The 57,671-nt window shown below is 48.7% G+C and carries 41 protein-coding genes and 1 tRNA gene (1 of these 42 cut by a window edge); 32 read left to right on the top strand and 10 right to left on the bottom strand.

The features are described from left to right. Positions 1 to 151: the 5' portion of a hypothetical protein gene (locus NBH07_RS12630; RefSeq protein ID WP_039848997.1), read on the bottom strand. The gene continues 32 nt to the left of window position 1, outside the view; the window shows 151 of its 183 coding nt (coding positions 1–151); its start codon is at positions 149 to 151; its stop codon lies beyond the left edge, outside the window. Between the two features lie 197 nt (positions 152 to 348). Between NBH07_RS12630 and NBH07_RS12625 the strand changes: the two genes are divergently transcribed. The 16 genes from NBH07_RS12625 (at position 349) to NBH07_RS12555 (ending at position 23,792) form a co-directional block, all read left to right on the top strand. Next, the gene (locus tag NBH07_RS12625; RefSeq protein ID WP_009018491.1) at positions 349 to 780 is read left to right on the top strand and encodes a hypothetical protein; all 432 of its coding nucleotides are present in this window, start codon (positions 349 to 351) and stop codon (positions 778 to 780) included. 194 nt (positions 781 to 974) lie between these two features. After that, positions 975 to 1,724 (top strand): DUF4468 domain-containing protein, encoded by a 750-nt coding sequence (locus tag NBH07_RS12620; RefSeq protein ID WP_009018493.1) that lies wholly within the window; start codon positions 975 to 977, stop codon positions 1,722 to 1,724. Between the two features lie 270 nt (positions 1,725 to 1,994). After that, on the top strand, positions 1,995 to 2,237 hold the full coding sequence (locus NBH07_RS12615; RefSeq protein ID WP_009018494.1) for a hypothetical protein: 243 nt from the start codon (positions 1,995 to 1,997) through the stop codon (positions 2,235 to 2,237). After that, the gene (locus tag NBH07_RS12610; protein ID WP_009018495.1) at positions 2,230 to 2,475 is read left to right on the top strand and encodes a hypothetical protein; all 246 of its coding nucleotides are present in this window, start codon (positions 2,230 to 2,232) and stop codon (positions 2,473 to 2,475) included. The genes NBH07_RS12615 and NBH07_RS12610 overlap by 8 nt, the downstream gene beginning before the upstream one ends. Further along, on the top strand, positions 2,472 to 2,603 hold the full coding sequence (locus tag NBH07_RS22475; RefSeq protein ID WP_009018496.1) for a hypothetical protein: 132 nt from the start codon (positions 2,472 to 2,474) through the stop codon (positions 2,601 to 2,603). The genes NBH07_RS12610 and NBH07_RS22475 overlap by 4 nt, the downstream gene beginning before the upstream one ends. A 13-nt stretch (positions 2,604 to 2,616) precedes the next feature. Further along, complete coding sequence (locus tag NBH07_RS12605) at positions 2,617 to 2,757, top strand: hypothetical protein (RefSeq protein ID WP_009018497.1); 141 nt, start codon at positions 2,617 to 2,619, stop codon at positions 2,755 to 2,757. Between the two features lie 42 nt (positions 2,758 to 2,799). After that, the gene (locus NBH07_RS12600; RefSeq protein ID WP_009018498.1) at positions 2,800 to 3,678 is read left to right on the top strand and encodes a hypothetical protein; all 879 of its coding nucleotides are present in this window, start codon (positions 2,800 to 2,802) and stop codon (positions 3,676 to 3,678) included. Between the two features lie 20 nt (positions 3,679 to 3,698). Then, positions 3,699 to 3,980, top strand: coding sequence for an STAS-like domain-containing protein (locus NBH07_RS12595; RefSeq protein WP_009018499.1), 282 nt, complete (start codon positions 3,699 to 3,701; stop codon positions 3,978 to 3,980). A 70-nt stretch (positions 3,981 to 4,050) separates the two neighbouring features. Beyond that, positions 4,051 to 4,548, top strand: a complete 498-nt coding sequence (locus NBH07_RS12590) for a hypothetical protein (protein ID WP_009018500.1) — start codon at positions 4,051 to 4,053, stop codon at positions 4,546 to 4,548. Between the two features lie 10 nt (positions 4,549 to 4,558). Continuing rightward, the gene (locus NBH07_RS12585; RefSeq protein ID WP_229045725.1) at positions 4,559 to 5,128 is read left to right on the top strand and encodes a hypothetical protein; all 570 of its coding nucleotides are present in this window, start codon (positions 4,559 to 4,561) and stop codon (positions 5,126 to 5,128) included. Positions 5,129 to 5,131: 3 nt separating this feature from the next. Next, positions 5,132 to 8,728, top strand: coding sequence for a phage tail tape measure protein (locus tag NBH07_RS12580; protein WP_195318977.1), 3,597 nt, complete (start codon positions 5,132 to 5,134; stop codon positions 8,726 to 8,728). A gap of 1 nt (position 8,729) precedes the next feature. After that, a complete protein-coding gene (locus NBH07_RS12575; RefSeq protein WP_250833519.1) occupies positions 8,730 to 10,757 on the top strand; it encodes a hypothetical protein in 2,028 nt (675 codons plus the stop codon). A 55-nt stretch (positions 10,758 to 10,812) separates the two neighbouring features. Continuing rightward, entirely contained in the window at positions 10,813 to 14,526 is a 3,714-nt protein-coding gene (locus tag NBH07_RS12570) for a hypothetical protein (protein ID WP_156682805.1), read from the top strand. Between the two features lie 23 nt (positions 14,527 to 14,549). Next, complete coding sequence (locus NBH07_RS12565; RefSeq protein WP_009018505.1) at positions 14,550 to 14,891, top strand: hypothetical protein; 342 nt, start codon at positions 14,550 to 14,552, stop codon at positions 14,889 to 14,891. 13 nt (positions 14,892 to 14,904) lie between these two features. Next, a complete protein-coding gene (locus NBH07_RS12560) occupies positions 14,905 to 15,198 on the top strand; it encodes a hypothetical protein (protein WP_009018506.1) in 294 nt (97 codons plus the stop codon). A 38-nt stretch (positions 15,199 to 15,236) separates the two neighbouring features. Continuing rightward, positions 15,237 to 23,792 (top strand): fibronectin type III domain-containing protein, encoded by an 8,556-nt coding sequence (locus NBH07_RS12555; RefSeq protein ID WP_009018507.1) that lies wholly within the window; start codon positions 15,237 to 15,239, stop codon positions 23,790 to 23,792. Positions 23,793 to 23,846: 54 nt separating this feature from the next. Here the strand turns inward: NBH07_RS12555 and NBH07_RS12550 are convergent, their stop codons facing one another. From NBH07_RS12550 to NBH07_RS12530, 5 genes are all read right to left on the bottom strand, one after another. After that, on the bottom strand, positions 23,847 to 25,022 hold the full coding sequence (locus NBH07_RS12550) for a tyrosine-type recombinase/integrase (protein ID WP_009018508.1): 1,176 nt from the start codon (positions 25,020 to 25,022) through the stop codon (positions 23,847 to 23,849). 198 nt (positions 25,023 to 25,220) lie between these two features. Next, positions 25,221 to 25,295, bottom strand: a tRNA-Pro gene (locus tag NBH07_RS12545). Between the two features lie 59 nt (positions 25,296 to 25,354). Further along, positions 25,355 to 26,095, bottom strand: a complete 741-nt coding sequence (locus NBH07_RS12540; protein ID WP_005861989.1) for a murein L,D-transpeptidase catalytic domain family protein — start codon at positions 26,093 to 26,095, stop codon at positions 25,355 to 25,357. 34 nt (positions 26,096 to 26,129) lie between these two features. After that, positions 26,130 to 27,149: a L,D-transpeptidase gene (locus tag NBH07_RS12535; RefSeq protein ID WP_009018509.1), complete on the bottom strand. Its 1,020-nt coding sequence runs from the start codon at positions 27,147 to 27,149 to the stop codon at positions 26,130 to 26,132. A 113-nt stretch (positions 27,150 to 27,262) separates the two neighbouring features. Next, positions 27,263 to 28,351 carry an acyltransferase gene (locus NBH07_RS12530; RefSeq protein ID WP_009018510.1) on the bottom strand — a complete coding sequence of 363 codons (1,089 nt, stop codon included), beginning with the start codon at positions 28,349 to 28,351 and terminating at the stop codon, positions 27,263 to 27,265. A gap of 184 nt (positions 28,352 to 28,535) precedes the next feature. Here NBH07_RS12530 and NBH07_RS12525 point away from each other — a divergent pair, with 184 nt between their 5' ends. Next, positions 28,536 to 29,072 carry an HdeD family acid-resistance protein gene (locus NBH07_RS12525; protein ID WP_008774007.1) on the top strand — a complete coding sequence of 179 codons (537 nt, stop codon included), beginning with the start codon at positions 28,536 to 28,538 and terminating at the stop codon, positions 29,070 to 29,072. Here NBH07_RS12525 and NBH07_RS12520 read toward each other — a convergent pair. Next, positions 29,067 to 29,972 (bottom strand): helix-turn-helix domain-containing protein, encoded by a 906-nt coding sequence (locus NBH07_RS12520; protein ID WP_005861981.1) that lies wholly within the window; start codon positions 29,970 to 29,972, stop codon positions 29,067 to 29,069. The genes NBH07_RS12525 and NBH07_RS12520 overlap by 6 nt on opposite strands. A 311-nt stretch (positions 29,973 to 30,283) precedes the next feature. On the opposite strand from NBH07_RS12520, the gene NBH07_RS12515 reads away from it, so the two are divergent. The 10 genes from NBH07_RS12515 to NBH07_RS12470 all read left to right on the top strand — a co-directional run bounded on the left by NBH07_RS12515 (position 30,284) and on the right by NBH07_RS12470 (position 40,857). Continuing rightward, positions 30,284 to 30,886 (top strand): TetR/AcrR family transcriptional regulator, encoded by a 603-nt coding sequence (locus tag NBH07_RS12515; protein ID WP_005861978.1) that lies wholly within the window; start codon positions 30,284 to 30,286, stop codon positions 30,884 to 30,886. Positions 30,887 to 30,928: 42 nt separating this feature from the next. Continuing rightward, complete coding sequence (locus tag NBH07_RS12510; protein WP_008780850.1) at positions 30,929 to 32,320, top strand: TolC family protein; 1,392 nt, start codon at positions 30,929 to 30,931, stop codon at positions 32,318 to 32,320. 46 nt (positions 32,321 to 32,366) lie between these two features. Further along, a complete protein-coding gene (locus tag NBH07_RS12505; protein WP_156682544.1) occupies positions 32,367 to 33,392 on the top strand; it encodes an efflux RND transporter periplasmic adaptor subunit in 1,026 nt (341 codons plus the stop codon). Positions 33,393 to 33,398: 6 nt separating this feature from the next. Then, on the top strand, positions 33,399 to 36,518 hold the full coding sequence (locus NBH07_RS12500; protein WP_005861971.1) for an efflux RND transporter permease subunit: 3,120 nt from the start codon (positions 33,399 to 33,401) through the stop codon (positions 36,516 to 36,518). A 171-nt stretch (positions 36,519 to 36,689) separates the two neighbouring features. Next, positions 36,690 to 36,983: a PG0541 family transporter-associated protein gene (locus NBH07_RS12495; protein WP_005861968.1), complete on the top strand. Its 294-nt coding sequence runs from the start codon at positions 36,690 to 36,692 to the stop codon at positions 36,981 to 36,983. Positions 36,984 to 37,019: 36 nt separating this feature from the next. Next, positions 37,020 to 38,243 (top strand): NADH:flavin oxidoreductase, encoded by a 1,224-nt coding sequence (locus NBH07_RS12490; RefSeq protein WP_005861966.1) that lies wholly within the window; start codon positions 37,020 to 37,022, stop codon positions 38,241 to 38,243. Beyond that, a complete protein-coding gene (locus tag NBH07_RS12485) occupies positions 38,243 to 39,034 on the top strand; it encodes an SDR family NAD(P)-dependent oxidoreductase (RefSeq protein ID WP_005861964.1) in 792 nt (263 codons plus the stop codon). The genes NBH07_RS12490 and NBH07_RS12485 overlap by 1 nt, the downstream gene beginning before the upstream one ends. A gap of 136 nt (positions 39,035 to 39,170) precedes the next feature. Continuing rightward, positions 39,171 to 39,755 carry a 50S ribosomal protein L25/general stress protein Ctc gene (locus NBH07_RS12480; RefSeq protein WP_005861962.1) on the top strand — a complete coding sequence of 195 codons (585 nt, stop codon included), beginning with the start codon at positions 39,171 to 39,173 and terminating at the stop codon, positions 39,753 to 39,755. A gap of 85 nt (positions 39,756 to 39,840) precedes the next feature. After that, entirely contained in the window at positions 39,841 to 40,404 is a 564-nt protein-coding gene (gene pth, locus NBH07_RS12475; protein ID WP_009018514.1) for an aminoacyl-tRNA hydrolase, read from the top strand. Positions 40,405 to 40,425: 21 nt separating this feature from the next. Continuing rightward, positions 40,426 to 40,857, top strand: coding sequence for an RNA-binding S4 domain-containing protein (locus NBH07_RS12470; RefSeq protein ID WP_005861957.1), 432 nt, complete (start codon positions 40,426 to 40,428; stop codon positions 40,855 to 40,857). 175 nt (positions 40,858 to 41,032) lie between these two features. On the opposite strand, the gene NBH07_RS12465 is transcribed toward NBH07_RS12470, so the two are convergent. The 3 genes from NBH07_RS12465 to NBH07_RS12455 form a co-directional block, all read right to left on the bottom strand. Then, positions 41,033 to 41,503, bottom strand: coding sequence for a toxin-antitoxin system YwqK family antitoxin (locus NBH07_RS12465; protein WP_005861956.1), 471 nt, complete (start codon positions 41,501 to 41,503; stop codon positions 41,033 to 41,035). Between the two features lie 102 nt (positions 41,504 to 41,605). After that, positions 41,606 to 43,249 carry a beta-helix domain-containing protein gene (locus NBH07_RS12460; protein WP_005861954.1) on the bottom strand — a complete coding sequence of 548 codons (1,644 nt, stop codon included), beginning with the start codon at positions 43,247 to 43,249 and terminating at the stop codon, positions 41,606 to 41,608. Positions 43,250 to 43,293: 44 nt separating this feature from the next. Beyond that, positions 43,294 to 46,092 (bottom strand): TonB-dependent receptor, encoded by a 2,799-nt coding sequence (locus NBH07_RS12455; protein ID WP_156682546.1) that lies wholly within the window; start codon positions 46,090 to 46,092, stop codon positions 43,294 to 43,296. A 196-nt stretch (positions 46,093 to 46,288) separates the two neighbouring features. On the opposite strand from NBH07_RS12455, the gene NBH07_RS12450 reads away from it, so the two are divergent. From NBH07_RS12450 to NBH07_RS12430, 5 genes are all read left to right on the top strand, one after another. Beyond that, the gene (locus NBH07_RS12450; protein WP_005861949.1) at positions 46,289 to 47,560 is read left to right on the top strand and encodes a DUF3843 family protein; all 1,272 of its coding nucleotides are present in this window, start codon (positions 46,289 to 46,291) and stop codon (positions 47,558 to 47,560) included. Positions 47,561 to 47,821: 261 nt separating this feature from the next. Then, positions 47,822 to 52,339 carry a glutamate synthase large subunit gene (gltB, locus tag NBH07_RS12445; protein WP_195318978.1) on the top strand — a complete coding sequence of 1,506 codons (4,518 nt, stop codon included), beginning with the start codon at positions 47,822 to 47,824 and terminating at the stop codon, positions 52,337 to 52,339. 25 nt (positions 52,340 to 52,364) lie between these two features. Next, on the top strand, positions 52,365 to 53,789 hold the full coding sequence (locus tag NBH07_RS12440; RefSeq protein ID WP_156682548.1) for a glutamate synthase subunit beta: 1,425 nt from the start codon (positions 52,365 to 52,367) through the stop codon (positions 53,787 to 53,789). A 26-nt stretch (positions 53,790 to 53,815) separates the two neighbouring features. Continuing rightward, entirely contained in the window at positions 53,816 to 55,480 is a 1,665-nt protein-coding gene (gene asnB / locus NBH07_RS12435) for an asparagine synthase B (RefSeq protein WP_156682549.1), read from the top strand. A 122-nt stretch (positions 55,481 to 55,602) separates the two neighbouring features. Continuing rightward, on the top strand, positions 55,603 to 57,324 hold the full coding sequence (locus NBH07_RS12430; RefSeq protein ID WP_036632240.1) for a DUF6383 domain-containing protein: 1,722 nt from the start codon (positions 55,603 to 55,605) through the stop codon (positions 57,322 to 57,324). The last annotated feature ends 347 nt before the right edge of the window (positions 57,325 to 57,671 follow it).

Here is a 57,671-nt window from a genome sequence, read left to right as displayed (position 1 = left end):
CGTCTTTTATATACAATTCAATGTCTTGGGCTGAATCGCTGACAGTAAAACCTTTATCCCGTCCTTCGTGGGCTTTAATGGCATACTTAACACAACGTTCACGAAGACGTTCCTCTTTACGTTTGCGAAAATAATTGATTATTGATTTCATAGGAATAACATTTTCCACAAAAATACGTGGAAAGCATTGTGTTACCAAAAACTTTCCCCATCTTTACGAAAAGATTAGAAACCGAGTAGAACCGAGTGCATGCGGTGACCTTCGGAAAAGATATGCCAATTGGTTTTTTAATGGCCTGTAAAGTATGAGGATGCACCCTCAGAAATACAGGCTATTCTCTTTTGATAATGTTTACAGAAAAACAATACGAGATAGCGGATAAGATACTTGCCACGGTGAAACAAAATGCTGGTCGCTGTAATATAGACCAATTTTATAATGGCCTTCCGGACTATGATAATCACACGATGGATTATGAGTATATGAAGGAGACGCTGATGAAGCGGTATCATGCGATCGAATATATGGGAAAGGATGAATATTGGCTGATACTAACCAATGAAGGAGAAAGTATTGCTACTATTGGATTGAAAAAACATCTGCAAAAGTCAGCAGATAAAGAAGAACTGGAAGATAAAAAATTAAAACTTGACGTGGCTAACGGCTGGGTCTCCTTGTTTAAATTCGCTTGGTGGGTCTTGGCCGCTATAACAGGTGCCGTAGTAGATAGTTTAGCAGGAAACCCGATAGGAAACCTAATACGTAGATTAATCGAGTAGGTCTGATTGCGTGTATCATATTTTCTATGCGAGTGATACGACGGCTTAACGACAGCTGCTCTTGTCTGATTTTATAGATATCGTAATCTGTTGTATTCATATCGCAATTCTTTTCCACAAAGATACTTGGTTTCTTTGCCATATCAAAAACTTTTCCCTACTTGCGATCCATAATAATCAATACAAAATTAAACATGAAACACCTAATCTGTATCTTATTTGTTACACTACTTAGCACAAACGCTTTTGCACAAGATTTCGAAATTGTAAGAAATCCTATGTCGCAAGAAGAATTTAAAGAATTTATCTACCAAAAATATTCAAACTTTGAAAAAAGGAAGATAGAAGATAAGAAGTTACCCAAATTAAAAAAGGAAGATATGATTGAAATATTGTCTTCAGTACCTTTTAATGATGATGGAAGTTTTACTATTTCTTACGTCAGACAAGTTGAAGGGCTTGGTAAAGGAACACTATACGACAATATCTATCAATCATTGGTTGATGTTTTCGTTAGTGCTAAAAATATTTTGCAAATGCAAGATAAAGAAACAGGTATCCTTGTTTGCAAAGGTATGACTGAAGGTTATTTAATTTTCAGTATGGGGTTAATGGGTAAATATGTAGGAAGTGTACCGATACATTTTACATTGAAAATCCAAGTACGAGATAATAGGTACAAAATAGATTTATATGATATTTATGTAGAGAAAGGAGATTTAAATGAAGCCGAAGCCCCTATAGAAACTTACTTGACTAGGGATTTTTATTTAACATCGTTTGTTTCCGATGGACTAGGACTTACTAAAAGTAAACGAACAGATGCCCATTACATAAATGTAAGAACACAAGTCCTACTAGAACAGCTATATAGGCTATATCAGATTGAAAATAACATATTCAATGGAGTGTCTCAGCTAAAAACAGAGGAGGAAGATTGGTAGATTTCTTTTAATTAGCATTGCCATCTCAAAAACTTTTACCATATTTGCATCAGCTAAAGTCACGAACGTTTGTCGTTCTCGTTGAGCATCGGTTATTGCTCGGACATATTTTTGATAGTCAGGGCTTTTTTATGCCTTACTTTGTTGTATAAAAATATTGGCGGTTGCCTTTCCTACAATTTTCGTACCTTCGGGAACGTAACGTTGTGACTTTAGCGAGTGGAAATGGCAGCCGCTTTTTTTCTGCCCATACGCTAAAGTCACAACGTTATGAAAACAAATTCATTAACCGTATCATCTTCCCGGAGCCGGGAACATGATCTCTTTTCTTGGACAACCGTCCAGAAGTTCTACAACCTGTTGCCTCTTGGTATCGCCTCCTGTAAATCCATTTACGAGGCTAAAATGTACACGGTAGCTTTATTGGCTATGCTGTCTCCAGTGTTCTTACCACTGGTCATCGTAGCTTGGTTCGTTTATAACTCAGCGAAGAAAGGAGGCCCAAATGATTAGACTGGAAGATATATGTATATCAAACCTAATGCTGGATGCGATCAGATATTGGCAGGAAAATGATAAAGGTGGGTTAGAAGAAGATGTTAAGGCCATTGACAGCGCTATCACTTTCATTGCATGCGAGCATGATGCCCCGGGTGTACTTTCTGAAAAAGAATCATTGTCGCTTATTGCGGCTCTAAGTTTTCTGAAAAAAAGATTATGTTTGTTTGAAGGAAAGGAGGAACCGAAATGAAACTCCAAGAAGCCCTGCGCCTACTCGACATCGTTACCGATGTAAACGGACAATATAGTAAAGAAGAACGAATGCATGCCGCCATGAGATTGGAGGAGCTGTTACGCTTGCTTCTTCCAAAAGAATGATTATATTTGCAGTATGCTGACATTTGTAGCTATATTAGGTTTTGTTATGCTGATCGGTGCGGCTCTGAATGAAGTGCGTCACAGCAAAAACCATATAAGCAAGGTTATAGCTGGTGTGTTGATTGTTTTGCTATTATTTATTTTGCTTTTTTAAATAGAAACTGATAATATTCAGCAGATAAAAATTGTTGTATATATGAATAATGTTCTTCAAAACATGGATAATACGAACATATATTTTAACTCTTTGAAAAGAGCGGATTGGCTGAGACAAATCGCTACTATCAGGAATGAATATAAAAAAGAAAATTATCAAAAACAAATAACTTTTGTTTTTAAGGATACATTGTCTCCTGAATTATTTCAGCCTATTCATGTTGTTACAATTGCATGTTTGATTGAATTTTTAGTTAATGTAGAAGAACATACTATACGGATATCAAATGAATCTATAGAGAAGCTGTTTTTTGAAGATCTTAAATTTAGAGAGTATTGGAATTACAGTAAAGATCATGTGGATTCTGAAAGTGATAATATATTTAATTTATGGCGTATAGTTGAGAATCAAAAAGACGCATATGCAATAGAGGTAGAACAATATTTTAAAAAGAATTTCTTTAGAGGTAAAGACTTAAGTATAATTTCGCTTAGCATAGTAGAAGCATTTTATAATGTTTTTGATCATGCTGATGCAAATGGTAATGCTTTTTCATTTATTAAATATGAAGGACAGGATGAAGTCTTGCGTGTAGCTATTTGTGATTTCGGGAAAGGTATATCAAAATCTGTCAGAAATTTTGATTCCACTATAATATCAGATAGCGATGCTTTGAAAAAGTCTATAGAGGTTGATTTTACAGTTGGATCTAAGGTTCATAATAAAGGAAAAGGCCTAGATAATATATTATCGTGCGCTGATGCAGTAAGAATAATTTGCAATACAGCTCGTTTATTAAAGAAGCATGAAGTTAAAATTGACAATATTGATTTTGATTTTAATGGGACGTTGATATATTTCGAATTATATTTAGGAAATTTGGAAGAAGAAGAAATTTTAGACGAGTTTGATTTTTAACTAAATAAAAAGAGGATACTATGTGTACAATTAAACTTTATGACGTGATGGAAGGAAAGGATTTTCCTATGGCAGGAAGTAGTCTCTATGATATAATCAGAGAGAATATGAATTCTTCGGACAAGATTACCATCGATATGGAAGGTGTGTCTTCTTTGCCTTCTATGTTTTTAAATGTTTCAATTGGTAAGTTTATAGATGAATTTGGTTTTGAGACACTTAAGAAGAAGATTTCATTTACAAAGATAACAAAATTGCAAGCTGAACGCTTGACTGATTATATCAGTAGGTATAAAAGGTGATTAGTAGTTTTCATATGTCCTTTAAAAGCTCCCTTCGGGGGGCTTTTTTTGTGTCTATAAATTGGATGTTATGGACATATACAATCACTTTGAGTATTCGGAATGGATCGCTAGGCATCTAGCCGCTATCGGTCATACGGACGGGGAATGTCATTTCCTCCGTAGTGACGAGGTAGAGGAAATCTCTGATCTGGAAGAACGTATCTCCTCTATCCGGGATCATGTATTAGTCGCCATCGACGGGCTTAACTCGGATTTCTCTTGGCTTAACAATGACAACCTCGTAAATATCCCACAATATTTTATCGCCCTATTAAAGCAATGCGAGGCCGGGAATATCGACGGGATTCACTTTGCGAAAGCGGAATGCAAGGATCTTCTCATGCAGATCGTCTGCCGGATGATGCTCGACTGGAACGAGGAACGTAACGGGCTTCAGTTCCTAGAGCTAAACAGCATGACCTTTCGGGGCATAGGTCCCATGGGAGATAATTTCTATGGGGTGATGTTAGGCTTCAACCTAAGAAAGCCTATCCCCTTCTCTATCGACCAATCAATGTGGGTATGATATGGGAGTCATGAAAAGATTGAGCGAGCAGATGCGCACGCCTAAACGCAAGAACTCCCTAATCGGAGCGAGGGAAGGATTACCCTTCGAGATCTCGCTAGAGTCAACCAGCCGGATCGCCCGGTATGAACGTAGGCAGGATAAGGAGAAATTGAGACAATTTAATTCTGAGGTAAAGGAATGGATGGGCTACATAATCCAAGACTTGAAAGGGAATATCGCCTTGCTTGTCCAGAAAGATGAGTTCCTATCGGACTCCCTAGAACCCAGAATTTACAAAAGTAAAGGAGAGACCGAACGAGTGGGATTCAGTTTCGCCCGTGAAGGTATCTATATCCATAGGGGAGCCGGACGGGGCCAAGGTGGTTTCCGGGGCGGCTCTAAATGGACGGACAAATACGGGAAACTGAAAAAGACCAACCCGGATTCTTTCTACCTGATGGGAACCGGCAACCGCCACCCGATCCGTTGGTTCGATCCCATCATCGAAAAGAATCTTCCCAAACTGGCAGACATCGTAGCGGACTACGCCGCCGATATGCAAATCGACGCATCACGAATTTTCATAGATAAAGATTAGGATATGGCAGGAGATTTAAACAGGAGCATCAAGATATATCTGGATAACTCCGACGCAATGACTAGCGCATCGGAGTTAGAGACGAAAATCGGGGAACTGGAGAAAAAGCTACTCGATCTCCGAGCAGCGGGAGAAGGCAATAGTAAGGCGGCTAAGAAAATAGAACGTGAGTTGACTGCCCAAACCCAGAAGATGCAAAAGTATAAGCAAGAGGTCGCTGATACGGAAAGAGTATTGAAGAACCTAAGTGGAGCTACTTATAATGACTTAATAAAGACAAAGAATAAAATTTCAACGGAGCTGAAAAAAGTAACTCGTGGTACCGCTGAATATAACACTAAACTAGAAATGCTGAAACGCATCTCCAAAGAAACCGCACTAGCCCAACAAGAGATGCGTGTAGAGATCGGTTGCCAAGCCTCGGTCTGGGGACGTGCCACAGATTTCGTAAATAAATATATGGGAATCATTGGTACCGCAGTGGCAGCCATTACGGGTATTACTCTTACTTTCAACAAATTCCGTGAAGCCCGCAATAAACTGGAAGAAAGCAAGGCCGATGTAAAAGCTCTTACAGGCCTAGATGATGAAAGTATAGAGTGGCTTACAGATCAAGCAAAACGTCTTTCCACTACAGTTACCGAAGAAGGTATCCGCATACGCCAATCCGCTGATGAGATACTGGAAGCTTATAAATTAGTAGGTTCCGCTAAACCCGAATTGCTAGCAAATAAAGAGGCTTTAGCAGAAGTGACGGAGCAAACGCTCATCCTCGCCTCTGCCAGTGGCATGAAACTTACGGATGCGGTAGATGCCGTCACCTTGGCATTAAACCAATATGGGGATGGAGCTGATCAAGCCGCTCGATATGTAAATGTACTTGCCGCCGGAAGTAAATTCGGTGCAGCAGCCGTAGAGAGCCAGACCAAAGCTATAAAGACAAGTGGTGTCGCAGCCGCTTCTGCAAAGATTCCGATCGAACAACTGGTTGGAACCATTGAAACTTTAGGTGAGAAAGGTATCAAGGATGAGATCGCCGGTACCGGACTCAAAAAGTTTTTCCTTACCCTGCAAACAGGAGCTGACGAGACTAACCCCAAAATAGTCGGGCTAAATACGGCTCTGGAAAATCTCCGCAAAAAACAAATGGACGCTACCGCTATCAAAAAGATGTTCGGGGAAGAAGGTTACAATGTTGCCTCTGTCCTTATCAATGAAGCGGATAAGGTAGAATATTATACGAAAGCCGTAACCGGCACATCCGTCGCTTTAGAGCAGGCCACGATAAAAAGCCAATCTGCCACGGCTAAAATGCAACAAGCAAAAAACAAACTTAACGATCTTGGCATTGAGTTAATGGAGAAGATCAATCCATCCATTATCAGCGTAATGAATCAAACCGTGAACTGGACTAAAAAACTAGTTCTGATGGCTGACTGGATCAGTAAGAATACAGGATTAGTTATTTTTTCAACTTCAACTCTAGCTCTTTATACAGCGGTCATAAAATTAAATACATATTGGACGGAACTAAAAGGTAAAGCCTCCTCAAAAGCTGTATTGATAGAAAAAGCGAACGCCATCGCTATCCGTGCCTCCATAGCTTCCGAGTATGCGCTAGCTGCGGCAAAAGCCCTACTGACAGGAAATATCAAAGCTGCGACAATTGCCATGCGTAGTTTTTTAGTGACGTTAGGACTCAATCCAATTATTGCGGCTGGAGTAGCAATCACCGCTTTAGCTGTAGGTATTTATAAAATATGGGATAATTCAACTAAGAGTGCCCGGGCTTTAAAAGAGATGAACAAGGAGATCGCCACTGAACAGGCAGAAGCCTATACCCTATTTGACGCTCTCCAACGAAGCAACGCCGGAACAACGCAACGAAAAGAATTAATCGATGAGATCAATTCTCGATATGGAAAATATCTTGAAAACCAACTAACAGAACAAAGTACAACCGAGGATATCGCAAAAGCTTTAGAAATAGTTAATGAAAAGTTGCATGAAAACATAGTTTTAAAAACCATGCAGAAAGAGAAGGAGGATGTAACGACCACCGCCTTAAATAAACAAATTGATTTGATGGATCAAATGAGGGAAAAATCAAATCTGGGACAATTCGTTACCGACGCTATGCTTCGAGACGTAAAACGTATAACAGATGAAGGGATAAAGAACGGACGCTCATGGACAAAAACATATGATGATGTCATCTCTTACATTGACTACTACTATGGGGCCAGAGGTAAAGTCGATAAGGATTTCTGGGGAAGTTTACAGAGCTATATGACACAAACTTACCAATTAGCATCCAACCTCGATAAGATATCTCAGAAATACTCTCCTCTTCTGCCTAAAAAAACTGCAAACGAGTTGCCAGAAGTAGAAGTTATTGCCCCTAAAATAAAAAAACCGGATATAACCCCGGGACTGTCAGCGGAGCAAGAGAAAAAAATCACAGACGCAAAGCTGAAAGAGGTTGATCGTTATATCGCAACCAAGAAACTAAAATTGACACAAGATTATACCGAGGGCCTAAGATTATATGATGATTATCAAACAAAACTTCAAGCTTTAGAGCTTGAAAAATTAAATAAACAATTAGCTATCTATAAAATAGGCAGTGACGAAAGAAAGAAAATTGAACAACTGATCCTTGATTTCCGAATTAAACTGATGGATAAATCCTATCAAGAATATCTCAAAAATTTGGAAAAAGAGGCCAAGGCCGATAAAGACCGTAAAGTCCAAAAAGAGAAGTTATACAACGGACTAAATAAAGATTTGCAATCTTTCGTTAAAACACAAAATGAGAAACAAGAGGAATTAGCGAAAAAGCAAGAAGAAACAGACAAACGAAGAGCACAAACCTTATTAGACTTCTCCGCTCAAGCTGGCCAAATCCTTGGGGAATCTTTAGTTGATTCTGAAACAAGTTTTGCTGACGCTATGGGGAACATTCTATTATTGACATTAGATACTCTTCGCCAAGTTGTAACAATGTCGATCGCAGAAACCACAATCCGCAATGTATCTAAATTAGGATTCTTAGGACTAGCAAAAGCCGCTGCCGAAATCGCACTTATCAACGTCGCTTTCGGTGCCTTGAAAGGCCTTATCAAGAAACCTAGTACATCTACCGCAAACGCAGGTCTTAAAGACAACACTACGCCGCAAACCGGACAACGAGTTGTATCAGACTCCACCGGTTGGTACAACGGAGGATTCACCGGCAACGGTGGTATACTTGAAGTGGCTGGTCCCGTACATCGAGAAGAATACGTTACACCGGCATGGCAATTACAAGATCCGATTTCCATGAACCATATCCTAGCCTTGGATGCCATCCGAAGACAAAGAACAAGCACAAATCCTCTTCCCGTCAACGGATTCGCCAACGGTGGATACAATGGACGCTCGGATGAAGAAAATGTAATGGTTTCAAGTAATAATCCGGAATTACTCAAAGTACTCACACAGCTACTTATGCTATTTTCCGAACTAAGAGCAAAAGGCATGAGGGCTTATGTCGTATACAGCGATATCGAGGCCGCCCAGAAGACATTGGACAAATCCAAAAAGATAGGAGGCAAATAAGATGGACATCATTCACGAATCCGGCAAGGCTTACGACCTAGGAGACATCCAATTGACCTTATCCCGGATGAACCCGTTCTTTAACGATTACGGAGAGCAGAGCTTACCGGTAACACTCCCTCCCACGGACAAGAATAGGGAACTACTCATCTATCCGGATAACATGGCCGGGATCAGCAAGGCCTCGCAGCGGATCAACGCCATGATCCAGCACGGGGTATTCTCCATCCCCTGCCGTCAAGCCATCCTGTCGGCGAACCGGAAGAGCGGGATCGAGACCAGTTTTTACTTGAATACCGGAGCGTTCTACGAGAAGATCAAGGATGTACCGTTATCCACGATCTTTGAGGACAAGGTTCTCAAGTTCGCGTCTGTCAGCAAGGCGATATCCTTCTGCCGGAACCTGTTCATTACACATGACGACCGATTCGCCTTGTTCCCGGCCATCCTAGAGTCCGGTTCTTTAAACGCCACCGGTGATCCGGGACCGGACGGATATCCCCGTCTTTACAACGACGTGGAGCGGACGGAGGTAGTCGATGAGAAAACGATCCGGTTGGCTCCGGGATTCTACATATCCCCCTTCATCCGTGGATTGCATCTATTGGAGGAGATATTCGCCTATCTTGGCTACACCTTGGAGGACTCCTTCTTTTCCCGCACCACCCCATTCAAGGACATGGTTTTTTTGAACAACACGATCGATACGATCGTAAAGGGCGAGATCCGATACTCCCAGATCGTCCCGGACTGCATGATCAAGACGATACTGGACGTATACCGGTATAAATTCTGCTGCGAGTTCATCCCGGACGAGACCCGCAAGACCATCCGTATCGTGCTATTCGATGAGAACCTGAACGAGACACCCTCCTGCGACCTCACGGATTGCGTAGCCGGTAAATATACCGTCAACCATCCCTCGAGCTTCAAGCAGTTAAAGCTTACCTGTGACCGGCTCACTCCACCGGAAGAGAAACAGGACAGCGAGCGCCCGATGCCAACGACGGGAAGAGCCACGGGGAACGAGAACGAGGAGTTCAGTACCTTGGTAGACCTATTAAAGAAATACCCGGACGTGGAGTATAACCAGATATCGGGTGAGTTTGTCCGGAGAGGTTACAAGGGGATCACGCCGGTCACGCAACGGATCGGTCTGGTCACGATGGATTATTACGCCGGCGGGACACTGGAGACGGAGAGCAAGGAATCCCCGGACGTGCTACCGGCGATGGTCTATACACCTACTTTTGGCAGCGGAGGAGCCGGGGCCATCCCGCATCTCGGGATTTATATAGGGACCGGAAGATCGTTGAACTCCTCCATCATCATGGATTCCGTGAATGACTCCACGTCTGAGGTAGCGGGCGAGGCGGAGGATAACGAGGAGTTGAAACCCATGCCGGCATTCGTATTCCATGCCGGGAAACTGGACTACGGGACGATCCTCAATCATGACGCCGAGGGAAACAAGCTCTGGAACTATACGCTCGCCTACCACGGCCCGGACGGGCTTTTCGAACGGTTCTGGCGAAATTACGATTCCCTGCTCCGGAACTCTCTGCTCGAGATAAAAGCGAGCATGCTTCTCAGTGACATCCAAAAGGTATCGCTCTCCGAGTACAGGAAAGTGACGATCGAGGGACAGGAGCTGCTTCCCTCCACCATACAATATAGCCCGGGTTCCCGGGAACCCTTGGAATCCACGTTCCTTACCACGAGGCTTTACGAGCCGGTATCCACGGCCATGACCGAGACGGAGCGGTTCGCCTCCCATGTATCCAAGTATAAATGGAAGGTCAACTACTCCCGGTCCAACGCCAGCGACAGCGTGAAAAGGAGATGGGTGTTCAAGGAGGAACCCGTGACCATATACTACGCCCCGCCCAGCGCATACCAATACGTGCAGGGCGGGAAATACCATCAAGCCACTTATCCCGTGCAATTCTATAGCCGTGGCTCCGCATCCGGGCCGACCGATCCGGAGGACGGTACCCTGACCGTGTGGCTCGAGCCCGTGACCCGGTAACTGTCCTTTATCGGACCATCCGACAGCCATACTTTTGGGGGTAAAATAATCGCAAATGGCAACGATCATAGACAAACCAGACGCTCTGAGCCTGTCCGGGAACATGAGGAAATTTGTATTGGGGGCAAAAGAGGCCGTCTCTTTCATCTTGAAGAAAGGAACGGCCACCTTGCTCGAGCAAAGCTACGAGCCCGGGCCGGACAAGATGGTCACGATCGACGTGAGAGAGGTGGTGGAAAGCCAATTGAGCTATACTTTGGACACGGCCCAAGAGATCTATTCCCAAAATACCATATTCGCAGATTTCACGGCCACGATAGACGGGACCTCCCACTCGTTCCGGGCGATCCGGTGCGGGATAGCGGATCTGGCGGACACGCCGGGAAACTGGTTGAAGTCCCACTTCCTCACGTGGCAGCCAAAGGTCAAGGAGGTGACCTATTACTCACCGGAGTGGTTGACCTACTACGCCATATCGGACTGCACGGTAAAGGCCAAGGCCACGTTCCCGGACAACTCGTCGAGCACGACCTCCTTGAAGGGAATGACCGCCGGCGAGTGCGTGACACTCAATCTCCAATACGCGATCGTAGCCAAGCTATTCGGGAACAAGTACCCCAGCTATCTCGAGGTTTACGCCGAGGCCGGCGGAGCGAGACTGAGCGTATCGCAATTCTATAAATTCACGGATATCCATTCCGAGGACGAGCAATGGTTCCTTTTCGAGAACAGTCTGGGCGGTATGGACACCTTCCGTGCCCATGGGGTGAACCGTCTGCAGGCGGAGCATGGCCACCTGATAGCGGAACTGGACGAGAACCTGTCCGAGTATGACGTGGAGACCGATCGTAAGTTCGTTAAGAACACGGGATTCCTCGATGATTACTCCCGCCGTTGGTTGCTGGATTTTTTCCCCAGCCGGGCCAAGTATATATACGAGGCGTCCATGATCCGGAGAATAATCGTCACCGAGAGCGACGCCACCTACACCTCCAACGATCTCCCGAGCTCCTATACGTTCACGTACCGACTCTCGGAGATCTCGAGATACCTGAACCTTATCCGTAACGAGAAAGAGCTTCCGGATAATCTAACGGTTCCAAACCTCTCCTCGCCGGATTTTATTTTTCCCCCTCGCTTAGCTGAGCTCCCACGGCAAGAGCTTGGCGAGGGGGTATTATTCCCGGCCTTTGATCCGCATAACCCCAAGGCTTCCGTAGCGACTTTTGGCTCGATACATGATACCATAAGGAACAGTATCATAAAAGAGCTCGGGGACACATGGAGGGCCATCGTCAACGAGGCTGGCGGGTCTGGGGGAACCGGTGACGGCCTTTACCATATAAAATTGGATGACCTGACGGAACCATCCGACGAGAACGGGTTCACGGCCCTGAGAACCTTGAAAGAGATACTGAAACCCATATCCGCCCTCGATGACCGTTACCTACGCAAGGACATCGACGATGCGGCGGCGGGCAACATCACGTTCGAGAAGGACATCATCCTTGCCGGCCTTGACTCCTCCATCTACTCAGACCGTGACGCGGGCGGCTTCGGCCATGAGAACGGGTTCCGCCTGTTCGCCGACGGCACGATGTGGCTGAAGGACCTTAGGGTGAAGAATGACTCGATGTTCGCCGGTTCCCTGTCCTCGCCCATGTTCGCCTCGGGGTTCCCTAACGGGACGGGCTGGATGCTCGCACCGTATATCCGGACCAACGCCGCCGGGATAAACGAGACGAGATACAAGCTGGAGATCGACGATATCGCCGTGCGGGGAACGTTACGGGTCTACGAGTTCATCGTGTCCCAGCTCCTGGGAGAGAACGACAACCGCATCTTCTCCGGGATGATGGAGGTGGACCATTACGACACCAACTCGGGCAGGATCTACCTCGACACGGACGGGGGGCGTTTGTACAACCCGTTCCGAAAGGGTGATATCCTCATGGTGCAACAGTTCCAAGGCGATCCCACCCTGGAGAACAACTACCAGATGGTGAAACAATACGAGCTGAAGGTCGTATCGGTTGGGGTAGGCAATCTTTACGACGGCGAGAACCGCCTTGATTGGTTGACGTTCGAGAACTTCGTGGGCGATCTCTCCCAGATAACCAAGAGGGATACATTGTGTCGTGTGGATAATCCGGATAACTCCACTCGCAGCGGCTTAATCAAGATAACGACCATTGACGAGTTCGGTACGCCTTACCTTGACGTGATTCGTGGCATGAAGACCGACCCGGAGAATTGCGTGAAAGTGCGTATCGGGAACCTGAACGGTCTTGTCACTCCTTATTTCGGAAGATTGGACGGTGACGGAGCATACGTGGCGAACCTATACGCAAGGGGTAAGTTCATCCTCTCTGACACGGGAGAGGACGTAAGTACCTTATTCCAGGTCATGAACGGAAAATTCTCTAGCGAGATGTCATCCATCCGGCACGAGATAGCGGAGAAGGACAACTATCTCACCAACTCGTCTTTCTCGGAGGATATCGTCGGATGGGAACCGGGCAATGACGTGTCTCTATTCACTATCAGCGAGCGTTATATCCCGGTGAACGACTCCCTTTACTCGGAGAAAGACCGGATCACCGGTATCGTGCGGGTGTTGAACAGGCTCGCCCTCTGCATCAAGAACTCCACGATCAGGCAATTGAACGCCAATCTCTCACGCAAACCGGAGGGATTGGTGGAGATGCCGGACGGGACCACGAAATGGCCCACGTTCTATATATCGTTCATGTGCAAGGTCAAGACGGCCGGTACGCTCACCATAGGTTTTCCCGGGCAGGACCTGTACGAGACCAAGGTGATGACAGCCACCGAAGCTTTCGCGCAGGAGGAGTTTATCGGGGAATGGGACGGGACGGGTGATTTTACCATCTCCTATACAGGGGAGATATTCATCTATAACTTGCTGCTCACGAGCCGGCCATTGGATGATTTCCGGGTGGAGATGACAACCAGACTGGAGCAGACGGATGAGCGTGTCGGGATGTACGCCATAAGGATGGATAGCCTGAAGAGTACGGTAACGGACATGGGTGTCGTCCTTGACAACACGAATACCACCTTGTCCGCCTATGTCTCAAAAACGGACAATAATAGCAAGACCATCACAAACCTTGGCTTGCGGATAGATGGGATCAATGACAGCCTGTACCTGTACGCCACGAGCTCGGAGCTCTCCGGCCTCAGGAACGATCTCTCCGCCTCGATAGAGCTGAACGCGAGGAGCATCACGCAAAAGGTATCGACCACGGACTATAACGGGGACACGGTGGTCTCCATGATCAACCAGACGGCCAGCACGGTCACGATCAAGGGTAACAAGATAGACCTGAACGGCGTGCTCATCGACAATAACGGGAAGATCTACGCCAGCCTGATAGACGCTGACAGCATCACCTCGAATATCGTCAAGATAGGAAATTTCGTGTGGGGAGGGAGCGCCTTGGCCGGGACCCCCGGGACCACGTTGATCATCGGCGGGGCGGCGACAATCGGCTTCTCGAACGGATACGCCGCCCAATTCGGGGGAAAGGTCTATATCGACGGGGCGTTATCCTGCGGCTCCATAACGGCCTCCGGGTACGGGAATATCCATTGCGACACGCTAAGCAGCGTCGGGAACGTGTGGTCATCCGGCGATTATTACTGCCGGGGACACCAAGGGGTCTCTTTCGGGACGGACGTGGACCTTGATAAAATACGGTTGAGAGTGGTCGGCGGCATCATCGTCGGCTACCAGAACGAGTGAACCATCATTTAAAACATACGATCATGAGAAAGGAACTAACGATTTTGACAAAGGTCACCAAGGAGGTGACAGGCAACCTGCCCGGCGGGGAGACGGTAAGGTACTCCGGGACGTACGAGCCCGGCAAGGGGCTTGGCTCCGTTCACGCCGCCGTCACGAGAGAGGGCAGGCAGGTACTTACCATCAACCACCAACGCGAGGGGCAGGTCGGTTATAATTTCTCCGCGGGGGATGATTTCAAGACCATGGAGACCGTCATAGGCGAGGTATTGTCGGATATCGATGACCTCTATGACGAGGCGGGCTCGGAGAGCGTGAGGCTTACCGTCGAGAACGGGATCATAACAGGGGTTTCTAACGATTAAAGAATTAACAGCCATGGCAAAAGTGGATTTCAAGAATTTAAGGGTACAGGCGACGATCGAGGGCGATCCCATCGTCGTTGACACCCGCAAGGAGCTGGGCAACCTCGTATGGGGGGCGGCCCGTGACATAGCCGTCTCCGATTTTGGCAAGGAGATATATTTCAGTGACGGACCGATCGAGGTCGGCGGGGAGACCGCCAAGGAGATACTGTCGATCCTCGACATATCCAGCGCCTCCGCGCCTCTGAGACGCGCGCTGATCGAGGCGCTGACGCCCAAGAGACTTCCGGCTAAAAAGGGGAAGTAAGCGCATGGATTTGTCTAACCAGTCAATCGAATAACGAAATGGCATACTCAACCGATGACATCAAGGCGCTCGCCGCCATATTGAAACCCATTATCAAGTCGGCCCTGGAATCCGGATCGACAGGGGTCGGAGACCTGGAGGTGGTGACATCCCTCGATAGCGTATACTCCCTCCCGGCCCTTCGTATGCCGGGAGGGATACATGACGTGGTGGAGGCCCCCCTGTCCTTGCTGCGGGTCAATCTTCGCGTGACGACGACACACGTACAATGGAAACTGGGTAATGGAGAGTGGAAGGACCTGCTCGCCCTGTCCGAGCTGAAGGTGGTCTTCCGGCGTACGGAGAAGCACCTCCAATGGAAGGTTGGCGCCGGGTCATGGGAGGATATCGTCGAGCTGGAGAGCCTCAAGGGGGAGAAAGGCGACCGGGGGGACGCTTTCCGGTACGAGGACTTCACCCTTGAGCAATTGATGGGCCTGAAGGGTGACAAGGGAGACAAGGGGGATAACCTTGAGTACAGGTTGCTGGACAGCTTCCCTTCCCTGGAGTCCCTGAGAGCGGCGTATCCAACGGGGACCGGACAGGACGGCTTCTTCATCGCCGGTGACGGGATGTACGTATGGGACCCGAAGGACGTGGCATACAAGGAGATCAAGCTGGAGGTGGACAAGGTATTCACCTCGGAGATATTCAGGGAGGTGACACCCTCCGGCGGCCGTATCGCCATCGACTTCCTGAAGGCCCCTTACGCCAAGGTAGCGCTCGGACAGGACACCCTCATATATAACCTGGAGATACGGAACACGAGGGAGGGATCATGCGGGAAGGTCATGGTCTACCAGAGCGGCCTCCGGCAGATCGTGCTGAGCAACACGATGAGAGGCACCATAGACCTGCCGCTCAATAGCGATACGATAGCTATACTGAATTACAACCGTGTCGGGGAATATATCTATATCCACACGAGCACCATCATCGGGGACAAGACCTATCCCGGCCCGCAAAAGATCAAGGACTTCCATGTGGTCTACTCGGACAGCTCCTCCTGCACGGTGCAATGGACCGCCCCTTACGCGAATAACATCTACGACAGGGGAACCGAATACGACATGCGATACGCCAACGACCTCGTGGACGCCGACGACCCGAAAGTGTGGGCGGGACTCCGCAAGGTCCCGGCCATCCCGACGCCCGAGAATCCCGGGACGCTGCAGAGAACGACGATATCGGGTCTCGTCCCTAACAGGGAGTATTACGTATACCTGAAAACCATCAAGGTGAATTTCGGGGTGGAATACATATCCGGGGCCTCGGATCCCGTGTACTTCCGCACGGTCGGCAGCGAGGACATGACGAGGGCCTACCGTATCAACCTGACGGAAAGGAACATCATCCCCCAGCTCAGGAATTATCTCACCGACACGGACGGGACCGTCTGCTCGGTAGGCAGGATGGTGGACGAGACCGAGAGGAACGTCTTCCTCGATGACGGGTACCCGGACATGACGAACAAGGGCTACTCGACCTTCTGGTACCAGTACAAGTACAGCCGGGACACCTCGCCTTTCGACATCGTCATAGACCTGTTCTCCGCCTACGTCATAGACAAGATGTTCGTATATACGTCATCCCGGAACAAATTCTCCGTCTACGGCATGAGGGACATGGGCTACGACTGGGAGCGTGTCGGCGAGATCAGGATCGAGTACAACGCTTGGGCGGCATTGGATTTCAGGTCCTGTCAATGCAGGTATATCAAGCTGTCTTGGGATCTCATGGATTTCGGATCGAACTCCAAGCTCCCCGTCATGGGCGAGGGGGCCGAGGGATTCCCGGAACCGGAGTACAACGGGACACTGGAGAGCGTGAGGAACCTGCTGCTTTACGGCCGTCCGGCCTCGACCCGGCCGGAGGGGATCATGTCCCCCCTGCGCCGCTCCACGACCCGCAAGACCGTGGACCAGTTCCTCTGCACGAACGGGCACGCCTACCAGCAAGGGCGCATCCATAGCATGTGCTCCGGCGAGAGGTCCCGCATGTACATCTCCCTCGGCCATTTCGCCGCCTTCGACCCCTCCGGCCAGCCGGTCCCTTACGCCCGGCTAGCCGACATGCGTTTCCGGGTAAGCCGGATACCCTGGGTGAGCGGGAACAACGGGACGGGGGAAAACCTTGTGGAGACCTTGACCAACACGTACAAGAGATATGGATTGAAGCCCTATATCTGCAGCACCGGCGTTTTTGACCCCTGCCTTTACGACAGGTCCCTTACGATCCATAACCGTCCATGCGACGCCTATTGGTACCCGGGAGCGTGGAAGCCGGTGCCCAGGCGCGGTGTCGGTGGCCTTGACAGGTACCTCGGGGTGACGACGGACGCCAATTCCTACAAGACATACGCCAGGCTATGCCAGGCCTTGGCCGCGAAATACGGCAGCGCCAAGGTCGATGGCACGGGTCTCTTCTTCCCGGAGGACGAGTCCGCGGAGACGGGGCTTGACCTTATCAGCGGCATCGAGCCGGAGAACGAGCCGGACGCCAACTGGAACGGCTGGGTGGGCTACGAGCGCGCCGAGGAGTACGCCGCCGTCGTGTCCGCCTCGTCGGACGGCCATGCGGGGACGCTCAAGGACGAGGACGGCAGGGCCATCCCCGGCACGAGATACGGGGGCATCCTGCCCATAGCCGGCGGGACGGCGTCGGTGAACCGGGGATACCTGCAACCCGCCATCCTGCGATGGAAGGCCACACGTACGGATGCCTCGATCCCGGTGGCGGCGTTCTCCATGCACATGTACTTCAGCAATATCGGTAACCAGGGCGGCAGCGACGAGGCCGTGCAATACGGCATCACGTTCGAGGAGGCCATGAACAACGACACGGGGGGCGAGCTACCCAAGGTCTGCGCCTTCCGGGACCGTGTGGCCCCGGACAAGGAGGTATGGCTCACCGAGTTCGGATGGGGCGAGTCGGGAGCCCGGGAGACCGCCAGCAAGTACCAGTGCTACTCGCAGGCCGGCAGGCAGGTTGGGAACTGGACCGTCCCGGACCGGCACCGCTCGGATGTCAAGGGGGCCTGGATCATCCGGGCGTGCGTCCAGATGATGGCGATGGGTGTCGATATGGTCAATTATTACTCCACCGAGTGCGAGGGCAACTATTTCGGGGCCGGGAAGTATGACTCCGGGGCCGGGTTCGAGATGTTCCACTGGAACGATTGTACCGACGATACCCCGGGCGCCAGGGTGGAGGCCATCAAGGCCCATGAGTGCACGTATCCGAGGGGAGGTTTCGCCACGACGGGGCTGTTCGGCCAGCTGCTCGGGAACGGGGCCTACCCGATAACCCGCGCCTACTGGTGGATCGCCACGTTCCGCAACCGTTTGAAAGGTTACGTGTATACCGGGATGAGACATGTCGATACGGATAGCCGTATCGTGATCGCCTGTTTCAAGGAAAGGGACGGGGACAGGGGCGCGTACGTGGTTTACCTGAATGACAGCCAGAACACGGGCGTGGAGGGTGTCGGGATACCCGTTCCCGCCGGCGTGTCGTCGTACAGGCATGTCACCGTCCACGTCCCCGAGATCCCTAACCCGGAGGACGTGCCGAGCACGCTGGGATGGGACAAGGAACGTACCGGATTGCCGACTTCCCGCAAGGAGAGATATGTCAACGGGGAATGGGTCGTTCAAAACAAGCCATACCACCAAGACCGCCACATGTCTTACACCAAGGTCCCCGCCTCCTATCCGGAGAATCCCGCCGAGGGTGACGAGATTACCATATTGCCCACGGAGGCGGAGAATCCTTATTTTCCGATAGTCGGGCCTGTACAGGCCAAGGCCAGCCCCCATAAGAACACCCTGTCGGCCCAGCAATACGAGCAGGACCGGGAGAACTGGGAGAGCGAGCCGCAATTGGACAATGACGGCAACGTGGTCTGGACCGTCAAGGGAAACCCGATGTACGCGTGGCGGCAGGTGGACGCCGTATGCGACTACATCGATTTCCATCCGGAGGGTATCCGGGGAAGGACGGGCGACGAGAGAACCGGGGAGGTCATCCGGGGCATGATCCGGACGAACGTGTCCGAGTTCCCGGAGTTCTTTTTCTTTGACGCCATACCCGAGCCGGACTACCGGGGCGAGATCACGGACCTCTCTTCCCGTACGGTATCCTCCTCCGCCATCGAGCTGTGGTGGAACAACACCGGCGTGGAGGATACCGGCTATGAGATATTCGTGTCCGGTCTCCCGGAGACGGGGTATACGTTGCTGAAGACGGTCTGCATAGACGTGGAGAACAAGGCCGTGATATCCGGGCTGCTCCCGGATACCACCTACTATTACAAGATACGTCCCGTCAGGGGTGAAAAGACCGGGACGATGAGCGAGTACGTGTCCGCCAAGACATACCGGGACATCCAGCCGCCGACGGGCTTGCGGGTGGAAAGCCGTACGGCCACGTCCATCAGGCTGGCATGGGATTACGACGCCGGGCAGGTCGCCGATTTCCTCTCCTACGCCATTTATCGGGCTGACGATACGGGGGCGTACGCACAAGTGGGTACGGTTGACGACCAGTCCGTGCAGACCTACGAGGACATGGGACTGGCGGTCGGGCGTGTCTACCGGTACAAGGTACGCGTGTCGGGCCTGAACGGCGTCTCCGACTACACGGGGGAGGTCGAGACAAGGACGCTGCTTCCCGAGGAGGTGACACCCGTGATCCGGAACGCCATCACCGACAAGCTCGGCAGCAAGGTGATACTTACCCTCGACCTCCCGATCGGTATTGTCGGCGGCGGGGCCAAGGCTGGCTTCACGCTCACGGAGGACGGGAACCTCCGGATGGTCCTGTCCGTGACGAGGGACGAGGCCAACCACAACAACCTCGTCCTGTCCATCCCGCAGGACTCACTGGCAGACTATGACAAGAAAACCGACATCCGCGTATCCTACAATGGCCTTGGCGGCATCCTGTCGGATTATGGTGTTACGCTGGAGGGATTCAGGGACGTGAGGGTCGCGAACGTGATCGGCAATTTCACGAACATCAACGCCATCTACCAGATCAACCTGTGCTCCGCCGATACCCCCAAAGTAGCCGATTGGAACAACCTGGCAGGCGAGGGTGACGGGCAGACCGCGCTTGTCGGGATCGTCGATACCTATGGGCGCGTCTCCGGCGTGACGGTCACCCGTGTCCATGACGGCTCATCATTTAAATGGGGGCAGAATTATACCGGGGGTTATTGCGAGATCGAGGATATCCCGGCCTCCGTCTATGGCCCGATGTGGGGCGTATCGCACGGGAACACGAGCTCGGAGGCCGTAAGGGCGAGACTGACGTTCTCCGGCCTCGATAACGAGTACAGGTATACGGTCAAGGCATTCGGCGGTACGAGGTATGGCGGCGACATATCCATCAGGATGCGTATAGGCGACGTGTACACGCCTGTCATACGGGAGCTGGGAAACACGAGGGACATGTTGGCGATAGAGGACGTCTCTCCCGTGAACGGCGGGATAAACGTTGATTTCATCAATCCCACGGAGACCGTCACGGCGAATTACTCGAAGGTCGCGTTCGTGATCGTCGAGGAATACAGGTCCAACGACTCCCCGGAGAACACGGACGTATGGCTGCGTGACGCCACGGTCGTGGAGGAGGAGAACGGCGTGGTCAAGTTCCCGGACGTGACCGTCCACCTGAACTGCGTCGGCGCGGCGACCGCCTTCCGGATCGGCGAGACGCAAGACCTCTCCCCCGTGGACTGGACCGACATCGTGGACGATACGCTGGACGTGCCTTACGTCCTGTCCGGGGGGTTCGGGGAGAAGGCGTTATACGTGCAGGTCAGGAACCTGTACAACGAGAGCAATATCCGTGTCATCGACATAGAGTACAAGGACCCTTACGTGCCCCTCGCCCTCAGGAACGTCTACGTGAACAACGACGAGGCGACCACCTACGGCCGGGACGTGACGGTGATGGCCGACAAGGACGGTGTCCCGACCCATTACCGGATATCGGAGTCATCCGACCTGTCCGTCTCCGGATGGGTGGAATGGCCCGGCCCGAGGGTCTCGGAGGTGCCGTATACGTTATCTGACGGGGCCGGACTCAAGACCGTGTACATGCAGCTGAGGGATGATATCACCGAGTCCACCGTCAAGGTCGATACGATCCAGCTCAAGGTGTTGACGAAGGCCGTGGGAACGATAACGATCCCGTTGCCCGACGGTGTCACCGACGCCGGACAGGTCGATATCTCGATCGCCCCGTTGAAGTACAACAAGCGTTTCGCCTTCGGTTACAGTATCGATGACACGTCCATGCAGGCCTATTCCGTGGTGCAGGCGCTGTTCGCCGGCAAGTGGATAGACGACGCGAACTTCTGCCATCTCGGGGCGGACAGGACGACCGGCCATGCCCCGGAACACCCCCTATATTACACGGACGGTCTCGGCACGAGGAGATATTTCGCCGTCGGCAACTATCTCATAACGTTACGCTCCAAGGAGCAATACGGCCACCACCCGCTGGAGGGGAGCGCCGGGGCGTCCAACCCGTACCTGCGTTTCGACGAGCTAAAGGCCATACAGGACTTCGATGGCGAGTGGATGATCCACAACGTGGACGAGACGGTATGGGACAGGACGGACCCGAGATCCATCGCCCGGGGCATGATCGAGGTGAACGACTACATGGAGGCGAACGGCGTTGGCCGGTCCATCATGTCCAGCACGCCGGACGGTAACGAGAACTACCCGGCGGCGGCCCTTGTCTGCGACGATATCAAGGCCATCTGCCGCGAGCGGGGGGCCGGGACCAACCTTGACGTATTGGCGATCAAGGATATCGAGAAGATGCAGACCCCGAGGTACTTCATGGACGACACGTCCGTGGAGAACCTGAGAGGCATACTGGCGAGGACCACCGGCAACAGCGTGCTCGGCCTTTCCGCACATTGGGGAAGCCTCGGCAGCCACCGTCCGCGCGGGGCGGTCGGCGTGGATGACGGGAACTGGAACAACGTCAGGGAGGTGCTTGAGTACATATACGCCGCCTACGGGGCCGCCGGTACCGACGAGGTATGGTTCGCCAACGACAGCGAGGTATACCAGTACCTGTATCTCAAGAGATACACGTCGATCTCGAAGAGGATCGAGGGTAATGACCTTGTCGTCACGGTGGAGATGCCGAGACTCGATAATTTCAAGTGGTTCGAGACCACGTTGTTGCTGGATATCGAGGCCGGGGCCGCCTCCTCGGACGATGGCGTGTACGGTTTTACATACGGAATGAATAACGGAAAGTTTATGATAAACGTGAACATGATGGACGGCCTCGTCGAGAGGGCCGAGAGATACACCGCCAGGTTCGAGGCCTCGGAGAGCGGGGAGGACATGGATGACGCCCTTTATTTCGTGCAACGGCTCAAGTCGTCCTTGCGGGTGCCGTACATGGCGAGGATCAACGCGTTGATCGCCCCGCCGGTTCTCGTGTCTTTCGCTATCGAGGCCACGGAGACGAGCGATCCGGCCATATCCTGCGCTTACTCGGCGACCGGGAAGGTCACGCGCTACATGATTAGCGAGTCCCCGGATTTCACGGGGGCCGGGTGGCTTGATATCGTCGATAGTCCCATACCGTACCGGTTGTCGAACGTGGAGGGGGATCATACCGTCTATCTCAAGGTGGGGAACGCTTTCGGGGAGTCCTCCGTGATGGGCGACTCGATCGCCTACAATCCCCCGGCGTTCGGGCTGGCGGGGATCGTGATCGATGGCGGTGCCGCCAGCACCTCCGACCATACGTTATCCATAGCGTTCAACGTCCTCGGAGTCGACGTGCCGACCATGATGATGCTATCTGAGTCGGCGGATTTCGCGGGTGCGGAATGGCAGGCTTACCGGAACCCGGCCACGTTTACGGTATCCGGTACCGGCAGCAAGACGATATACGCCAAGGTCAGGACGGATACGGGGGAGAGCGGCGTGTCCAGCGCCTCCATCGGGGTGACGGGACTGTCCGCGGTATTGTCCTTCGGGTGGATTTATAGCTCAGGGCTATCCGTGAACTCGTCCTCTTATGACAGCGTGTCGGGAATCACCAAGGTCCGGCTTGATTCCCAGACCTTGGCCGAGATCAACATCTACAATAGGGACGGCAGTACGCTAGGTACTTTCAACGCGTCCGGATTTACCGCGGGGAACTCCTCGTACCAAGGAAACGTCACGGGGGATGATTCCGGCGTGTATCCGGATGACGTGTTGAGAAACATATTGTATAAGCCGAACTCGGTCGAGGCGGGCATCATGGACCTCACCATCCCCGATGGCCGGTATAAGTTCAAGATACTGATCAACACGGTGAGGACGTATGACTTGAGCGAGGCGTCTTACGTGCTTGAGAGCGGCGGTGCCAGCCAGTCATTCCCGTTGAAGACCAGTTACGTGAACAACTTCCATGACCTCTCCGAGCTGGTGGTGGACGTATCTGGCGGGGTCACGCTCACCGTCAAGCCGGGAATGGCGAAGAATGTATTGGTCTTATTGAACGCTATCGAGATTGAGAGACTTTAAGGCAAACATATTAATTTAGACAGTAGCAGACTTGACAACCAAGTCTGCTACTATCTAAAACCCAGAATCAAAATCCATCAACAAAGGATTCGCCTCCTTCAAATCATGTGGCGTATATATATCCGTTATTGATATTGAGGAATGCCTAGCTTGATCACGTACAGACAGAGCATCCACATTTTGGCGAAGCATCATTGTAACTCCGGAATCTTTTAGGGAATAGAACTTATAATCCTTCGAAAACTTTAAATCTCTCATAACATGGGATAACCAATAATCCCTAAACTGTTTCTCGGTTCTTCCACTCTCTCCTGGTTTGAAAGAATCTGAGAAAAGATAATAATTCATCGGATATTGGTAGATTTTCAAATCTATCATCAATTGAATAACCTTTTTATTCAATGTAACCACCGCATCTTTTCGGTTCTTCGATATATCACCACTAACTAAAATCGTTTGATTCTTAAACGATATATCCCTTATTTTCAGCATTGACATCTCTTTAGGGCGAATAAGGCAATAATATTCAATGTAACAGGCTAGCAAGAAATGTTTATTATTCCCCATCAAGTAGTTCCGTAAGCGCTCAAGATCTTTTATAGACAAGACTGTCCTGTTTTTTTGATAATGCCGCTTTCCTAAAATTTGCAAACCTTCGGCCATATTCGTTTTGTGATATCCAGAGCGTACTAGGAATTTACAAAATACACTCAAAACCCTTATGTAGTTATCATGAGTTTTGGCCGTATTGCCGCGATCAATGTATATATGATCCAAAAACTCTTGCAAAAAGCGCTGATCAATTTGGTAAATATACGTAGCCGACTGTTTCAACGACTCATTGTATTTCTTGAGATTCCTAATCTTTGATTGATATTCCACATAAGTAGCTTCTCGGATAATGTCATCATCCAAATATTTTTTCTGTATCCGAAAGAAATGTTCTATGGCATCATCAATAAATACATAAGATAATGCTGATTCCCGTTCAATCCATGGGTTCCAACCTCTTCGAAGTTGTTCCGAAAGACGATTGATCAAATCTTTCGCATAGATCCTCCTCTCTCCTATTTTCGAAATATGATTAAGCTTGATTTTTTTTCGGCGCATCTTTCCCTTTGCTGGATCGAAGGCCATAAATCCGATATACCATTCCACACCGACATATAATTGAGGCGGAGTATAAGCTACGATGCTCAAAACACTCGAACTTTGTTTCCTTTTAGGCATTTTTTTTTAACGTCAATTTTAAATTAAAATCAACGCTAAGACATTTACACTAAAAATCTTACAGACATTTCCTGTCTCAAAATTGTCCCGTTATGTTAAAACGAGGCACTTTGATAACTTATGTCCCATTCCTGTCCCGGGGGTATTAAAACAGTTAAAGGGAAACAGTTGAATACCAACCATTTCCCTTTTTCTAAGTCGGGGTACCAAGATTCGAACTTGGGACCCCCTGCTCCCAAAGCAGGTGCGCTAACCGGACTGCGCTACACCCCGTTTTGCAATTCATAGTGTTTATCTCTGATTGCGGTGCAAAGGTACGCCTTTATTTTAAACTACAAAACTTTTCGGTAACTTTTTTCATGAAAAATATCATTTTCTTGTTGAGTGGATAGAATGGAACTTTGCGTCAGATAGTTCTTATCGTTGGCGTAAATAAATAAAAGGGTTCCATTCTTTATCGTATTAATAATTGGCTTACTGACAGATACAGGCAACGCAGGGCAACCAAAGCTACGTCCTAACCGACCCGAGGAAGCTGCCACAGAAGGATCGGAATAAGAGGCGCCATGAATTACAATCGCCCTTTGCTTAGCCAAATCATTTATTCCTTTTTCCAATCCATTTAGGATAAGCGAATAGCCATTCCGACCTTGGTACGTATTTTCCGTCAGATAAAATCCTAAAGAGCTTTTATGAGAACCGTTCTCGTTCGAGAAAGAGGTCGCATAATTCCCTCCGCTATTCTTACCGTGAGAAACCAAAGAGGTGTAAAGTATTCTCTTTTGCCGTATATCCAATACAACCATACGCTCCGCCGTAGAAGGTTTAGAGAAATCGATCAATGTAAGGATATCCTTATTTTTCCGATCAATCTTCTCGGAACCTCTAAGCCCCTGCATAAACGCATCGAAACAAACCCATTGATCCAATCGCATCTCCTCATATAATTGGCGCCCCATAACCGCCACAGACGTTGATCCCGTTTCCGGAGATAGGGCACGCAAAACGCCACCGGTTGAAATTGAACCTACAGACAAGACAATAAAAAACAAATACAAGAAAATCCTTCGCATACTAAAAAACAATAACGCCGCAAAGTTATGATTTTTATTCTAATACAAAAACAATCGTCTCATTAACAGGCGCCCAATCGTAAACAAATTGCGCATGCGAAGTCGCGTTTCTCACACACATATGAGACCGGGGTGTCGTTCCCAACGAAGGACTATATTCGATCAACGATTTACGAGGAGCGTTGACCGGTACGCCATGGATATACGCCCCATTCGTAAAACGGTTGGCATAAGGAGCGAATCCGCCAGTCTCCTTGGAACCGTCTACCAAATAGATCATGCGAGACTTTTTTTCTTGGAGAACATACATTCCCAACGGGGTTTCCTGCGCATAAGGAGGACGATGCTGTCCGGTAGTCGCAGGGTTCATGCTACGAACCAACCATTTCGAGCCGACGTGCTCCAAGGTCGCGATATTCTGGTTATGACGATCCACGAAGATCGCCTTATCGAAGACTACCGTATCCCCTATTTGCTTGATATATTTCTTCGGAGCATACCACTCCTCCTCCCCATCGTACACGGTTTGTATACGAGCGAATTTAGAATCCTCATCCATCGCCTTGATACGAACCAAGCTACCGTCACGTCCATAGATCTCGGGAGTCACGGTATCAGTCAGCAAATAAAGCGGGACGGATTGATAGCGTTCTACACCAAGCGTATCGGAAACCCTCTTATAGGCATCTCTCTTGAAGACTTTTACAAGAGGAGCCTCTCCATTCCTGTTTTTATAGTTCTGCAAGATCGCCCATTGAGACGGCTCCCTTTGGATCGACTCCAATAAGGATAATCTTTCTTTCATTTTCTCCCACTGGAACTCCCGTGTCGTATCTTTATAGGGGTAAGTATCTTCTAAAGTATGCTTATCGTAAAGCAGCTCTTTCTCTATTTCGATACGGGGAGGCAAAGTCTCCACGATCACAGCGGAATCCTTCGATATAGAATCCACAGGAGTTAAGACCTCGGTTTGAGCAGGCTCGGTCCTCGGCGTACAATAACTTAGCGTACAAAGGCTCGATATCAAAAGTATAAAAACTGTTCTCGTCATCATTATTACCCGGGATTTATTTGAATATCGTAAATATACGATTTTTTCCAAATAACAGGTAATCTTATCATCTTGTTTACAAAGTAACCGCGCCAAATGACAGAGCTATCCTATACTCATCCTATAATCCATTTACTGCCCGGTATTAATGAGATAATCTTTGTCGTCACATAACAGCAGATAAATGTACTTACCGCAATGCATGGTATGGCGGCGACAGTAGGCAAGGCTAAGTTGTGCTTAAACACCGTTACCCACAATCCGAGCCAAAATATATGCATAAGGTACATACCGTAGCTGAGTTTAGACATCTCTGTTATGAGTCGTGGAGATTTCGAATTGCCTATGCAAGTAAAAGCGAGGAACGTACCCGCCGTAAGAAGCACACAGTTAATCGTACAGAAAGCCCATCCGATCTCTATCTCAGGTGTGACAAGAGTTACTCCGGGTATCGCTTGGACATAGAAGGAATAAATCGTCAGCAAGGCACCGACGACCATCGAGGCGATTCCGATAACCAAACGTTTAGAACGGTTCCATGTAAGATGGACATGTATATAATGTGCCAGTACGAGGTATCCTAAATAACCGGAGAAGTACCACAGTATATGGTATTCGTTCCAAAAACATTGTCCCCACACCTCGCCGAAGCAACGATTGAGATAGGGCATACAGGTCGACAACAGAAACAAGCCGATGAAAAAACGCTCTTCTTTCGCCGTGGCTTTATTCAACCATGGCGATATTACGGGTATAAATAAATAGAGGCTGATCAAAGGGTACATGAACCACAAATGTCCGGCCTGTGAAGGAAAGTTCAAGAATATTCTCGATATATCTTTCAATGATGTCTCGGCATCTATCTGCCCCCACAGCAAGGGTAAAGTGCTGTATAGTATCATAAATATGAAAAACGGCGGTAAGATGCGAATACAACGCTGACGGTAGAATTGCCAAGAGGTCAGCCCTGCCTTCATCGGCGCAAGAAGAAAGGCGGAGACAATTATAAACAATGGCACCGCCATGCGTGAGAAACCATCGTATACGGCTACCCACAACCGATCAGCCTCATTGGCCAGATAAGATTGCGGTCCCACCATATCCGTGGAGCCCTCAGCTCCATAAAAGTTTTCACTGGCGTGGACAACCATGACAAGGAAGCACGCAAACACACGCACGTAATCCAAAAAAACTATACGCTTCATTTTTTGTTTTAGTATTATTATTCGTTAGATGATTTCAAGTTTGTCTTTTTACGCGAAGCATGCATTCAAGAGGGATATATTTCGATGTTTTTCCTGATACTGCTTTATGGCGCACAAAGGTAAAAAAAGTCGGAAAGAATATATACCTTTGTCATATTATAAGTGAAATCTAAAATAAAAACATATGAGATCTATTAATGGCGCGGTTTTACGTAGCGCATTCGCGATGGTATTAGGGTTTGTTTTGGTATTATGGCCGGAAGCAGCCATAACCTATCTGGTTATCACGATCGGTATACTATTCATTTTACCGGGATTATTCGCTATCCTCAGCTATTTCACCCGACCGAAGAACGAGAACGGGGAGAAACCGATGTTTCCTATCGAGGCAGCGGGAAGCGTACTGTTCGGAGCGTGGTTGGTGATCATGCCCGAGTTCTTCGTGAATATATTAATGTACTTACTCGGAGCCTTATTGGTAATTGCCGGTGTACAGCAATTGGTTTCATTGATATCCGCAAGGAAATGGAGCAATGTACCGTTGGGGTTCTACCTGATGCCGGCTTTGATCTTGATAACCGGAGTAATGATTCTTGCCTACCCGTTCGGGGCGGCGGCAAATACATTCGTAATCTTCGGTGTAGCCAGCATTTTCTACGGGGCTTGTGAGTTGATCAACTGGTATAAGTTCCGCAAGCGTATAGAAAATACCGGATTATGATTTCCGGTATTCCATGGGTGATATACCCATATGCTTCTTGAAAAACTTACCGAAAGTGGATTGATCGGAGAAGTGGAGTATATCCGCTACTTGCTGAACCGTGGCTTGCGGGGCCTTCAACAGCATCTTGGCCTCGACGATCAAGGCGTCGTCAATCCATTTATTCGCTGATTTACCCGTTAGCTCTTTCAAGATAAGCGAAAGATACTGTGGGGTAATAAATAATTTCTCGGCATAGAAAGTAACGACGTGCTGCTCCTTGCAATGCTCGAAAAGCAATTGCAGGAACTGCTCGAAAAGCTCCTCCTTCCGGGAGAGTGTAGGTGCCGTCATCAGCTCCTTCTTACCCATAAAGATATTAGCCAACTCGATAAAGAAACCGACTAAGGCGTTTTGGAGAGCCTCCTTCTGGAAAAAATGGGTACGCAGCTTCATCTTTTCCCGTAAGATGGAGAATTGGCCGGATATATGCTCAGTCTCCTCGGCACTCATCGCAGCACATGGATTCTTACGGATCTGCATATAATGCACCATAGAGTTCTTTTTCCCTGCCGGGGTAGTATATCCATCCAGAAAAGATCTGGACACGATCAACAAACGCCCTCTCAAATCTTTGCTCACTTTCGATACCTGTATGATATGAGTCGGCATCAAGGTTATAAACGTATTCTTCTCTATCTTATATGGAATATAGTCTACCGAAATATCAGCAGTACCTTCCTGTACCAAGATCATCAACAAGGCATTTAAACGCATCGGGGTGGAATGCTCCAGCCTTTTTTCCTCGTAATTAATCAAATCTCCGTTCAGATCCGCTATCGATAAATCATCTTGAAAGTTGTCGCTGGACTCAATTCCCTTGATTAACTCAGTGACTTCAATTAAAGGTAAATTTTTCATATCTATCTGTAGATTTTTATTATCACCTCGGACAAAGATAGAAATAAAAAGCCAAAGACCACCCACTATTTCGTTTTTAACCAATTTTCATCCAAAATTGAACGAATAACAAGAATTTTTGACAATATCCTGTTTCATTCCATACCAATACCGTAACAGTATAAACCTTTCTGGTTTTCTAAATATATCAGACCTTTGCGAATAGATTCGACGGGAATATCCGGTCATTGGTCGATTCCAACGGACGAGTCAGCGCTTTTTACTTGTATACAGGGATTGCCCCGGCTACTTTTGACGTAACAAAAAAGAATATGATAAAAGAACAGATTATTAATACGGCGTTCGATCTTTTTTCTCAATATGGCATCAAGAGTGTGAGTATGGATGATGTAGCGAAAGCGGCTGGCATCTCCAAGCGTACACTTTACGAGTCGTTCGAGGACAAGGAAACCTTGCTGATCGAGGGGATCGATCACAATACCGAATCGCTCGGACAATATCTGACAGGATTGGAAAAAGAACCTTTCAATGCCTTGGAAGTAATCCTGCTCTTCTATGAGGAGATGATGAAAAACCCGAGATGGTTCAACGAGAAGTTTTACGAGGACTTGAAGAAATATCCGAAAGCCCAACAAAAAATAGAGATGAATAAAGCGAGAATGGGTAAGAGGTGTATGGACTTGTTCACACGGGGCGTTAAAGAGGGCGTGTTCCAAGAGGGGATCAACTTCGAGATCATGGCCTTACTGGTGAAAGAGCAGACGAAGATGTTGCGGCCTTCCAATGTCTTCTGCAAGCATTCCATCACCGAGGTATACAACACGATCCTCCTCACATTCCTGAAAGGGATCAGTACCGAGAAGGGAAGAGCGATCCTAGACCGATTCGATCTCAAACAATCCTATGATTTATAGCGAACACTTAATGAGTTTAATCACAGACAAAATCTATCCTAAATGAAACGATTATTGATGAGTAGAAAAATGATGTTGGTCACATTTATGGTATTGCCTTTTCTGGCGGCGAGACCGGTTCTGGCTCAAGACACCCTGAAACTGGATCTTGGAAAAGCGCTAGAGATCGCCCTTAGCGAGAACCCGACCGTAAAAGTTGCCGATAAAGAAATACAGAAGAAAAAGTACGCACGTAAAGGCTCGTACGCTTCTCTATTTCCGCAGATCAGTTTTGCGGGGGACTACAACCGCACCTTGAAGAAACAGGTGATGTATATGGATTTCGACATGGGTGACATGGGAGGCGGCAGCTTGCCCGAAGGCACGGACATGTCGAGTATGGACGAGGGCTTCGAGGTAGGACGTAGCAACAACTGGAGCTTGGGCTTCAACGCTTCCATGCCACTGGTGAACGCCTCCTTATGGAAAAGCTTGAGTATCTCGGCCTTAGACGTGGAATTGGCGGTGGAGCAAGCTCGCTCTTCTAAAATAGCGATGGTGAACCAAGTGAAAAAGAGCTTTTACGCCGTCCTTCTGGCAAGCGACTCTTACCGGGTATTCAAGCAAAGTTACGACAATGCCATGGAGAATTATCTGGATATCAAACGGAAGTATGAACAGGGAACCGTAGCTGAATACGACTTGATACGTGCCGATGTGACGGTAAAGAATACAGAGCCTAATCTGTTGCAGGCAGAGAACTCCCTTACCTTGGCTAAATGGCAGTTAAAAGCGTTATTGGGCATGGATCTGGATTTAAATATCGATTGCGACGGACAACTGACGGATTTCAAGTCCAGCCTCTTCGCCGACTATCTATCCACGGATACAACCTTATCCGAGAATACGGACTTGAAACAATTAGACCTTCAGGCGGAACAGCTGAAAAAGACGCTGGTCATGCAGAAATTCGATTATCTGCCGACCTTGTCGCTGACCGGTCTATATCAATGGAGCGCCATGAACAATGACTTCAAGTTCAAGAATTACAGATGGAACCCCTATTCGATGATCGGTATCACGTTATCGGTTCCTATCTTCTCCGGAGGTAGTAAATTTTATAAGGTAAAGCAGACGAAAGTCTCCATCGACCAATTAAACCTGCAACGGGACGATACCAAGCGCAATTTGCAGTTGGCCGTTAAACAGTACATAGATAATATGAATACCTGTATCAAGAAGTTCGACGCCGCCCAAAAGGGGGTCGAGCAAGCGGAACGGGGATATATGATCTCGCAAAAACGGTACGACACCGGAGCCGGTACATGGCTGGAGATGAACGATGCCGAACTTGCCTTGACGCAGGCCCGGTTGAACTTCAACCAATCTATCTACGACTATATGGTAGCGAAGGCGGATCTGGAGAAAGTATTGGGTAACGAACAGATGAATTGAAAATTAAAAATTGAAAGTTTAATAGATAATAATTAGGAACAATTATATGAAGACAAGTCAAATGCTGAAAGTAATACCGATAGCTACATTGGCCCTGCTGATGTCTTGCTCGGGTAATAAGAGTGAGGAAGCCACGGAAACACAGAATGAGAAAGTAAAGGTGAAAGTGGAGACGGTCTCTGTTCAAGACGTGGAGCAACTCAGTGAATTTACCGCTACGGTGGAAGCGAATATCAAAAATAATATCGCTCCCCAAACCCCATTCCGTATCGAGAAAATCTTCGCCGAGGTAGGCGACCATGTAAAAGCCGGGCAGTTATTAGCCAAGATGGACGCTACCAGCCTAAAGCAAGCGAAGATACAATTGGACAACCAAGAGATCGAGTTCAAACGTATCGACGAGTTGTATAAGGTAGGTGGTGCTTCCAAATCCGCTTGGGATGCCCAAAAGACTTCCTTGGAAGTGGCTCGAGAGACGTATAAAAACTTGGTGGAGAACACCCAATTGCTAAGCCCGATCAGCGGAATCGTAACCGCCCGCAACTACGATAGCGGCGATATGTACAGCGGCGGAAACCCAATCTACACAGTGGAGGAAATCCGTCCGGTCAAATTAATGGTGAATGTCTCCGAGAGTCTTTTTACGAAAGCGAAGAAAGGCCATGAGGTAGATATCCGGCTGGATGTGTACGGAGACGAGGTTTTCAAGGGTAAAGTCAACTTGGTTTATCCGACGATCGATCCCGCTACCCGCACGTTCCCCGTGGAGATCAAGATCGCCAACTCGGATGAGCGAGTGCGACCGGGTATGTTCGCCCGGGTGACGATGAGTTTCGGCCATATGGATCACGTGGTGGCCCCGGATCGCTCTATCGTAAAACAATCAGGTGCCGGCGACCGGTATATCTATGTATGCAAAGACGATAAGGTCTCCTACCAGAAGGTGAAGCTAGGACGCCGTATGGGTGATAAATATGAGATCATATCCGGAGTGGAGGATGGCGACCAAGTGGTTATCACCGGGCAAAGCCGCCTGACGAACGGTATGGAAGTTGAAATCGAAAACGAATAACAGACTATGAGTTTATATGGAACAGCGGTAAGAAAGCCCGTATCGACCGCCCTTGTATTTGTGGCGATCGTGATCTTCGGACTTTTTTCCTTAAGCAGGTTATCAGTGGACTTGCTTCCGGAGATAGAGACGAACACCATCATGGTGATGACGGCCTATCCCGGCGCCAGTGCTTCGGATATCGAGATGAATGTTTCGAAGCCCTTGGAAAACGTGTTGAATAGCGTAAGCGACTTGAAGCATATCACGTCGCAATCCCGTGAGAATATATCGATCGTAACGTTGGAATTTAATTATGGCATCGATATCGATGTCGCCACGAACGATGTCCGCGACAAACTGGACATGGTAGAGTCTTCCCTACCCGATGACGTAGAGAATCCGATCATCTTCAAGTTCGGTACGGACGATATCCCTATCTTGATCCTTTCCGTGACCGCGGAGGAGAGCACGAACGCTCTTTACAAGATCTTGGACGATAAGGTATCCAACCCATTGGCCCGTATCAGTGGCGTGGGTGCCGTGTCTATCTCCGGTACGCCGATCCGTGAGTTGCAAGTGTATTGCGACCCGTACAAGTTGGAGGCTTACGGCCAGACCATCGAAGGTATCTCTACCATCATCGCGCAAGAGAACCGGAATACACCGGGAGGTAGCGTAGATATCGGTTCTAATACCTACTCCTTGCGTGTTCAAGGAGAATTCACGGACGCTAAGCAGATGCTAGACCTAGTGATCGGTAGCCAGAACGGAAAGAACGTATATCTGCGTGACGTGGCCCGTGTAGAGGACAGTATCGAGGAACGTGCGCAAGAAACGTTCAACAACGGCACGAAAGGTGGTATGATCGTCATACAGAAACAGTCCGGAGCGAACTCGGTGAACATCGCCAAGAAGGTACACCAGAAACTTCCGGAGATACAGGCTAGCTTACCCTCAGACGTGAAGCTGGACGTAATCATGGATACTTCCACGAATATCTTGAATACGATCGATAGCTTGAAAGAGACGATCATGATTACCTTTATCATCGTTATGTTGGTGGTATTCGTGTTCTTGGGACGCTGGAGGGCTACGTTTATCATTATCTTAACCATCCCGATCTCCTTGATCGCTTCTTTCGCTTATTTGCTGGCCTCGGGCAATACGTTAAACATTATCTCATTGAGCTCACTTTCTATCGCTATCGGTATGGTGGTGGACGACGCTATCGTGGTATTGGAGAACGTAACGACCCATATCGAGCGGGGTAGCCAGCCGAAACAGGCCGCTGTACACGCCACGAACGAGGTGGCTATCTCGGTTATCGCCTCCACCCTTACGATGTTAGCGGTGTTCTTGCCGTTGACGATGGTTACGGGTATGGCGGGTATCTTATTTAAGCAGTTGGGATGGATCGTTAGTATCATCATGATCGTTTCTACGGTAGGCGCCTTGACATTGACCCCGATGCTTTGCTCACAGTTATTACGCCAGCAACCGGAGAAGGGTAAATTGTACCGGATGTTCTTCACGCCTATCGAAAAGGGATTGAACGCCTTGGATCGCGGTTACGGACGCTTCTTGAACTGGGCCGTACGCCACCGGAAAACGGTGATCGTAGGCGCTACGCTGATCTTCATCGGCAGTATGATGCTGATCCCGGTTATCAAGACGGAATTTTTCCCGACACAAGATAACGCACGCATCGGCATAACGATTGAGTTGCCGATCGGTACACGGCAGGATATTACCCGTGAGTTAGCTCTCGACATCGACAAGAAGTTCCGTGAGAAATATCCGGAGATCCTAATCAGTAACTTCACGGAAGGTACGGCGGATACGGATAATACCTTCGCCCAGCTAAGCAATAACGGTACGCATATTATCGAGTTCAATATAAACCTAACTAGCGTGGGCGACCGTGAGAGAGGTCTTACCGAGATTTGCGAGTTGATGCGGCAGGACTTAGCCCAATACAGCGAGATCAAGAAATTCGAGGTACTCGCCGGAGGGCAGGAAGGTTCTATGGGTGGAGAGACCTCGGTTAACATCGAGATCTATGGTTTTGATTTCGCCCAGACGGATGCCGTGGCGAATGAGATCGCCCGTCGTATGAGAAATGTAAAAGGATGCTCGCAAGTAAATATCAGCCGTGAGGATTATATCCCGGAATACCAGATCGACTTCGACCGGGAGAAACTGGCCATCAACGGGCTGAACGTAACAACCGCCTCTATGTATCTCCGAAACCGTGTAAATGGTTCCACCGCTTCAAAATATCGTGAGGATGGAGATGAGTATGATATCAAGGTACGTTACGCCCCAGAGTTCCGTGAGTCCGTAGAGGATCTTGAGAATATTTTGATCTATAACAATGAGGGCAAAGGCATCCGCATCCGTGATTTAGGCAAGGTAGTGGAACGTATGACTCCCCCGACCATCGAGCGTAAAGACCGTGAGCGTGTGATCACCGTATCTGCCGTAGCGGGTAAGGGAGCGGCATTGAGCGACTTGGTTGCCGCCGCCCGGAACGAGTTGAAACAAATGGATATCCCATCCGACGTAAGTTGGCAGTTGGGTGGAACATTCGAAGATCAGCAGGATACATTTACCGATTTGGGTATCTTGATGGTATTGATCATCATCTTGGTATTCATCGTGATGGCTGCCCAGTTCGAGTCGTTGGTAGACCCGTTCGTGATCATGTTCTCTATCCCGTTCGCCTTTACAGGTATCGTATTGGGATTGGCGGTCACGCAGACACCATTGGGCGTTATGGCTTTGATCGGCGTGATCATGTTGATGGGTATCGTGGTTAAAAACGGTATCGTGCTGATCGACTATACGATCTTATGTCGGGAACGTGGCATGGGTATTATCACATCGGTAGTGACTGCCGGAAAATCCCGTCTTCGCCCGGTATTGATGACAACATTGACGACCGTTTTGGGTATGATCCCGATGGCGGTGGGAACCGGCGAGGGTTCCGAGATGTGGCGCTCGATGGGTATGACCGTGGCTTGGGGTCTTTCCGTATCCACCTTGATTACCTTGATTATTGTTCCGACGGTCTATGCCGTATTCGCCGCCAACGGCGTAAAACGAAGACGCCGCAAAATAAGAAAGGCATTACGAAATAATTAATTATCTTTGCGTACCATAGGGAAGCCGAGGCCAAGCAAACCTCGATGGGCATTGTTAGGTCGTGACAATGCCCATTGTAAGGTGCTTACGATGCCCATTATAAACAGGCTTGAATGCCCATCGCAAGAAAAGCCTCCCTACGGGTATGCGATCTCATAAAAAAGCAACTATATGAAAGCGATATTTATATCTTTCAATCAAGCGTATTACGAGACCATCGTCAATATCATGGACCGTAATAACCTTAAAGGTTTTACCTATTGGGATGTCGTGCAAGGACGGGGAAGTAAAACAGGCGAGCCACATTACGGCAATCACGCTTGGCCTACCTTGAACTCAGCTATCCTTACGATGGTAGAAGACGAGAAGGTCGATCATTTTCTGGAAATCCTACACAACTTAGACAAGGAAACGGAAGCGCAAGGGCTTCGGGCCTTCGTCTGGAATATAGAGAAAACTATCTAACTTAATTTTTCGGAACAACTATATTAATCTATTGATATGGACAAATCAATCCTGTTTACACCCGGTAAGATCGGTCCGCTAACACTTAGGAACCGCACGATCCGGGCCGCCGCATTCGAGAGTATGTGCCCGGGAAACGCTCCCTCGGAGCAGTTATTCAACTATCATACATCCGTAGCCGCCGGAGGGATCGGCATGACGAACATAGCTTATGCCGCCGTGACGCAAAGCGGCTTGTCGTTCGAGCGTCAGCTGTGGATGCGTCCGGATATTATTCCCGGCCTCCGCAAGCTCACCGACGCTATCCATAAAGAGGGAGCCGCCGCTTCCATCCAGTTAGGCCATTGCGGTAATATGTCGCATAAGCGGATTTGCGGATGCACGCCTATCTCAGCGTCCAGCGGGTTCAACCTCTACTCTCCCACGATCGTACGAGGTATGAGACAATCCGAGATCGCTTCCATGGCTCGTGCCTACGGTGAGGCCGTACGATTGGCACGTGAGGCAGGTATGGACGCTGTCGAGATCCATGCCGGGCATGGTTATCTGATCAGCCAATTCCTTTCCCCGTACACCAACCACCGGAAAGACGAATATGGAGGAAGCCTTGAGAACCGTATGCGCTTCATGAGAATGTGTATGGAAGAGGTGATGAAAGCAGCAGGTTCCGACATGGCCGTAACCGTAAAGACCAATATGCGGGACGGGTTCAAGGGAGGACTTGAAATAGACGAATGCCTAGAAGTAGCCCGTACACTCCAAGACCAATGCGGAGCGCATGCCTTAGTACTAAGCGGCGGATTCGTGAGCCGTGCCCCCATGTATGTAATGCGGGGAGAAATGCCGATCCGTACGATGGCGTATTATATGCCTAGGGGCTATCTACCGATTGGAATCCGCATGGTGGGTAAATATATGATTCCCTCGGAACCGTTTAAGGAGGCTTACTTCCTTGAAGATGCGTTGAAATTCCGCAAAGCCTTACATTTACCTCTTATTTACGTAGGAGGATTGGTCTCCAGAGACAAGATCGAGGAGGTACTGAACGACGGGTTCGAGTTTGTGGCCATGGCACGTGCCTTGGTGAACGAGCCGGGCTTCGTCAACCGTATGAAAGAAGACGAGCACGCCCGTTGCGATTGTGGGCATAGTAACTATTGTATCGCCCGTATGTATAGCGAGGATATGGTCTGTCATAAGAACGTGAAAGGTCTTCCGGAATGTATCGTACGTGAAATCAAAAGGCTTGAATATAAATAATGGAAAAGAAATGGGCTTTAGTCACGGGGGCCAGTTCCGGAATAGGTCTCGCCTATGCCGAGGAACTAGCCTCACGAGGCTATCAGTTAGTGATCGTCAGCAATGAGGAACAGGCGATCCGGGAGAAAGGTGAGTTTCTCTCCGAGAAATATGGTATAGAAGTTTTGCCGCTTTATCGTGATTTGGCGATCCCCGGGGCGGCCAAGGAGCTATATGATACTTGCCAAGAGAAAAACATCCCAATAGAGGTATTGGTCAATAACGCCGGTATGTTTTTTTTCTGCGAGACCTTACAAGCTAAGGCCAACATCGTCGAGAAAATGCTCTACCTCCACGTGACTACTCCTACCCAGCTCTGTTATTATTTTGGGCAAGAGATGAAGAAACGGCGTCATGGATATATCCTCAATATGTCATCCCTATCTTGTTGGCTACCTTATCCGGGAATTACGCTGTACGCTTCCACCAAGCGATACTTGAAAAGTTTCTCCCGGGGCTTGCGTTCAGAGTTACTGGATTATGGAGTAAGCGTAACCGTACTTTGTCCCGGCGCCGTCGCCACGAATTTATATAACCTAAGCGACAACTTAAAGACCTTAGCGATCCGCCTAGGTATCATGATGCGTCCGGAAAAACTGGCTAAAAAAGGGATTAATGCCTTGTTTCACCACCGGGCTTCCCTATTACCGGGTCTCTTCAACAAAATATGCACACCCCTCGTAATGCTCCTCCCCCACGGCCTTGTCCGTTGGATCATGCGAACCACGAAATTAGTGAAGCTAGATCGATAATCCGACAAATAACATGCGAAATATTTGTCACATCAAACAAAAATCGTATCTTTGCACCGCTTTTTAGCCCCGTACCGTGTGATGGGAAATTAGGAAGCAAAATAACTAATTTTGAGTAACACAAAAATTAAAGAAAATGAAGACATTTGAGTTAGAAGGAAAAGGAAGAGAGATCGTCGCTCGTTCCGCTGATCAGAAAAGAGCCTTGAAAGCAATGCGTAAGAACAATGAAATTCCTGCTGTATTATACGGTGGCGAAAAAGTAACTCACTTCACGGTTACAAAAGAAGCCGTTCGTAAGTTGGTTTACACTCCGGAGATTTTCGTTGTTGAGTTAAGCATTGACGGTAACAAGACGATGGCAATCGTTAAGGACATGCAGTTTCAACCTGTAACTGACGAAATCCTTCACATGGACTTCTTGGAAGTATCTAAGGACAAAGCCGTAGTAATGGAAGTTCCGGTTGTTTTGGAAGGTCACGCAGAAGGTGTTAAAGCCGGTGGTAAGTTGTCTCTTCAAATGAGAAAACTGAAAGTGAAAGCTATATACGATCAAATCCCTGAAAAGTTGACGATTAATGTAGATCACCTTGGCTTAGGTAAGACTATGCAGGTAGGTGCTTTGCACTTCGAAGGTCTTGAATTGATGAACGCTAAAAACGCTGTTGTTTGCGCCGTTCAATTGACTCGTGCCGCTCGTGGTGCTCAGGCTAAAGGATAATCTGAGGTAAAAACATTATTACAATACATGAAGGGGAGGATATTCATAGAATGTTCTTCCCCTTTCTTTTATAGATTCGAGGATAATGAAATATTTGATAACAGGACTTGGTAATATCGGTTCCGAATATTGGGGAACCCGTCATAATATAGGTTTCCGGGTTGTCAACCATCTGGTAGAGAGCGTAGGAGGCAATTTCACTGAGGAGCGATACGGGGCAATCGCACGCATACGGGTGAAAAACTGTGACTTGATCGTGCTAAAGCCGAATACTTTTATGAACCTCAGCGGCAACGCCGTTCGGTACTGGTTACAAAAAGAGAACATTCTCGTGGAAAATCTATTGATTGTCGTAGATGATCTGGCATTGCCATTCGGAACCTTACGTCTGAAACCAAAGGGTAGCGACGCCGGGCATAACGGGTTGAAGAATATCGCCCAGTTATTGAATACGCAGGAATATTCCCGCCTTCGTTTCGGCATAGGCAGCGATTTTCCACGGGGCGGACAGATCGATTACGTGCTAGGGAAATTTCCCCCGGAGGAATTGCAATTGATGCCAGAGATATTGGATCGTGCGACAGAGATCATCAAGAGCTTCTGCCTCGCCGGCATCCAGATTACGATGAATCAATTTAATAATAAATAAAAAGAGACTGAGAATACAGATATGAACGAGGTACGTATCGATAAATGGATGTGGGCGACCCGTATCTTTAAGACCCGCACGATAGCCGCGGAAGCTTGCAAGAAAGGGCGTATCATGATAGGTGGAGTAACGATCAAACCTTCCCGCATGATCAAGGTTGGCGATGTGATCCAAGTGCGTAAACCGCCGATCACCTTCTCTTTTAAGGTAATCGGATTGATCGAGAATCGTGTGGGCGCGAAGCTCGTCCCGAATTACTTGGAGAACGTGACAACCCCGGATCAGTATGAGATTCTGGAGATGAACCGTATCTCCGGTTTCGTGAACCGTGCGAAAGGTCTCGGACGTCCTACCAAGAAAGACCGTCGTGAACTGGAGCAATTCACTGAGCCGGAATTCATGGATGACGGATTCGATTTCGAGTTCGACTTTGGAGAAGAGGATGAGGAGTAAGCATGCTGATTTCCACCCAATTACATTTACCAATATTTTCATCAAGAAGTAAAAGTATTTTCACCTAGAGGTAAAACTGTTTACATACTGATGTAACGACATTTACCTCTAGAGGAAAAAACATTTACCATTAGAGGTAAATGTCGTTACAACGGTATGTAAACGGCAATTATTCCTATTGATTCTCCTCGGAAAGCAGATTCCCCTCCTCATCCCAGCTACGCCAGACACCAGATTTCTTCCCTGCCGTATAGAACATCTCATACAACAAATTTCCCTTATCGCTCCAGATACGCCAAGGGCCGTCCTTTTGCCCTTCCTTATAAGAAGCCAGGCCGATCAGCTGGCCGTTATCGCTATACGTGCGCCATTCACCATGGAAGATCCCGTGATAGTAGGAACGCACCTCGGCGATCTTGCCATCCGGATAATAGATCACATAGGTTCCCTCGGGACGGCCATCCTTCAGGTACAGCTCCATCTTGAGCATGCCATCCTCATAGAATTCCGTATAGCGGCCCGTATACGGGGTGGTTTGTGTCTCATCGGTATAATACTGTCCCTCGCTCAATACCAAGTCTTGCGCCAGCACGGTCCAAGAGGCTCCCGCCAAAAAAGCGGAAAGTAACAATAGCTTTTTATTCATGATACATTCTTATCTAAATTATACATAAAAAGACACCGAGGGATCTTTCCGGATACCTCAGTGCCTTTAACAAATTCACAACCTATTCAATGCCAAGCTTGATTAATATTCGGTATTTTGAGGATCCCAATTAGTCCAACCGGCAGTCCAGTCATTCTTTCCGTCGAAAGCACCTTTGTAAGTTACTTTTTCGAAGAAGCTGTTGTTCAATACCTCATCGACAAATTCAGCGCCTTGCACAGCTGAAGCTACGACAGAAGAGTAATCACCATCTTTAGAGATAATCTCGTTGGTCGTTGCCAGAGTCGTGTTGCTACCGGCAAGATTGAAGAAGTTCTCACTTACCTTATCATCCTCATAGAAGTTCTTCCACATACCAGCAAAGATCACATTCTTGATGGCGATGCCATCGTTTGCCGTACCTTTCTTATCAGTAGCACGAAGTCCGTAAGGCCAGCCGGTGAATACGGAGTTGTAAACATTCAAGCTGGTATTACGACGCAGGTGCATGGCTGCCTGGAATTTACCACCCTTGGCACCGTTAGCAGCGTCGGCTGTCTTGGCTTCCACCTCAGCCTGTGTCTTATCGGATACCTTGCCATAGAAAGGACCTATCAAGGTTACGTTGGAGAAGACCGGCTTGGTAAGCGGAGTGTTGGAAGAACCGTCACCGTCGTTATCAGATTCAAAACCGTTAGAGTCTGAAGTATCAGCGATATTCTTATCACGTACGCTCAACAAGAATTGCAGTTTACCCGTATAACCGAAGTCTGTATCGAAATCATCATCCCAGCCTTTGTAAGCGATCAAGTGTTTGGCATTTACCGTTCCACCGAACCATTCGTAAGAATCATCGTTCGAAAATGAAACCTGAACGAACTCCACTTCTGTGCCGCTACCAACGCCGCCGAAGGTTAAGCCATTGATTTCCTTGTCTGGCTCCAAAGGATAACCGGCGAACTCGATACGAACGTATTTCAATTTACCGGAACTTTCCGCATTAAACTCATCGGAGGTCGTATTTCCATATAATGTACCAGGTCCTCCTTCGATAGTTGGTTGATTGGTACGATTCACACGAGCGTTACCACAAATAATCAGACCGCCCCAGTCACCTGTCAAACGTTTACCCGGCTCTTTATCGGACGTAAAGACGATCGGTTTGTCAACAGTACCTTCGGCGATGATCTTAGCGCCCGGCTCGATAATCAAGGAAGCGGCTTTCTCGCCCGGACTAACGGACACACCTTTGATAACAGAACCAGCCTCAATAGTCAATGTAGCGCCTGATTTCACGTATACGAAGCCTTTCATGAAGTTCTTGTCGGCAGCGTTGATCGTTAGATCAGCCGTGATATTTCCTTCCAATATCACCTCTTTGGAAGACGGAGCATCATTAGAGACAGTCACGGTACAAGTAGCCGTTTTACCGCCATCCTTCGTAGTTACAGTAATCGTAGCGGAACCTTCGGCCACGGCTGTTACCTTACCGGCATCAACAGTCGCTACCTTTTCATCGGAAGTACTCCATGTAACCGTTTTATCCGTAGCGTCACTTGGAGTAATAGTCGCGGACAAGGTAGTGGATTCGCCCACCTTGATAGTAGCGGTAGTAGGACTGACTGCCACAGCCGATACGGCTACGGAGCCATCAGGTTTATCATCGTCATCACTACACGATACAGTCCCAAACATAACGGCCATCGTTAACACAGAGGCCAAACCTTTTAAGAGAAATCTGTTCATAATAAAAACATTTTGTTTGTAATATATATATATTCAATTAAACATCAAAACCTAAGGGAAACACCGATATTGATATCCACTCCCGGGCGATAGCTGCGGATCAGTTGCTCACGCTCGCTCTTGCCGCCTTTGTCGTCTGTCAGTTTCACGAACTGCTTGTACTCGACCTTGGAGTTCAATATATCCTGGATTCCCGCCTTGATCTCGACAATCTTGCCAATCTTCTTCGAGAAAGTAAGATCCAACGAGTTGCGGGGCATCTCATATATATCAGGGATATCCTCGTCCTGGTTCTGCATCGGGACACCGACCGACTCAATACGCTTCCCGATCCGGTTATAGAGCAGGGAGGCGGAAATCCCCTTGTCATCGTACTGGTAGAAAAAACCGGCATTAACCAAGTAGGGGGATTGCCCTGCCAAAGGGCGATCCCGCTCCGGTGCCCCTTCCTCGAAACGGACACGGCTATAGATATATGCGGCGTTGCACACAAAGCTCAAGCCTCGCAGCCCTATAAAGTCGAGGTTCTTTTTAACGTCCAACTCTACGCCGAAGGTCTCGGCGTTCTTCGCGTTATGATAGGTATATTGCAGGCCGGAACCAGCCTCGTTGTACGTCTCCTCGATAGGATCCTTGAAGTGCTTGTAGAAACCGCCGATCGTGATCATCTCGCCCGCGGCGGGATAGAACTCATAACGAAGATCGATATTGTCAGCGTAAGCGTTCTTCAACTCCGTATTACCCACGATGTTTGCGTCTCGCTCGAAGTTGAAGTACACGTAAGGCACTACCTCTCGGAACTCCGGACGGTTGACCGAGCGACCGTAAGCGGCGCGGACCAAATGTTTTTGTGAGAGGTTGTAGGCAACATTAACTGAAGGGAAGAAATCCGTCGTCTTATTATCCAAGTGTACCGGAGTAGTACCGTCCGAGCTATATCCGTCCATCTTCAATTGGTAGTATTCCATGCGAACACCGATATTAGCGTTCAGCACCTCCCCATAGTTCAATTTAGCGGAGACATAGGCGGCTCCCAACATGTTCTCGGAAGTATAAGAGTCACTGTTCGTAGTTGTCTCACGCATCCATATCTTATCCGCCGAGATATTTTCGTCGGCGAACAACTCCGTATAATCCCAGTCCGCATACCGGTCGTAGCCGCTACCCAACAGGTTGTAGCCAAAGCGACGGGCAGCGAAGGTACGGCTCTTATATTCACCGTAGACACCTCCATTGAGAACAGGAGCGAACCTATCGGATACGGTGAATTTATGTTCGTAGTTGGCGGCTAGCGAGGCGCTGTGATCCTTCAATTCTTGGTAATAACGCATCGGGTCAGAGACATAGTAGTTCGGCTGTTCCGTACGGTTCTCGTCAAGGATGGAGTTCACGATCTTACGATCCGGCTCACGGTAGGAGGCGAAGGCATAGCCCACCGTCCAATCCACCTTGTTGACATTTTCTCGCAAGGTATGCACACCGCTGATCTGCCCAGAGTAAGTGGTACGCCCGGTATAGAGGGATTCCCATTTACGGATATCCTTGTCGGAATAATAGTTCATTCCTTCCCTTTGTGTCAGAGCGGAAACGCCACGCTGGCTGAAAAAGTTGCGAAGCTCATATTTACTGCCATCCCGTTGGAATGACCAGTTAAAGAGGGCCCCTAGCTTGGAGGTATTTTTATAGCGGATATCGTTGTACTCAAAGCGGGGACGAGATACGTCGTTCTTCACGTCGTAGGCGATGTAGTTGTTATTCACCGTCTCCGAGTAATCGAACTCGGTACTCCAGTTCAAGTTCGTGATATTTCCGATCTTCCAGCCGCCCACATCATAAGAGCGGTGCGAGGTAAGGGAAATCTTCTGGTCGGGGATGGCGGTGAACTTGTTGATCCCCCAACGTTGGTTGATTTGGCGGGTAAAGGCTGCCGCCTCATCCGTGGAGTGTTCTCCTAAATGGGCGGGGAAAGAGGAAGGCAGGTTTCTCACGTCCGCTCCGAATCCAAGGTAGTCCTTCGCCGTGCCGTCCGTCAGCTGGAAGTTACGGAAGGTGGCGTTCGTGTTAAAGCCCATTTGGTAGGATACGTTGAAGGTGTTCCCGTCCGGGATATTCTTGGTCATCACCCGCACGAAACCGCCGGAGAAATCCGCCGGAAGCTCGGCCGAGGGACTCTTGTAGATCATCATGTTATCGATCAAGGAAGAAGGAAGCACATCGAACGAGAAGGCACGGCTGTCCGTCTCGCTGGAAGGGGTCGTGGCATTGTTCAGCCATACATTATTATAACGTTGCGCCAGACCCCGGACCACGATGAAACGGTCGTCCACGATGGTGATTCCCGGGATACGGCGTAGTACCTCGGCGGCATCGCTATCCTGTGTTTTACTGATTTGCTGGGCGGAGATACCATTCACGACCGGAAGGCTCTTGCGTACGGTATTTAATACGGCCATCTCGGTTCCCAATTTCCGTTGGGCCACTACGACCACATTCTGTAATTGGAGGTTAGCGTCGGAAAGCTCGATATTCAACACCGCCTCTTGGCGTGCGACTACCGGAACATCCTTTACCGTTTGCGTTTGGTACGACACGTAAGAGGCGGCTACCGTATAAGTACCCGGCTTCACGTTCTCGATACGAAAATTACCGTCTATATCCGTGATAGCGCCAACCGTAGTCCCCTCGATCACGACCGAGGCGCCGATCAACGGTTCTTTCATCTTAGCGTCCGTAACCGTCCCGCAGATAACCCCTGTTTGTGCCCATAGAGAGAATGACAGGAAAACTCCCACCCAGAAAAGCCCTAACCTTTTCAATCTTTTGCCCCTTAAACTCTTTCCCATTATCTTACTACTTATTATTTCATCTTTGATTTCGACGCAAAAGTACGGGGGCGGTATTTCAAAGATGTTTAGATCCAATAACAATGAAGACAACAAATGTTACATTTTTAAGACCGCAACTTTTCCTTATCGTTTGACATAGCTAACGTATTTTTACTACATTTGCACTCCTGAATGCATAAAGACATTTAATAACATGAAGAACATTAAAATTTTCCCGAAAGACTGGTTGCAGTTGCATCCCTATAAACAAAGCACTCCCGTGGATTCCTATTATACCGGAATAGCGAACCGTATCTACGATATCATGGAGAAGACCGAGTTGGTAAACTCCTTCGAGGGCGAGGAAACAAAGCAGATCTGTATCCGCATGGCCGCCTACTTCGAAGACGTGATCTCCGGCATGGGGCTTTGGCGTGCCTTCATCCTTACCCATAAGGAGCTATACGGCAAATACCTCCCCTTCTACACTCCGGACGATCATTATTACGACGATGAGGTGAACCTTGAGGACGTGCGTTTCCTCCTTTGGCATTATACCCAGCAGTATCACGGCTATCGTAAAGGCACTTTTGTCAGTCCGGACAACCCTGCCAACGAATCCACCGGCATGCTTATCTACGACCTGTTCTGCAAAGAGTGGACCACGGCGCCGGAGAATACCCGCATGGCCAAGCTTTTCGCCCTTGATACCCGCTACGAGCGGCAAGAGGATTACGATCGTCTATTGCAATGGTTCCATTACGAATCCTATATCCTGCCTGAGTCGGCCCGGGAACTGAGCGACTTCGCCCACGACCGCTGGAAGGAGCAGCCCGACCTCAACCAAGAGCAGCTTAACAACCTGCTCGTCAACAGCCACGGCATGATGGCCTACACCAGCAAGACCTCCTTGCTAGGTCTGACCTCCCCGCAATGGCTGGCAAAGATATTGCCCGCCGAGCATCCCGACCATGCGGTATTTCAGAACACCGCCGACGAGTCTGTAGCCACCCTGCCCGACGATATGCTGGAGGAAAACCGCCAACAATACGAGACTTTCCGCAAAGCCGCAGGTGACAAACTGCTTCTCTATTTCGACAAGACCGAAGATGCACAAACATTTATCACGGAGACTTCCGGCCTTATCCCCGCCGAGAACTTCCATCTTCCCGAAGACTGGCAAGGCAAGAAACTGGCGATCTACGCCACGCCCGAGGAAGGCGCCCAAGTCATCACCCGAGACGTGGAGCTGATCAAGGATGAGAACAATCCCTTCTACGACGCTAACCGTGCCGCCAAGCAAGCGCTCTCTTTCTTCATCGTGAAACATTGCAGCGTTTACTTCCTGCCTGAGCTGGTAAAGCGAGGCATGCTGGCCGACGCGCAAACGAAAAGCCTTATCAGCCCAGAACGTGGCAAGGCGATCATACAAGAGAATTGGAAGTTCCTAGCCCGCTATTTCATCCGAGAATATCCCAATAGATAAAACAGATAGAAAGCACTGTCGCAAAACGTGACGGTGCTTCTTTTTTAGCTCATCTTTCATTTAGTAAATCCACAAACCAAATACCTTTCAAATAAAAAGAATAAACCCAGTAAATTATTACAAATAGAAACATCAGACAAGATATTCTTATCTTTTTCCCGCTCTTTCGCCCCGGCAAGCAATCACATTATGTCATTAATACCTATATTTGTAAAACAAATTGACGCAATAATTATTTATACACAAACATAAGGTCAGCAAATGAAAACAAACAAGAATCATTTTAATAGCAGACAAGGATTATACGACCCGTCTTATGAACATGACGCTTGTGGAGTAGGAATGTTAGTAAATATCCACGGCGAGAAATCGCACGACATCATCGAATCAGCCCTTAAGGTACTAGAGAACATGAGGCATCGAGGCGCTGAGGGAGCCGATAACAAAACGGGTGACGGAGCGGGAATCCTATTACAGATCCCGCATGAGTTCATCCTCCTGCAAGGAATTCCGGTTCCAGAGAAAGGCAAATATGGCACCGGACTAATCTTCCTCCCGAAAGACGAGGAACAGCAAGCGAGTATCCTCAGTATCCTCATCGAGGAGATCGAGAAAGAGGGATTAACCTTGATGCACTTACGCAAAGTTCCCGTTCATACGGAAATCTTGGGAAAGGACGCACAAGCGACCGAACCAGATATCAAGCAGATATTCATCATCGGCTGCAACGATCAGCAAGAGCTGGAACTAAAGCTATACCTCATACGTAAGCGGGTCGAGAAAAGGGTATCGGCCACCGACCTTCCGGCCAAGGATGATTTCTATATAGCGTCTCTTTCCACCAAAAACATCGTTTACAAAGGCATGCTGGAATCCATGCAGCTACGCCATTACTTTCCGGACCTGACGCAACCTTATTTCACTAGCGGACTGGCCTTGGTACACTCACGTTTCAGCACCAACACCTTCCCCACTTGGAGTCTGGCGCAACCTTTCCGCCTACTGGCACATAACGGGGAAATCAACACGATACGAGGCAACCGGGGATGGATGGAGGCCCGGGAGAGCGTACTCTCCTCCCCCAGAATCCCGGATATCAACGATATACGCCCGATCATCCAGCCGGGCATGAGTGACAGTGCCTCACTGGATAACGTATTGGAATTCTTCGTGGCCTCCGGGATGAGCCTGCCGCATGCCATGGCGATGCTGGTACCGGAGAGTTTCAACGAGAAGAACCCGATCTCCGAAGACCTAAAGGCTTTCTACGAATATCACTCCATCTTGATGGAACCGTGGGACGGGCCTGCCGCCCTGCTCTTTAGCGACGGACGCTACGCCGGAGGCATGCTAGACCGTAACGGTCTCCGCCCCGCCCGTTACCTGATCACGAAACATGACATGATGGTCGTGGCCTCCGAAGTCGGCGTCATGGATTTCGAGCCTAACGAGATCAAGGAAAAAGGCCGTCTGCAACCCGGAAAGATCTTACTCATCGATACCGAGAAAGGCGAGATTTATTACGATAGCGAGCTGAAGGAACAACTGGCGAACGCCCAGCCCTACCGTACTTGGCTGGAGAAAAACCGGGTGGAATTGGACGAGTTGAAATCCGGCCGTAAGATCCCTCATAAGGTAGAGGGATACGACAAGCTACTGCGTACGTTCGGATACAGCCGTGAGGATATCGAACGTATCATCGTACCGATGTGCACGGGAGGGGCGGAACCGGTCGGCTCCATGGGCAACGATACGCCACTGGCCATATTATCCGCCCGTCCGCAAATCCTCTATAATTATTTCCGCCAACAATTCGCCCAAGTAACCAACCCGCCGATCGACCCGATCCGCGAGGAACTCGTCATGAGCCTGACCGAGTATATCGGGGCGGTGGGAAGCAATATCTTAGTTCCAACCGAGAGCCACTGTAAAATGGTTCGGCTGAACCATCCGATCTTGACCAATACGCAACTGGATCTCCTGTGTAACATCCGGTATAAGGGCTTTAAAAGTGTTAAGCTCCCCACTTTGTTTAACGCAGAGAAAGGATGCGCAGGACTGAAAGCTGCCTTGGACGAATTATGTAAACAAGCGGAGCAATCCGTCACCGACGGCGTTAACTACATCATTTTAAGCGACAGGAACGTAGATGAGAAAAAAGCGGTGATCCCCTCCCTGTTAGCGGTAAGCGCCGTGCATCACCATCTGATCTCCGTGCAGAAAAGGGTGCAAACAGCGCTGGTAGTGGAAACCGGCGAGATGCGTGAGGTAATGCACGCCGCCCTCTTACTAGGCTACGGAGCCAGTGCCATCAACCCCTATATGGCTTTCGCTATCTTAGATGATCTGGTAGACAGACAAGAGATACAATTGAATTACGAGACTGCCGAGAAGAATTACGTAAAAGCCATTTGCAAGGGTTTATTCAAGGTTATGAGCAAGATGGGGATCAGCACGATCCGCAGTTATCGGGGAGCAAAGCTTTTCGAGGCGATCGGCCTAAGCCGGGATCTGGCAGAGACTTACTTCGGGGGAACCACCAGCAACATCGGTGGTATCCGCTTGGAAGAGATAGCGGCAGATGCGATCGCCATGCACAATGACGCATTCTCCCACCCCACGGATTCTTTATTGGAACATAAAGGCATTTATTCCTTCCGCAAGGATGGCGAGAAACACGCTTGGAACCCGGGTACCATTTCCATGCTTCAACTGGCTACCCGCTTGGGGAGCTACAAGAAATTCAAGGAATATTCCCATGTGGTTGATGAGAAGGAAAGCCCCATATTCTTGCGTGACTTCCTGACCTTCAAACAACGCACCCCGATCCCCTTGGAGCAGGTAGAGCCGGAAGAAGCGATCATGCGTCGCTTTGTCACGGGAGCGATGAGCTTCGGTTCTATCAGTCGGGAAGCGCACGAGACGATAGCCATAGCCATGAACAAGATACACGGACGCAGTAACACGGGCGAGGGTGGTGAGGACTCGGCCCGTTTCATCTCCCGTGAGGACGGGTTATCGCTCCGCTCCGCCATCAAGCAAGTAGCCTCCGGACGCTTCGGCGTGACCACGGAATATCTGGTAAACGCCGACGAGATCCAGATCAAGGTCGCCCAAGGAGCGAAACCGGGCGAAGGAGGACAGCTTCCCGGCTATAAGGTGAACGATATCATAGCGAGAACCCGTCACTCGATCCCGGGTATCTCTCTGATCTCTCCCCCACCTCACCACGATATTTACTCGATCGAGGACTTGGCGCAATTGATCTTCGATCTGAAGAACGTGAACCCTCAAGCCGAGATCAGTGTGAAACTCGTATCCGAGAGTGGCGTGGGAACTATCGCCGCCGGCGTAGCCAAAGCTAAAGCGGACCGGATCGTGATCTCCGGGGCGGAAGGAGGAACGGGGGCTTCCCCGATAAGCTCTATCCGTTACGCCGGAATCCCACCCGAGCTAGGTCTATCCGAGACTCAACAGACACTAGTGATGAACGGCCTCCGGGGACAAGTCCGCTTGCAAACAGACGGACAATTGAAAACCGGACGGGATATCGTATTGATGGCGATGCTGGGTGCCGAGGAGTTTGGATTCGCCACCTCCGCCTTGATCGTTTTAGGTTGTGTGATGATGCGTAAATGCCATATGAACACGTGTCCGGTAGGTGTCGCTACCCAAGATGAGGAATTACGTAAACGCTTTCATGGTCGACACGAATATTTGGTGAATTTCTTCACCTTCCTCGCCCGTGAAGTTCGGGAATATCTGGCAGAGCTAGGCTATACGAAACTAGACGATATCATTGGCCGTACGGACTTACTCATGCGTAAACCTTCTGATCATATCGAGAAACATGATCTATTGGATCTCAGCCGCTTGATCCATCTACCGGAACAAGCCGCCACGCAGGCCATCCATCATGTCACCCGTCAACTCCACGCGATCGACAACGTGAAAGATGTGGATATCATCCGTCACGCAAAGGCCGCCATCGAATCCGGACAGGAAGTATCGTTGGATTATGCGATAGCCAACACCGATCGTTCCGTAGGAGCCATGCTTTCCGGAGAGATCGCCAAGCGGTACGGGAACATCGGGTTACCGGAGAACACCCTGCATATCAAGTTCAAGGGGGCGGCGGGCCAGAGCTTCGGAGCCTTTCTGGCTCACGGCATACATTTCCGGTTGGAAGGCGAGGCGAACGACTATCTCGGAAAAGGATTGAGTGGCGGACACATCAGTTTAATGCCTCCGGTACGCTCCACCTTTATAGCGGAAGACAATACGATAGCCGGTAATACCTTATTATATGGGGCTACCAGTGGTGAGGTCTATATCAACGGCCGGGTCGGAGAGCGTTTCTGCGTGCGAAACTCCGGGGCGATCGCTGTCGTGGAAGGTGTAGGCGACCATTGTTGCGAGTACATGACCGGAGGCCGGGTTGTCGTCTTAGGCAATACAGGCCGGAACTTCGCCGCCGGAATGAGTGGTGGTGTCGCTTACGTGTGGAACAAGAATGGTGATTTCGATTACTATTGTAACATGGAAATGGTAGAGCTTTCCTTGATCGAGGATAGCACCTCACGAAAGGAACTTCATGAATTGATCCGCAAGCATTATCATCATACCGGCAGCCATCTGGCCGGATTGATGCTCGATAACTGGAACAAGTACGTGGATGAGTTCATCCAGATCGTCCCGATCGAATACAAGAAAGTACTCCAAGAGGAACAGATGCGCAAACTCCAACGCAAGATTGCGGAGATGCAGAAAGACTACTAAATATTTACACAAAAACAAGAGAACTATGGGAAACCCAAGAGCATTTCTAACGATACATAGACAAGAGGCGGGCTATCGTCCCGTCCACGAACGTATAGATGATTTCAGCGAGGTAGAACAGACCTTGAACAGCGGCGACCGCCGTACGCAGGCCTCCCGCTGCATGGATTGTGGCGTACCCTTCTGCCACTGGGCCTGCCCGCTGGGTAACAAGCAACCAGAATGGCAAGATTTGTTATACAAAGGCCGTTACAAAGAGGCATATCACGTATTAGAGCAGACCGACGATTTCCCGGAGTTCACGGGACGTGTCTGCCCCGCCCTCTGCGAAAAAAGCTGCGTACTGAAACTTAGCTGCGACGAACCTGTCACGATCCGTGAGAACGAGGCGGCTATCGTGGAAACCGCTTTCCGGGAAGGATACGTACAGCCTATCCAACCGGTACGCAACGGGAAAAAGGTAGCCGTGATCGGTAGCGGTCCCGCCGGATTGACCGTAGCGAACCAATTGAACCGAAAAGGATATGAAGTCACCGTATTCGAGAAAGATGAGTTACCGGGCGGCTTGCTACGCTTCGGCATCCCCAATTTCAAGCTAGGCAAGCACATTATCGATCGCCGTATCCGCATCATGGAGCAAGAAGGGATTCTTTTCCGTGTAAACACGATGGTCGGCAAAGAGATATTAGCGAAAGATGTAGTGAAAGATTTCGACGCTGTTTGCGTAGCGATCGGCGCCGAGGTTCCCCGGGATCTATCTATCGAGGGACGTCATTTAAGAGGCGTACATTTCGCCTTGGAGTTATTAAGCCAGCAGAACCGGATCTTAGAAGGCATCCCGATCCCTCCCAAAAGCCAGATCAATTGTAAGGGCAAGAAAGTCTTAGTGATTGGCGGAGGCGATACGGGTAGCGATTGCGTAGGGACAGCGAACCGTCATGGGGCGGCCTGTGTCACCCAGATCGAGATCATGCCCCAGCCACCCGTCGGACAGAATCCGGCGACACCTTGGCCCATGTATCCCCAAGTACTGAAAACCAGCAGCAGCCATGAGGAAGGTTGTATCCGCCGGTGGAACCTAGCCTCTAAACGTTTTATCGGAGAGAAAAACAACCTGATAGGGGTTGAGGTAGAAGAAGTCGAATGGGTTCCCTCCCCAGACGGAGGCCGTCCGCAGATGAGGCTGACCGGCAAGAAAGAGATCATCGAGGCCGATCTGGTTTTCCTCGCCATGGGCTTCCTGCATCCGGAGCAAGAAGGATTGATCAAAGAACTGCGATTGGCTACCGACAACCGCGATAACATCGCCGTAGACAACGCCGGATATACCGCCAACAGCAACCTATTCGCCTGCGGAGACGCTGTCAGCGGAGCGAGCCTAGTCGTAAAAGCGATGGCCTCCGGCCGTAATGTCGCCCGATCCATCGACCGTTTCTTACAAACCAACTAATTTTCAACTTTCAATTTTTAATGATCATGTGTGGTATAACAGCGATATTCAATATACACGACGGAGCGCAAGCCCTGCGTAAACAAGCGTTATTAATGAGTAAACGAATCCGTCACCGGGGGCCGGACTGGAGTGGTATCTACCAAGGCAAAACCGCTATCTTGGCCCATGAACGCCTTTCCATCGTAGACCCCGCCTCCGGAGGACAACCTTTGGTCAGCCCCGACGGGAAACTCATCCTCTGCGTCAACGGAGAGATCTACAACCATCAGGAATTACGAGAACGGTTAAAAGGCGATTACGAGTTCCAAACCGGCTCCGATTGCGAGGTGATCCTCGCCTTATACAAGAAGAAAGGGATTGATTTCATCGAGGATCTCAACGGTATTTTCGCCTTCGCTCTCTATGACGAGGAGAAAGAGGTTTACTTGATCGCCCGTGACCCGATCGGCGTGATCCCGCTCTACATCGGATACGATGACAAGGGGCACTTGATGGTATCTTCCGAGTTAAAAGGGCTTGAAGGCTTCGCCACTCATTACGAACCGTTCCTCCCCGGTCATTATTTCTATAGCGAAGACCGGAAACTCACGAGATGGTACACCCGTGACTGGATGGATTACGCCAACGTGAAAGATAATCCTACCGACGTACAACAACTTCACGATGCGCTGGAAGCCGCCGTCAAACGCCAACTGATGAGCGATGTCCCTTACGGCGTCCTTCTATCCGGAGGTTTGGATTCCTCCATCACCTCCGCTATCGCCAAGAAATACGCAGCGAAACGCATCGAGACCAATGGGAAAGCGGACGCATGGTGGCCTCAACTCCACTCGTTCGCCATCGGATTGAAAGATGCCCCGGACTTGATCGCCGCCCGTAAAGTAGCGGATGCGATCGGTACGGTTCATCATGAGATCCATTATACGATACAAGAAGGATTGGACGCTTTACGAGATGTCATTTATCATATCGAGACCTATGATGTCACTACCGTCCGAGCCTCCACCCCCATGTATTTATTGGCCCGTGTGATCCGGAGCATGGGTATCAAGATGGTACTAAGCGGCGAGGGTGCGGACGAGGTATTCGGGGGATATTTATATTTCCATAAGGCCCCGAACGCACAGGCTTTCCATGAAGAGACCCTGCGTAAATTAAGCAAACTGTATTTATATGATTGCTTGCGCGCTAACAAAAGCCTTTGCGCATGGGGCGTAGAAGGACGAGTGCCGTTCTTGGATAAAGAGTTTCTTGATGTGGCCATGCGTCTGAATCCGGTGGCAAAGATGTGCCCGGGTACGACCATCGAGAAGAAGATACTTCGAGAAGCATTTTCCGACAGCTTGCCCAAGGAGATCGCTTGGCGGCAAAAAGAGCAATTCTCGGATGGGGTAGGCTATGGCTGGATCGATACATTAAAGAAAATAACCTCCGAGTCGGTCACTGATGAAGAGATGGCGAATGCCGCCAAACGATTCCCGATCAATCCGCCCCAAAACAAGGAAGAGTATTATTACCGCTCCATCTTTGAAGAGCATTTCCCCAGCGAAAGCGCGGCGAGAAGCGTACCTTCCATTCCTAGCGTAGCGTGTTCTACCGCAGAGGCTTTAGCTTGGGACTCGGCTTTCAAAAACATGAACGAGCCAAGCGGCAGGGCCATAAAAGGCGTACATGAATCCGCTTATTGACGAATATTTCTTTTCTTTAGTAGCAAAATGCACCAACTTTTATGAATAATAAACGCTGGTGCATTTAATTTTTATAATAACTTTGCCAGCTAGAGTCATAAAACACTTTAAAACAAATTTATATGAAGAAAATCTTTACATGCATTAGTTTGGCAGCCGCTACATTCATGGCTACCACCCCAGTGATGGCACAACAACAAAAACAATTAACAGATAAAGAAAAGGCTGCTGTTGTTAAAGTTATTGTTCCTGCCGTTTTTGATCAAGTAAAGCAAATTAGTGGAGTTGATTTCATGTCTCTCACAAATCCTAATATCGAAAGCATAATTAATTCCCCTTTATTTTTGCCTCAAGTATCAAGCCTACGTGCAGATCAATTAAATCCAATCTCGGTTACTCCTGATAGTTTAAAATTGGATCTTAGTTCTATGGATTTTTCTGCGATAGCACCGGGAATGGGTGATTTCATCGCAGGGATCGTTAATGACGTAAAACTGACATTCAGTGATTATAAAGAATATAACGTTTCACTTAACGGACAATCCGTAAAAATTGATTTACCAGAGAAAATTGATGTATCCGCAGCTGCTTTAGTTGACGCAGAAACGGGTAAACCCACAAATTTATTATCGGTATTAATCAAGACCGGGAACAAAGGAACCATTCTTCCTTTCAACAGCTTATCCGTAGAATTGAAATTAGGTTGGTTAGGTACCGTGGGTAGCATGATCCCTAATTTCCCGCTTAAAGATGGAAAATTGATAAGCCTAACAGAAACAGCAAATAGCTCTGGTACGATTGATTATACGATTACTTTAGAAGATAATTTACGTAGTCTAGCAGCAACGTTAGCTCAAGTCCCGAACTTCCAAATATCTCTTGATATGACAAAGTTGATGACAGAAAGTACTATCAAGGCTAGCTTATTCGGTAAACCTCTACAAGCTCCTAACGCAAAATTGCCAATGGGTGACGCCGTCGTATATGCAAACTTGAAATCGACAACAGGCATGCCTGCTGATTCTATTGTCTTGACTTCATATGATGCCGCATCTAGCAAAATCAAAGGATACAAGAAGTTGACTCCGACAATTGGCGTATCTGGAGCAAATCTAGTTTTAACGACAACAGATTCAGTACGTGCTGACGTAAATACAGCTTGGACTCCAATGTCTAAACAGATCGTTACAATGCCAGCAACAATGAGCACAGCGATCAATTCTATTATGTCCTCTCTTGTTAATGGTGTCGTTAGTAATCTTAAAGCAAGCGCAGAAACCAATTACACTATTACAATTGATTCTATTTACGAAGCTAAAAAAGATGAGGTTATTCGTGTAATGGAAATCGACGCAACGACAAAAGTTGAAGCTACGAGCTTAAAAGATACAAAGATGATTGTAGATATCAACTTCTTGAAAGGAAGCAATAAAGAGAATGTCATGAATATCAAGGCTACGGCTCCTACAAATGATACTAAAATTACGGTAGACTTTAGTCCTGCTGTTGATCCTAAAGGCGATGGCATTAAAGAAAATGTCAACATGGCGACATTATATATTACATCTGACGCTATGGGTATCATCACCGATAACGAGACTATCAGTGACGAGGTTCAAGAGGTTACGGTATCTACAACCGCTAGCGGTCTTTATGTAAAGAATGGTAAGGGTAATTATGTAATCGTTAATATGGTAGGTAAAGTTGTTTCTACGGGTATCATCACTAGCGATGAGCAATACATCAGCACTCCGAATATGCCGAACGGTATTTATATGATCTCAATCGATCAGTCTAAGCTCTTGAGATCTGCTCATAAGACAACTGTTAAGTTCGTAAAATAAATTATCTAGATAATTAGTTAATCTGATAAAAGGAGCTATCCGGAAACAAAACCGAGTAGCTCCTCTCTTTTTGTCAATTTGTAAACCAAACTCCCGGAGAGTTGATTTTTCTGGCCTGATGTACTTCTCGTCCCTAAATATGAGAAAAAATATTAGCAAATGATTGTTTAGTAATATATTAGCCAAATACGACCTTTTGTTCTAGAGAAATAATTCATGCTAGTTCACATTTATACGGGTCAAAACATGTTTTTTATACGGATAAAAGAGGCATTTCATACGGTTGTATCGCCCGACGCGACTATATGTATCGCCTTACGCGACCTATTGCGTTGGCTAACGCCACT

It is taken from the genome of Parabacteroides sp. B2-S-102 (assembly GCF_023656665.1).
Lineage (GTDB): Bacteria > Bacteroidota > Bacteroidia > Bacteroidales > Tannerellaceae > Parabacteroides > Parabacteroides distasonis.
This window is presented reverse-complemented; position numbering and strand designations above follow the sequence as displayed.

Coding starts and splice junctions, on each gene's coding strand:
- NBH07_RS12625 (WP_009018491.1), top strand. CDS start 349: ATGTTTACAGAAAAACAATACGAGATAGCGGATAAGATACTTGCCACG.
- NBH07_RS12620 (WP_009018493.1), top strand. CDS start 975: ATGAAACACCTAATCTGTATCTTATTTGTTACACTACTTAGCACAAAC.
- NBH07_RS12615 (WP_009018494.1), top strand. CDS start 1,995: ATGAAAACAAATTCATTAACCGTATCATCTTCCCGGAGCCGGGAACAT.
- NBH07_RS12610 (WP_009018495.1), top strand. CDS start 2,230: ATGATTAGACTGGAAGATATATGTATATCAAACCTAATGCTGGATGCG.
- NBH07_RS22475 (WP_009018496.1), top strand. CDS start 2,472: ATGAAACTCCAAGAAGCCCTGCGCCTACTCGACATCGTTACCGATGTA.
- NBH07_RS12605 (WP_009018497.1), top strand. CDS start 2,617: ATGCTGACATTTGTAGCTATATTAGGTTTTGTTATGCTGATCGGTGCG.
- NBH07_RS12600 (WP_009018498.1), top strand. CDS start 2,800: ATGAATAATGTTCTTCAAAACATGGATAATACGAACATATATTTTAAC.
- NBH07_RS12595 (WP_009018499.1), top strand. CDS start 3,699: ATGTGTACAATTAAACTTTATGACGTGATGGAAGGAAAGGATTTTCCT.
- NBH07_RS12590 (WP_009018500.1), top strand. CDS start 4,051: ATGGACATATACAATCACTTTGAGTATTCGGAATGGATCGCTAGGCAT.
- NBH07_RS12585 (WP_229045725.1), top strand. CDS start 4,559: ATGAAAAGATTGAGCGAGCAGATGCGCACGCCTAAACGCAAGAACTCC.
- NBH07_RS12580 (WP_195318977.1), top strand. CDS start 5,132: ATGGCAGGAGATTTAAACAGGAGCATCAAGATATATCTGGATAACTCC.
- NBH07_RS12575 (WP_250833519.1), top strand. CDS start 8,730: ATGGACATCATTCACGAATCCGGCAAGGCTTACGACCTAGGAGACATC.
- NBH07_RS12570 (WP_156682805.1), top strand. CDS start 10,813: ATGGCAACGATCATAGACAAACCAGACGCTCTGAGCCTGTCCGGGAAC.
- NBH07_RS12565 (WP_009018505.1), top strand. CDS start 14,550: ATGAGAAAGGAACTAACGATTTTGACAAAGGTCACCAAGGAGGTGACA.
- NBH07_RS12560 (WP_009018506.1), top strand. CDS start 14,905: ATGGCAAAAGTGGATTTCAAGAATTTAAGGGTACAGGCGACGATCGAG.
- NBH07_RS12555 (WP_009018507.1), top strand. CDS start 15,237: ATGGCATACTCAACCGATGACATCAAGGCGCTCGCCGCCATATTGAAA.
- NBH07_RS12550 (WP_009018508.1), bottom strand. CDS start 25,022: ATGCCTAAAAGGAAACAAAGTTCGAGTGTTTTGAGCATCGTAGCTTAT.
- NBH07_RS12540 (WP_005861989.1), bottom strand. CDS start 26,095: ATGCGAAGGATTTTCTTGTATTTGTTTTTTATTGTCTTGTCTGTAGGT.
- NBH07_RS12535 (WP_009018509.1), bottom strand. CDS start 27,149: ATGATGACGAGAACAGTTTTTATACTTTTGATATCGAGCCTTTGTACG.
- NBH07_RS12530 (WP_009018510.1), bottom strand. CDS start 28,351: ATGAAGCGTATAGTTTTTTTGGATTACGTGCGTGTGTTTGCGTGCTTC.
- NBH07_RS12525 (WP_008774007.1), top strand. CDS start 28,536: ATGAGATCTATTAATGGCGCGGTTTTACGTAGCGCATTCGCGATGGTA.
- NBH07_RS12520 (WP_005861981.1), bottom strand. CDS start 29,972: ATGAAAAATTTACCTTTAATTGAAGTCACTGAGTTAATCAAGGGAATT.
- NBH07_RS12515 (WP_005861978.1), top strand. CDS start 30,284: ATGATAAAAGAACAGATTATTAATACGGCGTTCGATCTTTTTTCTCAA.
- NBH07_RS12510 (WP_008780850.1), top strand. CDS start 30,929: ATGAAACGATTATTGATGAGTAGAAAAATGATGTTGGTCACATTTATG.
- NBH07_RS12505 (WP_156682544.1), top strand. CDS start 32,367: ATGAAGACAAGTCAAATGCTGAAAGTAATACCGATAGCTACATTGGCC.
- NBH07_RS12500 (WP_005861971.1), top strand. CDS start 33,399: ATGAGTTTATATGGAACAGCGGTAAGAAAGCCCGTATCGACCGCCCTT.
- NBH07_RS12495 (WP_005861968.1), top strand. CDS start 36,690: ATGAAAGCGATATTTATATCTTTCAATCAAGCGTATTACGAGACCATC.
- NBH07_RS12490 (WP_005861966.1), top strand. CDS start 37,020: ATGGACAAATCAATCCTGTTTACACCCGGTAAGATCGGTCCGCTAACA.
- NBH07_RS12485 (WP_005861964.1), top strand. CDS start 38,243: ATGGAAAAGAAATGGGCTTTAGTCACGGGGGCCAGTTCCGGAATAGGT.
- NBH07_RS12480 (WP_005861962.1), top strand. CDS start 39,171: ATGAAGACATTTGAGTTAGAAGGAAAAGGAAGAGAGATCGTCGCTCGT.
- pth (WP_009018514.1), top strand. CDS start 39,841: ATGAAATATTTGATAACAGGACTTGGTAATATCGGTTCCGAATATTGG.
- NBH07_RS12470 (WP_005861957.1), top strand. CDS start 40,426: ATGAACGAGGTACGTATCGATAAATGGATGTGGGCGACCCGTATCTTT.
- NBH07_RS12465 (WP_005861956.1), bottom strand. CDS start 41,503: ATGAATAAAAAGCTATTGTTACTTTCCGCTTTTTTGGCGGGAGCCTCT.
- NBH07_RS12460 (WP_005861954.1), bottom strand. CDS start 43,249: ATGAACAGATTTCTCTTAAAAGGTTTGGCCTCTGTGTTAACGATGGCC.
- NBH07_RS12455 (WP_156682546.1), bottom strand. CDS start 46,092: ATGGGAAAGAGTTTAAGGGGCAAAAGATTGAAAAGGTTAGGGCTTTTC.
- NBH07_RS12450 (WP_005861949.1), top strand. CDS start 46,289: ATGAAGAACATTAAAATTTTCCCGAAAGACTGGTTGCAGTTGCATCCC.
- gltB (WP_195318978.1), top strand. CDS start 47,822: ATGAAAACAAACAAGAATCATTTTAATAGCAGACAAGGATTATACGAC.
- NBH07_RS12440 (WP_156682548.1), top strand. CDS start 52,365: ATGGGAAACCCAAGAGCATTTCTAACGATACATAGACAAGAGGCGGGC.
- asnB (WP_156682549.1), top strand. CDS start 53,816: ATGTGTGGTATAACAGCGATATTCAATATACACGACGGAGCGCAAGCC.
- NBH07_RS12430 (WP_036632240.1), top strand. CDS start 55,603: ATGAAGAAAATCTTTACATGCATTAGTTTGGCAGCCGCTACATTCATG.